The sequence below is a fragment of the Gordonia ajococcus genome (assembly GCF_012974285.1).
In the GTDB taxonomy this organism is placed as follows: domain Bacteria; phylum Actinomycetota; class Actinomycetes; order Mycobacteriales; family Mycobacteriaceae; genus Gordonia; species Gordonia amicalis.
In genome coordinates, this window is record NZ_CP052884.1 from 3,049,045 (window position 1) to 3,106,715 (window position 57,671).

General features: G+C 69.0%; 52 protein-coding genes and 1 pseudogene (1 of these 53 running past the window's edge). 13 read left to right on the forward strand and 40 right to left on the reverse strand.

Annotated elements, in window-relative coordinates; genetic code table 11:
* The 4 genes in view from GAA2_RS13775 to GAA2_RS13790 are tightly spaced (at most 57 nt apart) and all read right to left on the reverse strand, a layout consistent with a single transcriptional unit that may run on beyond the window.
* Positions 1-71, reverse strand: the start of a protein-coding gene (locus tag GAA2_RS13775) for a maleylpyruvate isomerase N-terminal domain-containing protein (RefSeq protein ID WP_191834423.1). The gene continues 490 nt to the left of window position 1, outside the view; only the first 71 of its 561 coding nucleotides appear in the window; the start codon lies at positions 69-71; its stop codon lies off the left edge, out of view.
* Positions 72-102: 31 nt separating this feature from the next.
* On the reverse strand, positions 103-642 hold the full coding sequence (locus tag GAA2_RS13780) for a hypothetical protein (RefSeq protein ID WP_006436426.1): 540 nt from the start codon (positions 640-642) through the stop codon (positions 103-105).
* Positions 643-647: 5 nt separating this feature from the next.
* Positions 648-1,397: a 4-hydroxy-tetrahydrodipicolinate reductase gene (gene dapB / locus GAA2_RS13785; RefSeq protein WP_191834424.1), complete on the reverse strand. Its 750-nt coding sequence runs from the start codon at positions 1,395-1,397 to the stop codon at positions 648-650.
* Positions 1,398-1,454: 57 nt separating this feature from the next.
* Positions 1,455-1,937, reverse strand: a complete 483-nt coding sequence (locus tag GAA2_RS13790; RefSeq protein ID WP_006436424.1) for an Lrp/AsnC family transcriptional regulator — start codon at positions 1,935-1,937, stop codon at positions 1,455-1,457.
* Positions 1,938-2,074: 137 nt separating this feature from the next.
* Between GAA2_RS13790 and ald the strand changes: the two genes are divergently transcribed.
* The gene (ald, locus tag GAA2_RS13795) at positions 2,075-3,190 is read left to right on the forward strand and encodes an alanine dehydrogenase (protein ID WP_006436423.1); all 1,116 of its coding nucleotides are present in this window, start codon (positions 2,075-2,077) and stop codon (positions 3,188-3,190) included.
* Between the two features lie 19 nt (positions 3,191-3,209).
* Here ald and GAA2_RS13800 read toward each other — a convergent pair whose 3' ends face one another.
* The 6 genes from GAA2_RS13800 to GAA2_RS13825 all read right to left on the reverse strand — a co-directional run bounded on the left by GAA2_RS13800 (position 3,210) and on the right by GAA2_RS13825 (position 10,356).
* Complete coding sequence (locus GAA2_RS13800; protein WP_006436422.1) at positions 3,210-3,983, reverse strand: NRDE family protein; 774 nt, start codon at positions 3,981-3,983, stop codon at positions 3,210-3,212.
* A 6-nt stretch (positions 3,984-3,989) separates the two neighbouring features.
* Positions 3,990-5,513, reverse strand: a complete 1,524-nt coding sequence (locus GAA2_RS13805; RefSeq protein WP_006436421.1) for a putative nucleotidyltransferase substrate binding domain-containing protein — start codon at positions 5,511-5,513, stop codon at positions 3,990-3,992.
* A 100-nt stretch (positions 5,514-5,613) separates the two neighbouring features.
* Positions 5,614-7,902: a polyribonucleotide nucleotidyltransferase gene (locus GAA2_RS13810; RefSeq protein WP_006436420.1), complete on the reverse strand. Its 2,289-nt coding sequence runs from the start codon at positions 7,900-7,902 to the stop codon at positions 5,614-5,616.
* Positions 7,903-8,368: 466 nt separating this feature from the next.
* Positions 8,369-8,638 (reverse strand): 30S ribosomal protein S15, encoded by a 270-nt coding sequence (rpsO, locus tag GAA2_RS13815; RefSeq protein WP_006436419.1) that lies wholly within the window; start codon positions 8,636-8,638, stop codon positions 8,369-8,371.
* Positions 8,639-8,716: 78 nt separating this feature from the next.
* Positions 8,717-9,388 (reverse strand): hypothetical protein, encoded by a 672-nt coding sequence (locus GAA2_RS13820; RefSeq protein ID WP_006436418.1) that lies wholly within the window; start codon positions 9,386-9,388, stop codon positions 8,717-8,719.
* The gene (locus tag GAA2_RS13825) at positions 9,385-10,356 is read right to left on the reverse strand and encodes a bifunctional riboflavin kinase/FAD synthetase (protein WP_006436417.1); all 972 of its coding nucleotides are present in this window, start codon (positions 10,354-10,356) and stop codon (positions 9,385-9,387) included. Before GAA2_RS13825 ends, GAA2_RS13820 begins: the two co-directional genes overlap by 4 nt.
* A gap of 117 nt (positions 10,357-10,473) precedes the next feature.
* On the opposite strand from GAA2_RS13825, the gene GAA2_RS13830 reads away from it, so the two are divergent.
* A complete protein-coding gene (locus tag GAA2_RS13830; RefSeq protein WP_006436416.1) occupies positions 10,474-11,163 on the forward strand; it encodes a metal-dependent transcriptional regulator in 690 nt (229 codons plus the stop codon).
* Here the strand turns inward: GAA2_RS13830 and truB are convergent.
* The 3 genes from truB to GAA2_RS13845 are packed head-to-tail and all read right to left on the reverse strand — an operon-like array spanning position 11,160 to position 13,723.
* On the reverse strand, positions 11,160-12,080 hold the full coding sequence (gene truB / locus GAA2_RS13835; protein ID WP_006436415.1) for a tRNA pseudouridine(55) synthase TruB: 921 nt from the start codon (positions 12,078-12,080) through the stop codon (positions 11,160-11,162). The two genes, GAA2_RS13830 and truB, sit on opposite strands and share 4 nt — an antisense overlap.
* Positions 12,081-12,737: a 4'-phosphopantetheinyl transferase gene (locus GAA2_RS13840; RefSeq protein WP_006436414.1), complete on the reverse strand. Its 657-nt coding sequence runs from the start codon at positions 12,735-12,737 to the stop codon at positions 12,081-12,083.
* Entirely contained in the window at positions 12,734-13,723 is a 990-nt protein-coding gene (locus GAA2_RS13845) for a metallophosphoesterase family protein (protein ID WP_006436413.1), read from the reverse strand. The genes GAA2_RS13840 and GAA2_RS13845 overlap by 4 nt, the downstream gene beginning before the upstream one ends.
* Positions 13,724-13,831: 108 nt before the next feature.
* Here GAA2_RS13845 and GAA2_RS13850 point away from each other — a divergent pair, with 108 nt between their 5' ends.
* Positions 13,832-14,611, forward strand: coding sequence for a hypothetical protein (locus GAA2_RS13850; RefSeq protein ID WP_238063675.1), 780 nt, complete (start codon positions 13,832-13,834; stop codon positions 14,609-14,611).
* Positions 14,612-14,628: 17 nt separating this feature from the next.
* Here the strand turns inward: GAA2_RS13850 and GAA2_RS13855 are convergent, their stop codons facing one another.
* The 7 genes from GAA2_RS13855 to rimP form a co-directional block, all read right to left on the reverse strand.
* Positions 14,629-15,945, reverse strand: coding sequence for an MATE family efflux transporter (locus GAA2_RS13855; RefSeq protein WP_410471360.1), 1,317 nt, complete (start codon positions 15,943-15,945; stop codon positions 14,629-14,631).
* 23 nt (positions 15,946-15,968) lie between these two features.
* Complete coding sequence (locus tag GAA2_RS13860; RefSeq protein WP_096273851.1) at positions 15,969-16,925, reverse strand: DHH family phosphoesterase; 957 nt, start codon at positions 16,923-16,925, stop codon at positions 15,969-15,971.
* Positions 16,922-17,371, reverse strand: coding sequence for a 30S ribosome-binding factor RbfA (rbfA, locus tag GAA2_RS13865; protein ID WP_006436409.1), 450 nt, complete (start codon positions 17,369-17,371; stop codon positions 16,922-16,924). The genes GAA2_RS13860 and rbfA overlap by 4 nt, the downstream gene beginning before the upstream one ends.
* Before the next feature lie 107 nt (positions 17,372-17,478).
* Positions 17,479-20,364 (reverse strand): translation initiation factor IF-2, encoded by a 2,886-nt coding sequence (gene infB / locus GAA2_RS13870; protein WP_024498442.1) that lies wholly within the window; start codon positions 20,362-20,364, stop codon positions 17,479-17,481.
* Between the two features lie 132 nt (positions 20,365-20,496).
* The gene (locus GAA2_RS13875; RefSeq protein ID WP_024498441.1) at positions 20,497-20,751 is read right to left on the reverse strand and encodes a YlxR family protein; all 255 of its coding nucleotides are present in this window, start codon (positions 20,749-20,751) and stop codon (positions 20,497-20,499) included.
* Positions 20,752-20,854: 103 nt separating this feature from the next.
* Positions 20,855-21,865 (reverse strand): transcription termination factor NusA, encoded by a 1,011-nt coding sequence (gene nusA / locus GAA2_RS13880; RefSeq protein WP_006436405.1) that lies wholly within the window; start codon positions 21,863-21,865, stop codon positions 20,855-20,857.
* A 69-nt stretch (positions 21,866-21,934) separates the two neighbouring features.
* Entirely contained in the window at positions 21,935-22,504 is a 570-nt protein-coding gene (gene rimP, locus GAA2_RS13885; RefSeq protein ID WP_096273849.1) for a ribosome maturation factor RimP, read from the reverse strand.
* A gap of 115 nt (positions 22,505-22,619) precedes the next feature.
* On the opposite strand from rimP, the gene GAA2_RS13890 reads away from it, so the two are divergent.
* Both GAA2_RS13890 and GAA2_RS13895 read left to right on the forward strand, forming a co-directional pair.
* A complete protein-coding gene (locus GAA2_RS13890; RefSeq protein ID WP_051349600.1) occupies positions 22,620-23,123 on the forward strand; it encodes a hypothetical protein in 504 nt (167 codons plus the stop codon).
* Entirely contained in the window at positions 23,120-23,590 is a 471-nt protein-coding gene (locus GAA2_RS13895) for a ferritin-like domain-containing protein (protein ID WP_096273847.1), read from the forward strand. Before GAA2_RS13890 ends, GAA2_RS13895 begins: the two co-directional genes overlap by 4 nt.
* Before the next feature lie 20 nt (positions 23,591-23,610).
* Here the strand turns inward: GAA2_RS13895 and GAA2_RS13900 are convergent, their stop codons facing one another.
* A complete protein-coding gene (locus GAA2_RS13900; RefSeq protein ID WP_024498437.1) occupies positions 23,611-25,341 on the reverse strand; it encodes a proline--tRNA ligase in 1,731 nt (576 codons plus the stop codon).
* Between GAA2_RS13900 and yaaA the strand changes: the two genes are divergently transcribed.
* Positions 25,340-26,122, forward strand: a complete 783-nt coding sequence (gene yaaA / locus GAA2_RS13905; RefSeq protein WP_191834425.1) for a peroxide stress protein YaaA — start codon at positions 25,340-25,342, stop codon at positions 26,120-26,122. The genes GAA2_RS13900 and yaaA overlap by 2 nt on opposite strands.
* Before the next feature lie 7 nt (positions 26,123-26,129).
* Here yaaA and GAA2_RS13910 read toward each other — a convergent pair whose 3' ends face one another.
* From GAA2_RS13910 to GAA2_RS13925, 4 genes and pseudogenes are all read right to left on the reverse strand, one after another.
* A complete protein-coding gene (locus GAA2_RS13910) occupies positions 26,130-27,632 on the reverse strand; it encodes a DHA2 family efflux MFS transporter permease subunit (protein WP_096273843.1) in 1,503 nt (500 codons plus the stop codon).
* 80 nt (positions 27,633-27,712) lie between these two features.
* Positions 27,713-28,912: a uroporphyrinogen-III C-methyltransferase gene (gene cobA / locus GAA2_RS13915; RefSeq protein ID WP_191834426.1), complete on the reverse strand. Its 1,200-nt coding sequence runs from the start codon at positions 28,910-28,912 to the stop codon at positions 27,713-27,715.
* 54 nt (positions 28,913-28,966) lie between these two features.
* Positions 28,967-29,256: pseudogene (locus GAA2_RS13920) on the reverse strand (hypothetical protein).
* Entirely contained in the window at positions 29,253-30,248 is a 996-nt protein-coding gene (locus GAA2_RS13925) for an acyl-ACP desaturase (protein ID WP_191834427.1), read from the reverse strand. The pseudogene GAA2_RS13920 and the gene GAA2_RS13925 overlap by 4 nt, the downstream one beginning before the upstream one ends.
* 255 nt (positions 30,249-30,503) lie before the next feature.
* Here GAA2_RS13925 and GAA2_RS13930 point away from each other — a divergent pair, with 255 nt between their 5' ends.
* The gene (locus GAA2_RS13930) at positions 30,504-31,169 is read left to right on the forward strand and encodes a response regulator (protein ID WP_191834428.1); all 666 of its coding nucleotides are present in this window, start codon (positions 30,504-30,506) and stop codon (positions 31,167-31,169) included.
* A 19-nt stretch (positions 31,170-31,188) separates the two neighbouring features.
* On the opposite strand, the gene GAA2_RS13935 is transcribed toward GAA2_RS13930, so the two are convergent.
* The 6 genes from GAA2_RS13935 to mqo are packed head-to-tail and all read right to left on the reverse strand — an operon-like array spanning position 31,189 to position 38,855.
* Positions 31,189-32,820, reverse strand: coding sequence for a GAF domain-containing sensor histidine kinase (locus GAA2_RS13935; protein WP_024498430.1), 1,632 nt, complete (start codon positions 32,818-32,820; stop codon positions 31,189-31,191).
* Between the two features lie 14 nt (positions 32,821-32,834).
* Positions 32,835-34,280: a cobyrinate a,c-diamide synthase gene (locus tag GAA2_RS13940; RefSeq protein WP_191834429.1), complete on the reverse strand. Its 1,446-nt coding sequence runs from the start codon at positions 34,278-34,280 to the stop codon at positions 32,835-32,837.
* Positions 34,274-34,891: a cob(I)yrinic acid a,c-diamide adenosyltransferase gene (cobO, locus tag GAA2_RS13945; protein ID WP_191834430.1), complete on the reverse strand. Its 618-nt coding sequence runs from the start codon at positions 34,889-34,891 to the stop codon at positions 34,274-34,276. The genes GAA2_RS13940 and cobO overlap by 7 nt, the downstream gene beginning before the upstream one ends.
* A gap of 24 nt (positions 34,892-34,915) precedes the next feature.
* The gene (locus GAA2_RS13950; RefSeq protein WP_024498427.1) at positions 34,916-36,808 is read right to left on the reverse strand and encodes a VWA domain-containing protein; all 1,893 of its coding nucleotides are present in this window, start codon (positions 36,806-36,808) and stop codon (positions 34,916-34,918) included.
* On the reverse strand, positions 36,805-37,296 hold the full coding sequence (locus GAA2_RS13955; protein ID WP_024498426.1) for a GNAT family N-acetyltransferase: 492 nt from the start codon (positions 37,294-37,296) through the stop codon (positions 36,805-36,807). Before GAA2_RS13955 ends, GAA2_RS13950 begins: the two co-directional genes overlap by 4 nt.
* 32 nt (positions 37,297-37,328) lie before the next feature.
* A complete protein-coding gene (mqo, locus tag GAA2_RS13960; protein WP_024498425.1) occupies positions 37,329-38,855 on the reverse strand; it encodes a malate dehydrogenase (quinone) in 1,527 nt (508 codons plus the stop codon).
* Between the two features lie 150 nt (positions 38,856-39,005).
* Between mqo and GAA2_RS13965 the strand changes: the two genes are divergently transcribed.
* Positions 39,006-40,082 carry an alpha/beta hydrolase gene (locus tag GAA2_RS13965; RefSeq protein ID WP_024498424.1) on the forward strand — a complete coding sequence of 359 codons (1,077 nt, stop codon included), beginning with the start codon at positions 39,006-39,008 and terminating at the stop codon, positions 40,080-40,082.
* Entirely contained in the window at positions 40,079-41,476 is a 1,398-nt protein-coding gene (mtr, locus tag GAA2_RS13970) for a mycothione reductase (protein WP_024498423.1), read from the forward strand. The genes GAA2_RS13965 and mtr overlap by 4 nt, the downstream gene beginning before the upstream one ends.
* On the opposite strand, the gene GAA2_RS13975 is transcribed toward mtr, so the two are convergent.
* Both GAA2_RS13975 and GAA2_RS13980 read right to left on the reverse strand, forming a co-directional pair.
* A complete protein-coding gene (locus GAA2_RS13975; protein WP_006436386.1) occupies positions 41,473-42,276 on the reverse strand; it encodes an alpha/beta fold hydrolase in 804 nt (267 codons plus the stop codon). The genes mtr and GAA2_RS13975 overlap by 4 nt on opposite strands.
* Positions 42,277-42,289: 13 nt before the next feature.
* A complete protein-coding gene (locus GAA2_RS13980) occupies positions 42,290-43,867 on the reverse strand; it encodes a cobyric acid synthase (protein ID WP_024498422.1) in 1,578 nt (525 codons plus the stop codon).
* A 143-nt stretch (positions 43,868-44,010) separates the two neighbouring features.
* On the opposite strand from GAA2_RS13980, the gene GAA2_RS13985 reads away from it, so the two are divergent.
* The gene (locus tag GAA2_RS13985) at positions 44,011-46,209 is read left to right on the forward strand and encodes a protein kinase domain-containing protein (RefSeq protein ID WP_024498421.1); all 2,199 of its coding nucleotides are present in this window, start codon (positions 44,011-44,013) and stop codon (positions 46,207-46,209) included.
* A 17-nt stretch (positions 46,210-46,226) separates the two neighbouring features.
* Here GAA2_RS13985 and map read toward each other — a convergent pair whose 3' ends face one another.
* The gene (gene map / locus GAA2_RS13990) at positions 46,227-47,090 is read right to left on the reverse strand and encodes a type I methionyl aminopeptidase (RefSeq protein ID WP_006436382.1); all 864 of its coding nucleotides are present in this window, start codon (positions 47,088-47,090) and stop codon (positions 46,227-46,229) included.
* A 144-nt stretch (positions 47,091-47,234) separates the two neighbouring features.
* On the opposite strand from map, the gene GAA2_RS13995 reads away from it, so the two are divergent.
* The 3 genes from GAA2_RS13995 to GAA2_RS14005 are packed head-to-tail and all read left to right on the forward strand — an operon-like array spanning position 47,235 to position 50,124.
* Positions 47,235-48,242, forward strand: a complete 1,008-nt coding sequence (locus GAA2_RS13995; RefSeq protein WP_024498420.1) for a hemin ABC transporter substrate-binding protein — start codon at positions 47,235-47,237, stop codon at positions 48,240-48,242.
* The gene (locus GAA2_RS14000) at positions 48,239-49,339 is read left to right on the forward strand and encodes a FecCD family ABC transporter permease (RefSeq protein ID WP_024498419.1); all 1,101 of its coding nucleotides are present in this window, start codon (positions 48,239-48,241) and stop codon (positions 49,337-49,339) included. The genes GAA2_RS13995 and GAA2_RS14000 overlap by 4 nt, the downstream gene beginning before the upstream one ends.
* Positions 49,336-50,124 carry a heme ABC transporter ATP-binding protein gene (locus GAA2_RS14005; protein WP_024498418.1) on the forward strand — a complete coding sequence of 263 codons (789 nt, stop codon included), beginning with the start codon at positions 49,336-49,338 and terminating at the stop codon, positions 50,122-50,124. The genes GAA2_RS14000 and GAA2_RS14005 overlap by 4 nt, the downstream gene beginning before the upstream one ends.
* Here the strand turns inward: GAA2_RS14005 and GAA2_RS14010 are convergent.
* The 6 genes from GAA2_RS14010 to puuE all read right to left on the reverse strand — a co-directional run bounded on the left by GAA2_RS14010 (position 50,121) and on the right by puuE (position 57,635).
* A complete protein-coding gene (locus GAA2_RS14010) occupies positions 50,121-51,959 on the reverse strand; it encodes a penicillin-binding transpeptidase domain-containing protein (RefSeq protein WP_035760350.1) in 1,839 nt (612 codons plus the stop codon). The two genes, GAA2_RS14005 and GAA2_RS14010, sit on opposite strands and share 4 nt — an antisense overlap.
* An 81-nt stretch (positions 51,960-52,040) precedes the next feature.
* The gene (locus GAA2_RS14015) at positions 52,041-52,877 is read right to left on the reverse strand and encodes a GNAT family N-acetyltransferase (RefSeq protein ID WP_024498416.1); all 837 of its coding nucleotides are present in this window, start codon (positions 52,875-52,877) and stop codon (positions 52,041-52,043) included.
* Between the two features lie 63 nt (positions 52,878-52,940).
* Positions 52,941-54,128, reverse strand: coding sequence for a flavodoxin-dependent (E)-4-hydroxy-3-methylbut-2-enyl-diphosphate synthase (ispG, locus tag GAA2_RS14020; protein WP_006436376.1), 1,188 nt, complete (start codon positions 54,126-54,128; stop codon positions 52,941-52,943).
* Positions 54,129-54,192: 64 nt separating this feature from the next.
* Positions 54,193-55,419 carry a M50 family metallopeptidase gene (locus tag GAA2_RS14025; RefSeq protein ID WP_024498415.1) on the reverse strand — a complete coding sequence of 409 codons (1,227 nt, stop codon included), beginning with the start codon at positions 55,417-55,419 and terminating at the stop codon, positions 54,193-54,195.
* 17 nt (positions 55,420-55,436) lie between these two features.
* On the reverse strand, positions 55,437-56,609 hold the full coding sequence (dxr, locus tag GAA2_RS14030) for a 1-deoxy-D-xylulose-5-phosphate reductoisomerase (protein WP_035760349.1): 1,173 nt from the start codon (positions 56,607-56,609) through the stop codon (positions 55,437-55,439).
* A 12-nt stretch (positions 56,610-56,621) separates the two neighbouring features.
* A complete protein-coding gene (gene puuE / locus GAA2_RS14035) occupies positions 56,622-57,635 on the reverse strand; it encodes an allantoinase PuuE (RefSeq protein WP_024498414.1) in 1,014 nt (337 codons plus the stop codon).
* Positions 57,636-57,671 lie beyond the last annotated feature (36 nt).

Consider the following 57,671-nt stretch of genomic DNA (forward strand, 5'->3'; position numbering starts at 1 on the left):
GGTCCGGCGTTCGCCAGATGATCGGCCCACAGCCGGGCGGCCTCGTCGAGCCAGGGTCCCGGGTCGTTCATCTGGCCTCCCACACTGTCGGATAAGACTCCGCTACTGCTCACGCCCGTGGAACTGTGCGACCGCGCGTTTCATCATCGCGCGGGCGCGGGGGCGATCGCCGGCGTAGTCGTAGGCGCGGGCGATGCGGTAGGTGTTGCGCCAGTCGTTCGGGTCGGCCTCCCACTCGGCCTTGACCTGCGCGAACAATTCGTCGGCGGCGTCGCGTTCCATGCGGCCCGACGCGCGGTGCGGCCGGTTCGAGATGTCGAGTTCGCGGCCTTCCTCGGCCATGATCGCCGCGAGCTTCTGGTGTTCCAGACCCGCCCGCAGCGTCGCGTAGATCAGCCAGGCGCCGATGAGCGGCAGTGCGATGACACCGAGCCCCAGCCCGATTCCCGCGGCGGTCCCCGTGGCGATCAGCTGGAACCCGCGCCAGCCGAGAAGCACGAAGTAGACGACCAGCGCCACGACGAGGAAGCCGATCATCCAGACGATCGGCCGGGCGTCCTTCTTCTTCGGACCCAGCTGCGGCGCGCCACCCTCGGTGTCGCCGGTGTGGGTGCCCTCGTCGTGCGTGCCGTCATCGACCATGGGGATCAGAGGTCCATCAGTTCTTCGAGCCCGATGGTCAGACCCGGACGGTCGGCGATGCTGCGCACCCCGAGGAGCACACCGGGCGCGAACGACGACCGGTCAAGGGAGTCGTGGCGGATGGTGAGGGTCTCGCCCTCCGTGCCCAGCAGCACTTCCTGGTGGGCGACGAGGCCGGCCAGGCGCACCGAGTGGACGTGCACACCGTCGACCACCGCCCCACGCGCGCCGTCGAGTTCTTCGGTGGTGGCGTCGGGACTCGGTCCCACGCCGGCCTCGGCGCGTGCGCGGCCGATCAGTGCGGCGGTGCGGTAGGCGGTGCCCGACGGTGCGTCGGCCTTGTGCGGATGGTGGAGTTCGACGACCTCCACCGAGTCGTAGTACTTGGCGGCCTGCGCGGCGAACCGCATCGACAGCACCGCGCCGATGGCGAAGTTCGGGGCGATCAGCACGCCGACCTTCGGGTTCTCGGCGAGCCAGCCGCGGATGGTCTCGAGACGTTCCTCGGTGAAGCCGGTGGTGCCGACGACAGCATGAATCCCGTTGGCGATGAGGAACTTCAGGTTGTCCATGACGACGTCGGGGTGGGTGAAGTCGACGACCACCTCGGTGTCGGTGTCGGAGAAGAACTCCAGCGAGTCGCCCTTGTCGACGCCCACGGTGTAGGTGAGGTCGTCGGCCTTCTCGACCGCCGTGACGATCGCCTGCCCGACCTTGCCCTGGCTACCCAGGACGCCCACCTTGATACCGCTCATGTCCACCCTCTTCGATCTCGACGTGCCAACGGGCCCAGTCTAGTGGCGACCACCTGCTCAGTAGATCGGCGCATCGCCGCGACGATGCTCGAAGACCAGCGACGTGGTGGTACCCGCGACCTCGCGTCGACCGTTGAGCCGCTCGACGAACTGGCGCAGCGCCTCGGTGTCGGCGGTGGCCACGTGGAGCATGTAGTCGTCGGCACCGGCGAGGAAGAACACGTCGATCACCTCGTCGTAGGCGGCGATCTCACCGACGAATCGTCGGATCTGACCACGCGCATCGGATTGGAGACTGACCGCGACCATCGCGCGCAACGGGCGGCCGACGGCGGCCGGGTCGACGTCGGCGAAGAATCCACGGATGACACCGAGGTCGACGAGCCTGCGCATGCGGCCGTGACACGTCGACGCAGCGATCCCGACGCGTTGGGCCAGCTCACTGTTGGGCATGCGGGCGTCGGACTGCAGGAGCTTCAGCAGTTCGCGGTCGGTTGCGTCGAGGTCGCCGGGCTGAACATCCTTCGGAGTGGCGGGCATCTCAGCCTCCTGATCTGAACCATCTTCACGATTTTCGGTCCGCCGAGAATCTTCCTCGCGCACATTGTGACACGTCCGAAGTTCCTTCACCCTGAAAGCAGGTTATCAGTACAAACTTCGAGACGAGAGTGAGCATCATGCGCGTCGGCGTCCCCACCGAGATCAAGAACCACGAGTACCGCGTCGCCATCACCCCGGCCGGCGTCGCCGAACTGCACCATCGCGGGCACGACGTGATCATCCAGGCGGGCGCCGGAGAGGGTTCGGCGATCACCGACAACGATTACAAGGCCGCCGGCGCGCAGATCCTCGGTACTGCCGCCGAGGTCTGGGAGCAGGCCGACCTGCTGCTCAAGGTCAAGGAACCGATCGCCTCGGAGTTCGGCCTGCTGCGGGCGGGCCAGACGATCTTCACCTACCTCCATCTGGCAGCGGGCGAGGAGTGCACCTCGGCCCTGCTCGCCTCCGGCACCACGTCCATCGCCTACGAGATGGTCCGCACCGCCGACGGCGCACTTCCCCTTCTCGCCCCGATGAGTGAGGTCGCCGGATGTCTCGCACCACAGGTCGGTGCCTATCACCTGATGAAGTCCGAGGGCGGTCGCGGCGCCCTCATGGGCGGTGTCCCCGGCACCGAGCCCGCCGAGGTCGTCATCCTCGGCGGTGGGGTCAGCGGTGTCAATGCCGCGACCATCGCGGTGGGCATGGGCGCGCAGGTCAGCGTCTTCGACCTCGACATCGCCAAACTCCGCGCGATCGACGCCCGCTTCGGCGGCCGCGTCCACACGCGCTACAGCACCCGGCTCGCGCTCGACGAGGCGGTGAAGAACGCCGACCTCGTCATCGGCGCCGTCCTCGTCCCCGGCGCGAAGGCACCGGTCCTGGTGTCCAACAGCCTTGTCGCAGAGATGAAGCCCGGCACGGTCCTCGTCGACATCGCCATCGACCAGGGCGGCTGCTTCGAGGACTCGCACCCGACGACGCACGCCGAACCGACCTTCGCCGTGCACGACACCACCTTCTACTGCGTGGCCAACATGCCGGGCACGGTCGCGCGCACGTCGACACAGGCGCTGACCGGCGCGACCCTCCCCTACGTCTTGCGTCTGGCAGATCAGGGTTGGGAGACGGCCTGCGCGGTTGATCCAGCTCTCGCGTCCGGGTTGAGCACCCATGACGGCGAGCTGTTCACCGCCGAGGTCGGCGAGGCCCTCGGCCTACCGGTCGCGGCTATGCCGTTCGCACACAACTAGTTCAGAACCGGAGCGCAGTTCAAAACCGGAGCGTGGTGGTCCCTCGCCGCTTCCCGCGCCACCCGTAGCGGCGTTCGGTGATCTCGCCGTGGCCGTCGTAGCCGATGCGCAGCACGGTCGACGCCCTGGTGCCGTACCCCGGGATGTTGATGAACTTCGACGACAGGGCCGCCTCGAACTCGGGTCCGACACCGGTGTCGGGCAGACGCACCGGATCGGGCCGGTCCTGGTCGGCCAGCATCGCGAAGTAGTCCTCGTCGGAGGCACCGCCGGCGATCAGGTCGCGCAGCGCAGCAGTGCCGTCGACGACCTTCGGCCAGTCGTTGTCGAGCGCACCGTTGGACACGCCGTGCACACCGTCGGCGACCCGTTCGGCGTGCGGGTGCGGTCGGTTCGTCACCCACCAGAGGTCATCGGCGTCCCCGTTGGTCCCGGTGTCACCGACGAGCAGGTTCACCGGGTCGTAGTCGGCGGACTGTTCGACGACGCGGTCGGCGAACACCTTCGGGTCGTCGCCACCGCCGAGAAAGTCCACCGGCAGCTGCCCACGTGAACGGACGCCCGCGCGTTCCGGTGGACCGACCCGCACGTTCGTCACCATCGCCACACGGCCGGGCACCTCCGCGGAGACACCCAACCAGGTGCCGCCGGCCAGCGCGCGTCCGGCCATGATCGGCAGGTCATCCCATCGGGACAGCGCATACGTGCGTCGCCGGTGATACTCGTCGCGGTTGGCCGCGACGATCAGACGATGCTCGGGATGCGCATTCCACGCGAAGAGGATCAGGCACATGGCATCTCAGTTCACCTGGTAGTGGCTCATACCGGCCATTCTGCGCTGGACGCCGGCGATCTCCCGCACCGCCTGGGCCACCAGGCTCCGGTCGAGCGGAGACAGCCTCTTCATCTCAAGGACGTCGGTCGGCGTCTCACCCTGATCGAACTGCGCCACCTGGTACCGCAACCGCACCCGCTGCAGGACGTCGAACACCTCCATCAGGGTCGCCGCATCGCCGGTCGGCAACAATGCACTGCCCGCGGCGGCCTGCAGCCGTGCCCGCGTGTTCACCTCGGTGGATTCGACGCTCAGTGCCGCCCACCGGGCGATGTTGATCAGCGGAGTCAGCGCATGGGTCTTGAGGTCGAGGGTCCCGCCGCGCCGCGTCAGGACATCGCGCATCGACCGCAGCCGCGCCTTGGTCGACAACGACTCCGCCAGCAGTAGACGCATGGTGCGCGGATCGGCACGCAGTGCGCCGATCATCTCGACTCCCGGTGTCGGCGTGGGCGATTCCCGACGTGAACCGGACAGTTCCCGACGCGACGCAGACAGGGGCCGGCCGTCGAGGATCAGCGAGGTGAAGATCATCCCCTTGTTCGCCAGCGGCTCCTCGATCCAGCCGCGCGCCGCCGCCTGCCACTGGCCGCGGGTCCGCGAGAACAGCGGCTTCGATGCGACGGCCCCATTGGTGTCGACGGTCAGCCCGGCACCGCGGAGCAGGTCGTCCAGCTTCTCGAACGCCGTGCGATGGGCGTCGAGGTCGGAACTGCCGAGAGCGTCGTCGAACACCACCGCCGAGTCGACATCGGAACTCAGCACCGGTTCCCGGCGCGCGTTGCTGCCGAGCGACAACCACGTGTAGGCAGTGGGATCGACGCCGGGATGCGGATCGACGACCAATGCCAGGCCCCGCACCACGATGGCGTCGACGATGAGCGATGCGACCCGGGTGACCTCGTGTGCCGGCCGGTCCCGTCGCACGAGATCGGCGACCAGCTGCGGTAGCCGACGGGCGTGCTCCTGAAGTTCCCCGACCGTCTGCGACCGCGAGATCTGTTCGCGCAGCGGCATACTCGCGCCTGCAGGGTCGGCGACGAAGTCCCCGGCGCCGACGACACCGAGCACCGCCCCGGCGGCATCGCAGACCGGGATGACCGTGAGGTCGCGGTCGACGAGTTCGGTGAGGGCGTCGACCGGCGCCGTCCGGGAGTCGACGACGAACGCCGGACCGTCGATGACCTCACCCACCGGGGTGTCGATGCTTCGTCCGGCCCCGACGACCCGCGCCCGGATGTCGGCGTCGGTGAGCAGCCCGTGGCTCCCCGGCCCGTGTCCGCCCGGTCCTTGTCCGGCGTCGGACAACGGGATCACCACGTAATCCTGACCGCGTTCGGTCATCAGCACCGCGGCCTGCCGCACGGTCATGTCGGCCCGCCCGATCACCGGTGCGGTCCGCAGCAGATCCGCGACGGTTCGCGCGGAAGGTGTGCGCTGCGCGTCGCGGCGGTGTGCGACGGTCAACTGGTCGGACGGACCGTTCATCCCTGAAGATGATAGGCGGGTGCGGCCGAGAGTCGAAGACGACACCGGGCCCGCCGTCCGTGATGGACGACGGGCCCGGTGTGGGTTCGATCAGAACAGCTCAGGCGTCGGCGGTGGCCGCTTCGGCAGCCGCGGCCTCGGCCTTGTCGGCGTCGTCGTCGACCGGGACGAGGCTGATCTTGCCGCGCTCGTCGATGTCGGCGATCTCCACGCGGAGCTTGGAGCCCACGTTCACGACGTCCTCGACCTTGTTGACGCGCTTGCCCTTACCGAGCTTCGAGATGTGCACCAGGCCGTCGCGACCCGGCAGCAGCGACACGAACGCACCGAACGCGGTGGTCTTGACGACAGTGCCGAGGAAACGCTCGCCGACCTTGGGCAGCTGCGGGTTGGCGATCGCGTTGATGCGGTCGATCGCCGCCTGCGCCTTGACGCCATCCGAGGCGCCGACGAACACGGTGCCGTCGTCCTCGATGGAGATGTTGGCGCCGGTCTCCTCGGTGATGCCGTTGATCGTCTTGCCCTTGGGGCCGATCAGTTCGCCGATCTTGTCCATCGGGATCTTGATGGTGGTGATCCGCGGCGCGAACGGGCTCATCTCGTCGGGCTCGTCGATGGCCTCGGCCATGACGTCGAGGATGGTCAGCCGGGCGTCCTTGGCCTGGCTGAGCGCACCCGCGAGCACCGGCGAGGGGATGCCGTCGAGCTTGGTGTCGAGCTGCAGGGCGGTCACGAAGTCCTTGGTGCCCGCGACCTTGAAGTCCATGTCGCCGAAGGCGTCTTCGGCGCCGAGGATGTCGGTCAGTGCGACGTAACGGGTTTCGCCGTCGACGGTGTCGGACACGAGGCCCATCGCGATGCCGGCGACCGGGGCGCGCAGCGGCACACCGGCATTCAGCAGCGACATGGTCGAGGCGCAGACCGAACCCATCGAGGTGGAACCGTTGGAGCCCAACGCCTCCGAGACCTGACGGATCGCGTACGGGAAGTCCTCGACGCTCGGGAGCACCGGCATCAGGGCACGCTCGGCGAGCGCTCCGTGGCCGATCTCGCGACGCTTGGGCGAACCGACGCGGCCGGTCTCACCGGTCGAGTACGGCGGGAAGTTGTAGTGGTGCATGTACCGCTTGGACGTCTCGGGTCCGAGCGAGTCGACCTGCTGCGCCATCTTGACCATGTCGAGGGTGGTGACGCCCATGATCTGGGTCTCGCCACGCTCGAACAGCGCACTGCCGTGGGCGCGCGGGATCACGCCGACCTCGGCGGAGAGTGCACGGATGTCGGTGATGCCGCGACCGTCGATGCGGAAGTGGTCGGTCAGGATGCGCTGGCGCACCAGCTTCTTGGTCAGCGAACGGTAGGCGCCGCCGATCTCCTTCTCACGACCCTCGAACTGCTCGCCGAGCTGGGCGAGGATGTCGGCCTTGAGCTCGTCGGTCTTGTCGTCGCGCTCCTGCTTGCCCGCGATCGTCAGGATCTCCGCGAGGCGCTCGGTGCCGGCGGCGGCGACGGCCTCGTAGACGTCGTCCTGGTACGGCGGGTACAGCGGGAACTCGCCGGTGTCCTTGGCAGCGGCCGCGGCCAGCGACTTCTGCGCCTCGCACAGACGGGCGATGAACGGCTTGGCGGCCTCGAGGCCCTCGGCGACGATGGCCTCGGTCGGGGCCTGCGCGCCACCGGCGATCAGGTCGATGACGTTGTCGGTCGCCTCGGCCTCGACCATCATGATCGCGACGTCGGCGGTGTCGCCTTCACCGCTCACGATGCGGCCCGCGACGACCATGTCGAACACGGCGCCTTCGAGCTGCTCGACGGTCGGGAACGCGACCCACTGACCGGCCTTGTTCTCCTCGGTCGGGATGAGCGCAACGCGCACGCCACCCACCGGGCCGGAGAACGGCAGACCCGCGAGCTGGGTCGACGCCGACGCGGCGTTGATGGCCACGACGTCGTAGAGGTCGTCCGGGTTGAGCGACAGCACGGTCACGACGACCTGGATCTCGTTGCGGAGACCGTCGACGAAGGACGGGCGCAGCGGGCGGTCGATCAGGCGGCAGGTCAGGATCGCGTCGGTCGACGGACGACCCTCGCGACGGAAGAACGACCCGGGGATGCGGCCGGCGGCGTACATCCGCTCCTCGACGTCCACGGTCAGCGGGAAGAAGTCGAAGTGCTCCTTCGGGTGCTTCGACGCCGTGGTGGTCGAGAGCAGCATGTTCTCGTCGTCGAGGTAGGCGGTCACCGAACCGGCGGCCTGCAGGGCAAGACGTCCGGTCTCGAACCGGATCGTGCGGGTGCCGAAGCTCCCGTTGTCGATGATCGCGGTGGCCTCGGTGATCGCGTCGTCGTACTCGTCGGTGAAGTCTTCGGTGGTGGTCACATCTGTCATGTGGGGTGGAATCCCTTCGTAGCGGCTGCCGTAAGCGGCCGTCATGATGCGCGGCCACGCAGACATGGCCGCTTGTGCGGTTGAGGGTGGTCATCGCGAGGTGCGCAGCGTGCACCGATGCCGGTGCAGTCGTGCTGTCGAACTCATCGCACGCGCGGATCGGACCGACCCAGAACGCGCCGAGAAAACACGGCAGCGGGTGAATGGCGCGACGTGTTCGCGCCCGGTTGAGTGCTCAGACGGCCTTCGATCGAAGCGGCCGGAACCTTTGCTCCGGCGGCCACTACCGAGGACCGATCTGGCTCGTCGTCACGCACTGCCATCAGTTCACGGCAACGATCCGTCTGTCAGCCTATCACCGCGTGCTGTCAATACCTCAATATGACGAGCCCGCAGACAGACGAAACCGGCCACCTCCCCGATGGGAGGTGGCCGGTCGGCAAGTCTGTTCCGCGCGGGTCCGCGATCAGCGACGCAGGCCGAGACGCTCGATGAGCGAGCGGTAGCGGTTGATGTCGACCTTGGCGACGTACTTCAGCAGGCGACGACGACGGCCGACGAGCAGCAGCAGACCGCGGCGGCTGTGGTGGTCGTGCTTGTGCTGCTTGAGGTGCTCGGTCAGGTCGACGATACGCTTGGTCAGCAGCGCGACCTGGGCCTCGGGCGAACCGGTGTCGGTCTCGTGCAGACCGTATTCGGTGAGGATTTCCTTCTTCTGCTCGGCAGTCAATGCCATGGAGATACTCCTGTTTCTCAGTGCCGCGTCTGGAAGAACTACTGGTGTGCCACCGCGGACTGCAGCAACACCGACTGATCAGGCTACCTGTAGCCCCGGTGCGGACCCAAATCCGTGGATGCTCAGGGCCGCATCGCGGCCGAGCCACCACCACACCAGCGCGACCGCGATGACGCCGATGAGGGCGCCGACGACGATCGTGATCGCGAGGAGGCGACGGGCCACTCCGGCGGATTCGCGACCGGTGAGCGACACACCGACCAGGCCGAGGACGACCGAGGTCAGAGCGGCGGCGAGCATCAGGAACAACCCGGCGGTCGGTTCACCGACGTCGGCGGCCGCCGACGTCGCCCCGATCTGGCCCAGCGGCAGCGTCAGACCGAGAGGCCGCACGGGTACCGCACCGGCCAGGACGACGACGCCCACACCGGCCCCGGCGACCAGGGCGAAACCCGGATGAGGCGCCCCCACCCGACGCACGACGGCGAACAGGGCCAGGAGACCACCGACGATGATGAGAAGGCCGAGTGCGGTGGTGAACCACCCCAGCGTCAGCTGCGTTCCGAGTGCCTGCGCGTAGTGCCCGTTGTGAATCCCGAAACCGTTCGGGTTGAGCGGTGCGAGCCCCACCGAACCGAGGTCGACCCACTCCATGAAGGTGGCGGCCACGACCACCAGGCCCAGCACGACCGACGCGAGGGCCGCGGCGACCGCCGAGGTCTGCGCGCCACCTGTGCGCGGTGCACTCACGGCGTCTCGGCCGCCGCCAGGATCTCCCTGGTCTTCGTCACGTCGTCGCCCATGGCGGTGACGAGGTCGTCGATCCCGTCGAACTGGACCATGCCGCGGATGCGGTGCACGAAGTCCACGGCCACGTGCTGGCCGTAGAGGTCGGCGTTCTTGTCCAGGACGAAGGCCTCGACGGTGCGGGTGCGCCCGGAGAAGGTCGGGTTGGTGCCCACCGACACCGCCGCCTGGTACCGCTCCCCCGGCAGCACCTCACCGACGGCCGGTCCCACGCCCAGGATCGTGAACCACGCGGCATACACGCCGTCGGCGGGGATCGCGGCGTACATCGGCGGCGCGACATTCGCGGTCGGGTACCCGAGATCACGTCCCCGGCCGTCCCCACGCACCACGACACCCTCCACCCGGTGCGGGCGGCCGAGCGCCTCGGCGGCGCGGTCCATGTCACCGGCCGCGACGCAGGAACGGATGTAGGTCGACGAGTAGGTCACCGCTTGTTCGCCGAACAGTGAGATGGCCTGCACCTCGAAGCCGAACTTGGCACCCAGCTCGGTCAGTTTCGCGACGTCGCCGGCGGCCTTGCGCCCGAAGGTGAAGTTGTCCCCCACCACGACGTCGGCGGCATGCAGTGTCTCCACGAGGATGTCGTGGGCGAAGTCCTTGGGCGAGCGCGCGGCGAGTTCCGGCGTGAACGGCATGACGCAGAAGACGTCGATCCCCAGTTCCTCGGCCAGCTCCGCCCGTCGCGTCAGCGTGGTCAGTTGCGGCGGATGGGATCCCGGCCGCACGACCTCCGACGGATGCGGGTCGAAGGTCATCAGCACGGACGGCACCCCGTGCTCTTCGGCCGCCTTGGTGGCGGCATGGATCAGTTCGGCATGCCCACGGTGCACACCGTCGAAGACACCGATGGTGACCACGCACCGTCCCCAGTCCGCGGGGATGTCATCAAGACCTCGCCATCGCAACACGCGACCAGCCTACGGGGAGCACCAGTTCCAAACCACCACCGCCACACGCCTACGAACGGACGGGGTGTCGACGACGAGATGTCGGCGAGCAGACAAGGTGACGCTAAGCTCATACCCATGCCCAGGGGATCAGACCGTCCGGTGACCGAACTGTCACAGGTCACCCAGGACTATCTGAAGGTCATCTGGACCAGCCAGGAGTGGGAAGACGTCAAGGTCACGACCAAGCTGCTGGCCCAGTCCCTCGGAGTGTCCCCGTCGACGGCCTCGGAGGCCATCCGCAAACTCGCCGATCAGGGCCTGGTCTCCCATGAGCCCTACGGCGCGGTGACGCTGACCGACGAGGGCCGCGAGGCGGCGATCCTGATGGTGCGGCGCCACCGTCTCCTCGAGACCTTCCTCGTCCGCGAACTCGGATACCGCTGGGACGAGGTGCACGACGAGGCCGAGATCCTCGAGCACGCCGTCTCGGATCGGCTGATGGCCCGGCTCGACGCGAAACTCGGCTTCCCCGACCGGGATCCGCACGGCGACCCGATCCCCGCACTCGACGGTTCGATCCCCACGCCCGCCGCGGCACTGCTCGCCGACCTCGAGGTCGGGGCGTCGGGATGCATCGCCCGCATCTCCGACACCGACCCGGAGATGCTCCGCTACTTCGACGAGGTCGGCGTGGCCCTCGACCGTGTCGTCACCGTCGCCGAGAAGCGGCCCTTCGCCGGCACCATCTCGGTGTCCCTCGACGACGCGACGCCGATCGACCTCGGCGACATCGCCGCGCGCGCGATCTTCGTCGTCCCGCGCTAGCGCAGGGTGGCCGGACGCACCACCATCACCGAACTCGCCCGGCGGCCCTTCTCCTGGATGAGCGCGATGGCCTGCTCGTGCGGGTCGACGACGACGTAGACGCCCTTCATGCCGATCGGCTCGAGCCATCGTCCCTGGCTGATGGATTCGGCCTCGTCGTCGCTGATGTCGCGGCGGGGAAAGGACAGCTTCACCGCCTCGTCGATGTCGAGGCTGACGCGGCCGTCCTCGCGGACCTCGTCGAGCGTGCGGGCGTGTTCGAGGGTGAAGGGCCCCACGGCGGTACGGCGCAACGCGGTCAGGTGCCCACCGACGCCGAGGGCGGCACCGAGATCGCGTGCGAGCGACCGGATGTAGGTGCCCGACGAACAGTCCACCGCGACATCGAGATCCACGACGCCCGCGGTGTCGTTGTCGGTGTCCCCCGCACGCCGCGTGGCCAGGACGTCGAATCGTGACACGGTGACCGGCCGGGCCTGCAGGTCGAACTCGGCGCCGGTGCGGACGAGCGCATGCGCGCGCCGGCCGTCGACCTTGATCGCCGAGACCTTCGCCGGAACCTGCTGGATGTCGCCGGTGAGATCGGCGACGGCCGAGGCGATCTCGTCGTCGCTGACACCGGAGGCGTCCGCGGTGGTGAGGATCTCGCCCTCGCGGTCGTCCGTGGTGGTCGAGGCACCGAGGCGGATGGTCGCGGTGTAGGACTTGGTGGTCAGCGACAGCAGACCGAGAAGCTTTGTCGCCCTCTCGATCCCGACGACGAGGACGCCGGTGGCCATCGGGTCGAGGGTGCCGGCGTGGCCGACCCGGCGGGTGTCGAAGATCTTGCGGCACCGCGAGACGACGTCGTGGCTGGTGATCCCGGCCTGCTTGTCCACGATGAGCAGACCGGCCTTCTCGATGGTTGCGTCGGCCATTCAGACCATCGCGATCGTCGTGGTGATGATGCCCCGCTCGACGAGCCAACGGCCGTGGAACTCGAGCACCGGCGCGCCGCCGTCGGCCGCGGCCGGGTCGATGAGGATGCGGGAGATGAACGTCCCGGACGTCTCCGCGGTCTGCTCGAAGGTGATCAGGGCGTCCTCGAAACCCAACCACCGCTTGGTGATCGGGAACCACGCCTTGTAGGTGGCCTCCTTGGCGCAGAACAGCAGCCGGTCCCAGTGCAGGCCGGACGGACGGGTCGCCAGGACCTCACGTTCGGCGGGCAGGCTGGTGTGCTCGAGCACGCCGTCGGGCAACGCGTCGTGCGGTTCGGCGTCCATGCCGAGGGATCGCACCCCCATCGAGTGGGCGACGATCGCCGCGCGGTAGCCGTCGCAGTGCGTGAGACTGCCCACGATCCCGGCCGGCCAGATCGGAGCGCCTTTGTCCCCCTTGAGGATCGGCACCGGCTCGTAACCCAGCTCCGCCAGCGCCTGCCGCGCACAGTGACGGACGGTGGTGAACTCGCGGCGACGCTTCTCGACGGCCTTGCCGATGAGCGCCTGCTCGGCGGGCATCGGGGTCAGCCCGGGCGGATCGTCGAACGCCTCCGCCGAGGCGACCCCGGATGGAAGGAGTTGTTCGATCACCGGTCGTCCTTTCGTGCTTGCCGTTCCACCTGCCGGGTCCGGCGCTCTGCCTGCCGCTGCTCCACACGCGCCCGGAATTCCGCGGCCCGCTCGGCATAGTCGGGCGGCAGGTCGAAGCGCACCCCGTGCTCGGGCAGATCGGTCTCGCCGAGACCGTCACCGGGCACGATGTTGCGCATCAACGGATTCGGCAGGCCGCGTCGCTTCCACTCACGCGGATAGCCGACGGACACCTCCTCGAACCGGATGCCGTCATACCAGGTGGTCCGCGGGATGTGCAGGTGCCCGTACACGCAGCACGCGGCGTTGAACTCGGTGTGCCATTCGGCGGTCAGCTCGCTGCCGCACCACAGCGCGAACTCCGGGTAGATGAGCGCATCACACGGTTCGCGGCGCAACGGCCAGTGGTTGATCAGGACCGTCTTCTCCGACGGGTCGAGCGCCTGCAACCGGCGGCGGGTGATCTCGATGCGTGCCCGGCCCCATGCGTCGCGGGTCGGGAACGGCTCGGGCGAGAGCAGGAACTCGTCGGTCGCCACCACGTTGCGTTCGCGCGCCAGCGCCAGCGCGGTGAGCTTGTTGGCCGTGCCCTCCGGCCGGAACGTGTAGTCGTACAGCAGGAACATCGGGACGACGCGGACCGGGTCGCCGCCGTCACCGGGATCGAACAGCGGATAGATGTCCTCGGGGGTCACCACGCCGATGTCGCGGCACGCCTGCACCAGATAGTCGTACCGGGCGACACCGAACACCTGCAGCGGGTCCTTGGCCGTGGTGTACAGCTCGTGATTGCCCGGGACCCAGATGACGGTGTGGAAACGGGTCCGCAGGCGGCGGAGGGTGTCGACGATGTCGTCGGTGCGTTCGGCGACGTCACCGGCCACGATGAGCCAGTCCTCCGGCGATGTCGGCCGGATGTCGTCGATGATGTGCTCGTTGCCCCGATGGGCGACGTGCAGATCGCTGATCGCCCACAAAGTTGCCACGAGGATCCATCGTGCCAGAGGTCGTGATCACCCCGTGCCGGGGGCGGTCTCACGTGGGACGATCGAACGGTGATAGGCAATCGAGGACCCTGGTGGGTGCAGGCGCTGGTGAGTACCGCGATCCTCGTCGCGTTCACCGTCGCCCTCGTGATGTCGCTCTACGCCCTGGATTCGGCGGGCACCGACTCCTGGGCTCGATTCGGCGCGTCGGCAGTCGTGCCGCTCGTGTTCCTGCTGATCACCGCGGCGTGGACGCGCAGCGGTCTGCGCCTTGCGCTCGTGCTGTCCGTGGGACTGCTCCTCCTGGCCCTGGAACGAGTCGCGATCCTCCCCTTCTATCTCGACTCGTCCGTGATCGCCGACTGGAATACACGGGTACTCGACGCGGCGGCGATGGCGAACATCGCCCTGTTCGACAGCGGCGTCGTCATCGTCTGGTCCATCGCCCGGCGACAGTCGGCAGCCACCTGGCTGGGCGTGATCCCGGCGGCCGGGGTGCTCTCCCTGGGGACGTGGGCGATCTACTTCCATCAGCCCGACTTCGGCGCGGACCTCACGAGCGGGGGCACTCTACCCCTCGGTTACCACGTGGGCGTGGTGACGTTCGAGATCGCGTTCGTGCTCGCGGCGATCCTGATCCTGTGGGCATGCGACGGCATCGGCCTCGCCACGCGGAGACCCCGGGCGGCAGGCGCACCCGCGGCCGCGGCGAGCGTCGAGGACCACCGCGCCACCCAGCTGTACCGGACCCAGGCCCATCAGATCGACCAGCGGGAGACCGAACGGTATCCCGTGTCACCGCCACCGCTCGCTCAGCCCCCACGGCGTCCCGACGACCCGTCGTTCCGCACCACCCAGATCGGGCGTCCCGGCGACGATCAGCGCTGACCGGGGACGAGGCCAGGTCAGGCGGGTACGACCCCCGCCTGCCGCCACCGGCCGGAACGGATACGCCACACGACGGTCGCGAGCCGGATGACCGTGAAGACCACCAGGCCGGACCACACGCCGGCCAGGCCCCAGTCGAAGATCAGCGACAGCCAGATCAACGGCAGGAACCCGACGAGCGCACCGGTCAGTGTCGCGGTGCGCAGGAAGGCGGCGTCGCCACTGCCGAGGAGCACGCCGTCGAGCGCGAAGACCACCCCGGCGATCGGCAGCATGCCGACGAAGAACCACCAGGGCACCCCGATGGCGTCGAGCACGGCGTCGTCGGTGGTGAAGATGCGCGGGATGAGCGACGCACCGGCGGCGAAAACGGCGGCCATCGCGGTCGCGGCGACCACCGACACCCCGGTCACGCGGCGGGCCACGGCGTCGGCGATCGTCAGGCGACCACCGCCGAGCGCGGCACCGACGAGTGCCTGGGCGGCGATCGCGACCGAGTCGAGGAACAGCGCCATGAACTCCCAGAGCTGCAGCACGAGCTGATGGGCCGCGACCTGTGCGACGCCGAACCGGGCGGCCACCGCGGCGGCCGAGACGAAACAGATCTGGAACGAGAGACTGCGCACGATCAGATCGCGTGCCATCGCGAACTGGGCGACGATGATCGGACGGTCCGGTCGGAATCCCTGCGACTCCCCGGACGCCTCGGGGATCACCCGCACCGCGAACAGCATGCCCGTGACCCCTTGCCCGATCACGTTCGCGACGGCGCTACCGGGAAGGCCGAGACGCGGAAACGGTCCGATGCCGTGCACGAGGCCGGCGACCAGTACCGCCGCGAGCGACAGCCCGATGACCACGTAGAAGACCGGCCGGCGCGTGTCCTGCACGCCGCGCATCCAGCCGTTGCCGGCCATCGACAGCAGGATCAGCGGCACCCCGAACATCGCGATCCGCAACCAGTGGGCGGCGTCGGCGGCCACCGCGGCCGAATCCGGCGACGACGCACCGACGAGCAACCTCATGACCACGGGCGCGAGCGGATAGGCGACCGCGACGATCACCACACCGACGGCGACCGCGATCCAGCTGGCCTGGACGCCCTCGTGCACCGCACCGGCCCGATCACCCGCGCCGAACCTGCGCGCCGCACGGGCCGTGGTGCCGTACGACAGGAAGGTGAGCTGGGTGCTGACGATCGAGAGGACCAGCGTTCCGACGCCGAGTGCGGCGAGCTGCTCGCCGCCGAGACGACCGACGACCGCGAGGTCGAGAAGCAGGTAGAGCGGTGGTGCGATCAGGACCGCGAGCGCCGAGACGGTCAGCGTCGCGATCCGCGCGACACCCGCATCATCGCTCAGAGCGACTCCAACAATCTCGCGACCACCTCGTCGGCGGTGCCGGTGTCGCTGTAACCGGACGCCTGCCGGTGTCCGCCGCCGCCATGGGCGCGGGCGATCGGAACGAGGTCGACGACGTCCTTGGACCGCAGCGACACCGTCCAGACGCCGGGCGCACTCTCTTTGAACACCGCGGCCACCTCGGCGTCGCGGGCGGTCCGGATGGTGTCCACGACGCTCTCGGACTCTTCCCAGCTCATTCCGGCGAGGGCCCGCTGGTCGGCGATCGCGTAGACGAGTCCCTCGCCGTTGCACGCCGACGGGACCAGCTTCGCCGACGCCAGCACGTCCGACATCATGGCGAACCACTCGAACGGATGCGAATCGAAGAGGATGCGGCTCCACTTGCGTGCGTCGACGCCGGTCTCCAGCAGGCGCGCCGCGATCCGGAAGGACTGCGGTCGGGCCCAGCGGAAGGACCCGGTGTCGGTGGTCAGCCCGGCGTAGATACAGGTGGCGATGTCGGCGTCGAGATCGACCCCGAGTTCGTCGAGGACGTCGAGCACGAGGACCGACGTGCAGTCGGCGGCCGGGTCGATGAGATCGAGGTCGCCGAAACCGGGATTCGACGCGTGATGGTCGATGGTGATCGAGGTGTCGGCCGCACTGAAGACGGCGCCCAGCGAGTCGAGGCGCTCGAGGTTCGCGGCATCGACCGACACCACCACCGGGTGCCCGATCACCTGGTTCGGTGAACACAGGAGCTTGCTGCCGGGCAGACCGCCGAGCGATGCCGGTAGCTGTTCGGCACCGGGATAGGACACCTCGACGTCGACGCCACGCCGGTCGAGGGCCAGTCCCAGTGCGAGACCGCTGCCGATCGTGTCCGCATCCGGGCGGACGTGACAGCAGATGGTCACCGCCGATGCGGTCGCCAGCTCTGCGGCGATCGCGGCACTCGCCGAAGCGTTCACTCGTCGTCGCCGGCGTCGTCTGCCGAACGGTAGGGATCGGCGTCACCGGCCGGTGACGCCTCTGCCCGACGCCGTGCGACGAGTTCGTCGTTGGCGCGGGCGCGTGCGACGAGCTCCTCCATCTGACGAGCCGCGTCGGGCACCGTGTCGAGGACGAAACGCAGGGTCGGGGTGAAGCGGACGCCGGTTCCGGCACCGACCTTGGACCGCAGCACGCCGGTCGCCTTGGCCAGTCCGGCCGCGGCGGCGTCGTAGTCGGGTTCGGCGTCGATGGATTCACCCATCACCGTGTAGTAGACGGTCGCGTCGTGCAGATCATTGGTCACGCGGGTGTCGGTGACCGTCACGTAGGCCAGGCGCGGGTCCTTGATCTCGGAGGCGATCGCCGAGGCGACGATCGTCGAGATCCGCTTGGCCAGTCGCTGTGCCCGTGCTGGATCAGCCATCGGGAGTCCTTCCGTAAGCGGTGCCGTGCGCGCCGTCCCCTGGTCGGGAACGACGCGCACGGCAGCGGGTCGAGAGTTTTCTTACGAGAGCTCGGAGCCCACGCGCATCAGTCGCGCGGCTTCTCCTGCAGCTCGTAGGTCTCGATCACGTCGTCCACCTTGATGTCCGAGTAGGTCAGCGTGAGACCACATTCGTAGCCTTCGCGAACCTCGGTGGCATCGTCCTTCTCGCGCTTGAGCGAGGACACGGTGAGGTTCTCGGCGACCACGACGTTGTCACGCAGCAGGCGCGCCTTCGCGTTGCGGCGCATGATGCCCGACTGGACGAGGCAACCGGCGATGTTGCCGACCTTCGACGACTTGAAGATGGCGCGGATCTCGGCGCGGCCGAGCTCCACCTCTTCGTAGATCGGCTTGAGCATGCCCTTGAGCGCGCTCTCGATCTCGTCGATGGCCTGGTAGATCACCGAGTAGTACCGGATGTCGACACCCTCGCGGTTGGCCAGCTCGGTGGCCTTGCCCTCCGCGCGGACATTGAAGCCGATGATGATCGCATCCGATGCCGCCGCCAGGTTGACGTTGGTCTCGGTGACACCACCGACACCGCGGTCGATGATGCGCAGCGACACCTCGTCGCCCATCTCGATACCCAGCAGGGCCTCTTCGAGGGCCTCGACCGTACCCGAGTTGTCACCCTTGAGGATGAGGTTGAGCTGGCTGGTCTCCTTGAGAGCCGAATCCAGGTCTTCCAGGCTGATCCGCTTGCGGCTGCGCGCGGCCAGCGCGTTGCGCTTGCGCGCGTTGCGACGGTCGGCGATCTGCCGGGCGATGCGGTCCTCCTCGACCACGAGCAGGTTGTCACCTGCACCGGGGACCGAGGTGAAACCGATGACCTGGACCGGACGCGACGGCAGTGCCTCGGGGACGTCCTCGCCGTGCTCGTCGACCATGCGACGGACACGACCGTAGGCGTCACCGGCGACGATCGAGTCGCCGACGCGGAGGGTGCCGCGCTGGACCAGCACGGTCGCCACCGGGCCACGGCCGCGGTCGAGGTGCGCCTCGATGGCGACACCCTGGGCATCCATGTCCGGGTTGGCACGCAGGTCGAGCGATGCGTCCGCGGTGAGCAGCACGGCCTCGAGCAGTGCGTCGATGTTCTCGCCCTGCTTGGCCGAGATGTCGACGAACATCGCGTCGCCGCCGTACTCCTCGGGCACCAGACCGTACTCGGTCAGCTGTCCGCGGATCTTCTGCGGATCCGCACCTTCCTTGTCGATCTTGTTCACCGCGACCACGATCGGGACGTCGGCCGCCTGGGCGTGGTTGACCGCTTCCACCGTCTGCGGCATGACGCCGTCGTCGGCCGCGACCACGAGGATCGCGATGTCGGTCGCCTTCGCGCCACGGGCACGCATGGCGGTGAACGCCTCGTGACCCGGGGTATCGATGAACGTGATCAGGCGATCCTCACCGTTGAGGTGGGTGTTCACCTGGTAGGCACCGATGTGCTGCGTGATACCGCCGGCCTCGCCCTCGCGGACGTTCGCCTTACGGATCGTGTCGAGCAGTCGGGTCTTACCGTGATCGACGTGGCCCATGACGGTGACCACCGGCGGGCGCTGTTCGAGATCTTCCTCGCCGCCCTCGTCCTCGCCATAGGTGAGGTCGAAGCTGCCGAGCAGCTCGCGGTCCTCGTCCTCCGGGCTGACGACCTGGACGCGGTAGTTCATCTCCGAGCCCAGCAGCTCGAGCGTCTCGTCGTTGACCGACTCGGTCGCCGTCACCATCTCGCCGAGGTTGAACAGCGCCTGGACCAGCGATGCCGGGTTGGCGTCGATCTTGTCGGCGAAGTCGGAGAGCGAGGCACCACGTGCGAGACGGATGATCTCGCCGTTGCCGCGCGGCAGCCGGACGCCACCGACGGCCGGTGCTTGCATGCTCTCGTACTCGGCGCGTTTTGCGCGCTTCGACTTGCGACCCTTGCGGGGGGCGCCGCCGGGACGACCGAACGCACCGGCTGCACCGCCGCGGCCACGACCGCCGCCGCCACCGGGACGACCGCGGAAGCCACCACCTGCGGGTGCACCGGGTGCGCCGCCGCCACCGGGTCCGCCGCGGTAACCGCCGCCGCCGGCGCCTCCGCCACGGCCGCCGCCGGCACCGCCGCGACCACCCGGACGGGCGTCAGGACGCGCCGCGCGCGAGGGCATCGCGCCGGGGCTGGGGCGAGGGGGCATGTTGCCCGGGTTGGGACGCGGACCACCCTGGCCGGGTGCGGGACGACCGCCACCGGGACGGGGTCCGCCCTGGCCGGCGGGACCGGGACGACCGCCACCGGGACGCGGACCGCCCTGGCCGGGGCCGGGACGAGCCGCCGGGCGCGGCGCGGGAGCCGGGGCCGACGAATACGGGTTGTTGCCGACGCGCGGAGCACGCGGGCCGGGCTTGGGGCCGGGACGGGGACCCGGGGCCTTGGTCGGCGGCGTGGGAGCTGCCGACGCGGCCGGGGCCGCAGGTGCCGGTGCCGGCTTGGGACCGCCTGGGGCGGGGGCCGGACTGGGACGCTCGGCCGCAGCCGGTGCGGGGGTCTCGACCGGGGCTGGACCCGGCTTCGGGCCGCCCGGCTTGGGTGCGCCGGTCTGGGGTGCGCCGGTCTGGGGTGCGCCGGTCTGGGGCGCGGTGGACTGGGGTCCCGGGGTGGGACGACCCGCCGCCGGCGCTGCCGGGGCGGCTCCGGGCTTCGGCGCACCGGACGGCTTGGGTCCGGGCTTGGCCGACTGGCGAGGACCGGGTGCCGACGACGAACCGCCGTCCTTGCTCACCCCGTCCTTGCCTGGGAATGATTCACGCAGTCGACGGGCCACTGGGGCCTCTACCGTCGACGACGCCGATTTGACGAACTCGCCCTGTTCTTTGAGGCGCTCGAGCACCTGCTTGCTCGTCACGCCGAGCTCTTTGGCCAGTTCGTGCACGCGGGCTTTGCCTGCCACTGCTCTCCTTTGTTGGAGGCCAAGCGGCTAACCCGCTACGGCCTCGATTTATGTCCGGTACATGCTCATCGTGGGGACTTCACGGTGTGCTCATGTCTTCTGCAACCTGTTCCGGCTCCGAGGAGCCATCTTTTAGTGGGTGATCACGCCGAGCTGTTCGGCGAGATCTTCCGGGTCCGCGGTCAGACCGGGGGTCCGGAGTGCCGCGGCGAAGGCCCTGCGTCGCGTCGCGACAGAGATGCACTCCGCCCTCGCATGCAACCAAGCGCCACGTCCCGGCATGGTCTTCGCGGGATCGACCACGAGGCCGGTGGTGTCGTCACACTTCTGCGCGACGACGCGTACCAACTCGGTGATCTCTGCCCGTTGCCGACAACCGACACACATCCGGACGGGCCTGTGGTTGGTTGACGTGCGGGGGGCGGAACGCTGAACCATCGATCAGTCTAGCGCGATCGTGCCGGTCGCGAACAATCGGCTGTCACACGCGTCACTCGGCGGCTCCTTCGACCGCAGGCGCGGCGTCGGAGCGGATGTCGATCCGCCAACCGGTCAGCCGGGCGGCCAACCGGGCATTCTGCCCTTCCTTGCCGATGGCGAGGGAGAGCTGATAGTCGGGGACGACGACGCGGGCCGCCTTCGCGGCCGCGTCGACCACGGTGACCGATACAACCTTCGCAGGCGACAGCGCATTCCCCACGAACACCCCGGGATCGGTGTCGTAGTCGATGATGTCGATCTTCTCGCCGGCGAGTTCGCTCATCACGTTGCGCACGCGCTGTCCCATCGGGCCGATACAGGCACCCTTGGCGTTGAGCCCGGCCACACCGGTGTGCACGGCGATCTTGGAGCGGTGGCCGGCCTCGCGGGCGACCGCGACGATCTCGACCGAGCCGTCCTCGATCTCGGGCACCTCGAGTGAGAACAGCTTGCGGACCAGGTTCGGATGGGTTCGCGAGAGCGTGATCTGGGGTCCGCGGGGGCCGCGGCTCACGCCGACGACGTAGCACTTGATGCGGTCACCGTGGGTGTAGACCTCGCCGGGTACCTGCTCGGCGGGCGGGATGACGCCCTCGGTGCTGTTGGCGTCGCTGCCGATCTGGACCACGACCATGCCGCGGGCGTTGGCGCGGGAGTCCTGCTGGACGACGCCGCCGACGATTTCGCCCTCGTGGGCGACGAGGTCACCGAAGTTCTTCTCGTTCTCCGCGTCGCGCAGCCGCTGCAGAATGACCTGGCGCGCGGTGGTGGCCGCGATCCGGCCGAAGCCCTCGGGGGTGTCGTCCCACTCGTGGACGACGTCGCCGTTCTGGTCGACCTCCTGCGCCATCACCCGGACGGCACCCGACTTGCGGTTGATGTCGACCCGCGCGTGCGGCGCGAAGCCGTCGGTGTGACGGTAGGCGGTCAGCAGGGCGGTCTCGATGGCGGTGATGACCGTCTCGATCGAGATGCCCTTGTCGGCCTCGATCATGCGCAGTGCGCCGATGTCGATGTTCATGCGATCTGGCTCCTATTCACTTGTCCCCCGCTTTTCACTTGTCGCTGCTGTTCTCTCGTCAGTGGTTGTTCAGTTGTTCAGTTGCGTCCGGTCTCGCGCCCGCCGGCGTTCGATCTCGTCGGCGTCGAGGCCGCAGAGTTCGAGTTCGGTCACGCTCGGCTGCGAGAAGTCGACCTGCACGACCGCTGTCGTCACCGCGTCGAGCGGGATGGACTCGACCGCGATCCGCCCGCGGTGGTTGATCACGATCTCGACGGTCTCGCCGGTGAGCTTGCCGATGCGGCCCGTCACGGAGCGGGCCTCACTCCCCTCCCGCGCGGCCACGTCGACGGCGACGCGGCGACCGGCGTTGCGGCGCCAGTGGCGCGGAAGAGTCAGCGGGCGGTCGACCCCGGGCGAGGTCACCTCGAGGACGTAGGGGTCGCCTTCGGCGAGTTCGGGAACCGCGTCGAGGACCTCGGAGATCCGGTTGGACAGGTCGGCGAGGACGTCGAGGTCGCTGCCGCCGTCGCGGTCGACGACGATCGTCAGTTCGTCCTGGCCGTCGCGCCGGTTGACGGTGACGTCCTCGAGGTCGAAACCTTGCTCTGCGACAAGCTTTTCGACGAGTTCACTCACCTGCGGCGGGCTGATCGGCATGCCACTCCCCTCGTCTTCAGTTGTCGGGCCGTGCCTGGTTTCGCACGTCGTTGCCTGACACATCCTAGTGGATCGACGGGCATGCCCCGACCACCTCGGTTTCGCGGCTGGCATCATGTGTCGCGTGACCACATTGGATCGGCGCACCGTGCTGCGCGGCGGACTCGTTTTCGGGGTCGCGGTGGCCGGCCTGGGAGTCGTCGGCGTTGCAGGCTGCAGCACCGGACCGTCGGAGGAGACCGTCACCGCCGAGCGACTGGTACCCCTCGTGCGCAGCGCTCTTGCCGACGAGAAGAGCGCTCGCTCGCTCGCGACCGCCGAACCCGGGTATACGGCGGCGCTCACCGTCGTGGCCGATCAGCGCGCCGAGCATGCGCGGGCGCTGCGGGAGGAGATCATCCGTCTCGACCAGGAGGTCGCGGCGACCGTCGACGAGCCGCAACCCTCGACGTCACCCGCACCCGCCGCACCGCCGACCCTCGTGAGCCTGCGGGCCGAACTCGAGCGGTCGTCGGGCGAGGCCCGCAATGTGGCGATCTCCCTGTCCGGGTACCCGGCCGGACTGGTCGGATCGGTCGCGGCCGCCGTGACCTCGATGCGAGAGGTGCAACTGGCATGACCACACCCGTCCCGTCCCCGTCGCCCGTGGCCGACAGCGGCGATCCGCTCGCCGTCGCGGCCGATGCCGAGAACGCCGCGATCTTCGCCTACGGGGTGATCACCGCGTACGTCGCGGCCGCGCGTCGTCGCATGGTCGGCGACTACGCCGCCGAGCACCGTGCCCGTCGTGACGAGATCGAGCGGACGATCTCCGCCGCCGGTGGCACCCCGCCGCTCGCCGCGGCGGGCTACACGCTCCCCGTGCAGGTCACCGATCCCGAATCCGCCGCACAGGCCGCACTCGCGGCCGAGGTGGACTGCACGACGGCATACCGGGCCCTGCTCGAGCAGGCCGATGACGAGTCCGGCCGCCGGATCGGCGTCGACGGCCTGTCGGACTGCGCGGTCCGCGCCGCCACCTGGCGGGCGCTGCTGCAGGAAACCCCGGTCACGGTCGCGTTCCCGGGGTCGCCTGTCTCGGGTTGATCACAAGCAGGGGCTGATTCTCAGGCGCGGGCGGCCGCGGCGATCGCGTCCACCGCCCCGTCGACGGCCACCTCCGTGGTCTCACCGGTGAAGCGGTCGCGGATCTCGATGGTGCCGTTGGCGTAACCGCGTCCGACGACCACCACCGTCGGCATGCCGAGGAGCTCGGCGTCCTTGAACTTCACGCCGGGCGACGCCTTGCGGTCGTCGAGGAGAACCTCGAGTCCGGCGGCATCGAGATCGGCGGCGAGTTGCTCGGCACCGGAGATCGCGGCCTCGTCTTTGTTCGCGATGACGAGGTGAACGGCGAACGGCGCCACGGTCTTCGGCCAGCGCAGTCCCTTGTCGTCGTGCGACTGCTCCGCGATGACCGCCACCAGACGTGACACGCCGACGCCGTAGGACCCCTGGGTCAGCCGGACCGGCTTGCCGTTCTCGCCCAGCACGTCGACCTCGAAGGCATCGGTGTACTTCTGGCCGAGCTGGAAGATGTGCCCGATCTCGATGCCCTTGGCGCTCACCAGCACTCCGGCGCCGTCCGGCGACGGATCGCCGTAGCGGACCTCCGCGGCCTCGACGGTGCCGTCGGGCGTGAAGTCACGGCCGGCGACGAGGCCGACGTAGTGGCGTCCGGGCTCGTCGGCACCGGTGATCCACGACGTGCCGTCGACCACACGGGGGTCGACGAGATAACGGATACCGTTGGCGGCCAGGGCCTTCGGTCCGATGTACCCCTTGACGAGGAACGGGTTGGCGGCGAAATCGGCGTCGGTGAGCAACTCGACCTCGGCCGGCTCGACGGATGCCTCGAGACGCTTCATGTCGACCTCGCGGTCACCGGGGACGCCGACGCCGACGATCTCCCAGTCCTTGCCCGGCGCACGCAGTTTCACCATCACGTTCTTGAGGGTGTCGGCCGCGGCGAACTCACCGTCGAGGGTCTCGTTCGCCCACGTCACCAAGGTCTCGATCGTCGAGGTGTCCGGGGTGTCGTGTGCCACGGCCTCGGGCAGGCCGTCGATCGGCTTCGGTTCGGGCGCACGCGTCACGACCGCCTCGACGTTCGCCGCGTAACCCGACTCCAGGCACCGCACGAAGGTGTCCTCGCCGACCTCGGATTCGGCCAGGAACTCCTCGGAGGCGCTGCCGCCCATCGCGCCGGACGTGGCAGAGACGATGACGTACTTGATCTGCAGGCGTTCGAAGATCTTCTGGTACGCCTCTCGATGCAGGTTGTAGGCCTTCTTGAGGCCGTCGTCGTCGAGGTCGAAGGAGTAGGCGTCCTTCATCACGAACTCGCGACCGCGGAGGATGCCCGCGCGGGGCCGTTCCTCGTCGCGGTACTTGGTCTGGATCTGGTACAGGATGACCGGCATGTCCTTGTAGGACGAGTACTCGCCCTTGACCAGCGTCGCGAAGAGTTCCTCGTGCGTGGGCCCGAGGAGCATGTCGGCACCCTTGCGGTCCTTGAGGCGGAACAGCGCGTCGCCGTATTCGGTCCAGCGGTTGGTCGCCTCGTACGGTTCACGCGGCAGCAGCGCCGGCAGCAGGATCTCCTGGCCGCCGATCGCGTTCATCTCCTCGCGCACCACGTTCTCGATGGCCTTGAGCACGCGCAGACCCAGCGGCAGCCAGGAGTAGACACCGGGCGCGACGCGGCGGACGTAGCCCGCTCTCACCAGCAGCTTGTGGCTGGGCACCTCGGCATCGGCCGGGTCGTCGCGCAGGGTCCGCAGGAACAGGGTCGACATGCGTGTGATCACGACAAACCAGCTTAGTTATGGTGTTCCGGTGCTCGTCATCCTGCCTCCCTCCGAGACCAAATCCGACGGTGGGCACGGGGCTCCCCTCGACCTGGACACCCTGTCCTTTCCCGAGCTGAACCCCGTCCGCAAACGGATCGGCGAGGCGATCGTCGACCTCGCCGGCGACCTCGACGCGAGCCGCTCGGCGCTCGGCCTGGGCGCCACCCAGCTCGCCGAGGTGGACCGCAACGCCGACCTGTGGCTCTCCCCCACCCGTCCCGCCATCGAGCGCTACACCGGCGTCCTCTACGACGCCCTCGACCACGCCTCGCTGACGAAGGCGGGCAAGACCAAGGCCACCGAACGGCTGGCCATCGGATCGGCACTGTTCGGTGTGGTGCGGGCCGCCGACGCGATCCCCGCCTACCGGCTCTCGGGCGGATCGAAGCTCCCCGGTATGGCGACGCTCGCGTCGATCTGGAAGCCGGAGCTCTCGCCCGCGCTGGACGCGGTCGACGACTTCGTCATCGATCTTCGTTCGGGCGTCTACCAGCAGCTGGGCCCCGTCCGCAGCGCGGTCACCGCAACGGTGATGACCGAACAGCCCGACGGCTCACGCAAGGTCGTGAGTCACTTCAACAAGCACTACAAGGGCCTGATGGCCCGCGAGCTGGTCCGGACGCGGCGGAACGTGCGGGACGTCAACGGACTGGCCGCCGTGCTGTCCGACGCGGGTCAGCGCGTCGAGATCGCCGCACCCGATCAGATCGTGGTGCTCACCGACTGATCGTCGGTCACTTGTCGACGCCTGCGTCGGCGGCCTCCTGGGCCGCCTGCCCCTCGGCGACCTGCTCAGGGGTGAACCGCATGAACAGGACCACGATCGCGGCGATGACCGCGATCCCGGCGCAGGCCGCGAAGGCGAGACCGTAACCCTCCGCCTGGGCCGCCAGCTGGGCGGGATTCATGGTCTCGACCGGTTCGGTGGTGCCGCCTTTGGACAGCGCCCGCGACGTCACCAGCGCACCGACCACGACCAGGCCGACAGCGCCGCCGAGGTTCTGGGCGACCTGTGCGAGGGCGGTCAGCGGACCGATCTCGTGGGGGCCGACGCCGGCGACCACGGACAGGGTCAGCGGGATCACCGCGAGCCCCACACCGAAGCCGATCACGACGACCGGGATGAAGATGCCCGGGAAGTAATCGGGCGCATCGGTGGCGATCGACGACGCATAGAAGCAGCCGGCGAGGATGACCGCACCGCCGACCAGGACCAGCCAGCGGGGCTGGACCATCAGGGCGAGTTTCGACGCGATCGCCGCGGCGATTCCGAGACCGAAGGCGAACGGGACGACCGCCAGACCACTCTGGATCGGCGAGTACTTCAAGATGCCCTGCAGGTAGAGCGAGATGAAGACCGCCATGCACATCATGATCATGCTGGCGAACAGGATCGCCAGCAGTGCCGCGACGCGTGAGCTGTTGTCGAACAGGGAGAACGGCAGGATCGGATTGGAAGCGCGGCGCTCGACGATCACGAAGGCGATGAGGGCCAGTGCGCCGAGCACGAACGAGACGATCACGACCGGCGAGTCCCACCCGTTGGGCCCCTCGTTGACACCGAGCACCAGCAGGGTGCAGCCGAGGGTGCCGAGCACCGCGCCGGGGACGTCGAGGGGCAGCCGTTCCCCCTGCGACTCACGCAGCGCGAGCATCGCACCGATGACGACGACCAGTCCGATGGGCACGTTGATGAGGAACACGAGGCGCCACGACACCTCGGTCAGCACACCGCCGAGGATCAGTCCGGCCACCGAGCCGACACCCGTCATCGCCGCGTAGATCGCGAAGGCCTGGCTACGGGGTTTACCCGGCGCGAAGGTGGTCGCGACCAGCGCCATCGCGGTGGGCGCGGCCACCGCCGCCGACGCGCCCTGCAGCGCGCGGCCGACGATCAGGCTCGCCTCGTTCCACGCCAGTCCGCAGAGCAGCGAGGTGAGGGTGAACGCCACGACGCCCACCATGAACATCCGCTTGCGACCGAAGGTGTCACCGAGACGGCCGCCCAGCAGCATCAGTCCGCCGAAGGCCAGCACGTAGCTGCTGATGACCCAGTTGGCGCTCGATTCGGAGAGGCTCAGCGCGTCACGGATGCGTGGCAGGGCCAGTGCTGCAACAGTGCCGTCGAGCACCATGAGCAGCTGCATTCCGGACAGCACCAGGATCGGCAGTCCGAAGACCGGACGGAACTGAGAGTTGTCCACAGTTCCAGCGTGCACGGATCCGGGAGTCGACATAAGGCACGACGGTACCGGCCGAGCGCGCCGATGTGCCAATCCCTGTTGGTTCGGTGCCCCCGCTCACCCGATGTGCGGGCTCAGGAGCCCTCGGTGAATCCGGCGACCTGACCGATGACGACGATGGCCGGCGGGCGCAGTCCCTCCGCGGCCGCGACCTCGGCGGCATGCGCGAGGTCGGTGCGCAGCAGGCGCTGCGTCGGCAGGGATCCGTTCTCGATCAGGGCGACCGGGGTGTCGGCGGGCCGGCCGGCCTCGAGCAGGGCGTCGGCGAAGAGGTCGACACGCTCGACGGCCATCATCAGCACGAGTGTGCCGCGCAACCTGCCCATCGCCGACCAGTCGATCAGCGAGTCGGGATGTCCGGGCGGGACGTGGCCGGAGGCGATGACCACCTCGTGGGTGACGCCGCGGTGAGTCACCGGGATGCCGGCCGATGCGGGTGCGGCGATCGAGCTGCTGATGCCGGGCACGACGGTCACCGGCACGCCGGCGGCGACACAGGCCTGCAGCTCCTCGAAGCCGCGGCCGTAGACGTACGGGTCGCCGCCCTTGAGCCGCACGACGAACTTGCCCTCCTTCGCCTTGGTGACGAGGACGTCGTTGATGGCCTCCTGCTTCATCGCGCGTCCGTAGGGCACCTTCGCGGCGTCGATGACCTCGACCTGCGGGCCCAGCTCGGCGAGCAACTCGGGCGGCGCCAGCCGGTCGGCGACCACGACGTCGGCCTCGGCGAGGAGCCGCTGGCCGCGCACCGTGATGAGATCGGGGTCGCCGGGACCGCCACCGACCAGGGCGACACCCGCGGCGTGCGGCGCGGCGTCGGCGACCGACAGCGAACCGTCGGACAGCGCTCGGCTGATCGCGGCGCGCAGTGCCGCCGACAGTTTGTGGTCGCCGCCGGCGAGGACGCCGAACTGTACGTCGCGGTGGCGGCCGGAGGCGGGGGTGACCGCGGTTCCGTACCGGGCGTCGTCGGCGCGCACGCAGAAGGTGTGGCGGCGTTCGGCCTCGGCGACGACGGCCGCGTTGACGTCGGGATCGTCGGTGCACGCCATCACGTACCACGCTCCGGCGAGATCACCGTCGGCGTACGCACGGCGGGTCACAGTGATGCCCTGGAACGATTCGACGGCCGGTGTGGGGTCGATGGCGATGACGTGTACGTCGGCTCCGGCCGCGATGAGGTTCGGCAGTCGTCGCTGTGCGACGGACCCGCCGCCGACGACGACGACCCTGCGGCCCGCGAGATCGAGGCCGACGAGGTAGTGACCAGACATGGGAGGTGACACTACCGGGCCGAGACCTGGCCCTCGGTGTTCAGCCGGTGTGATCTAGAGCGGCAGCTCGCCGGTGCGGCGGATGTGGCCCCAGATGTCGGCGGCCGGGACGCCGAGCCGGTGGGCGGCCGCTGGATCAGCGCACCGAGCAGCTTGGAGCTGCAGTAGGCCGCGTCGAGCGCGTCGTCGGCGCTGGTCCGGATCTCGTTCCACCAGGCCGGGTTCCGGTCCGCGGCCGCCTCGGCCATCGAGATCGCCGTGACGAACCCGGAGTCACAACCGCACGCATCCGCGCCCACGGAACTCCCGAACCCATCCATCCCGACCGGCTCCGCGAGAGTCATGCCCGGCTCCGTGCCCGCTCGCGCTGCAGGGCGCGTTCGCGCGACGCCTCGAACTTCTCGACCTTGACGTTCATCTGCTCGAGGAAGTCGGCGAGCAGTTCGCGGTAGTGCTCACCGAGCGGACCGAAGTCGTCGCGCTCGAAGATGCGCCACTTGCGCAGCACCGGCATGACCACCTCGGACATGTGCTGGGGCAGGTCGTAGATACCGCCCTTGGCGATCAGTACCGCGTTGCGCCGGAAGTTCGGCATCGTGGCGCCGGGCATCTGGAAGTTCGACACGATCGCGTAGACGGCGGCCATCGTCTGGTCGGGAACCAGGTCGAGGGCACCGGCCACGATGTTGCGATAGAAGAGCATGTGCAGGTTCTCGTCGGCGGCCACGCGCTGCAGCATGCGGTCGGCGATCGGGTCGCCGCAGGCCTTGCCGGTGTTGCGGTGCGAGACGCGGGTCGCGAGTTCCTGGAAGCTGACATACGCCACGGCGTACAGCATGTCGAAGCTGTGGTCCCGCTGTCCGTCGTCCTCGGGCAGCGGATTGAAACCCGCCGTCATGTGGGCCATCCGGATCTCTTCGAGTTCCACCGGGTCGACGCCGCGGGTGACGACCAGGTAGTCGCGCATGACCACGGAGTGGCGGTTCTCCTCGGCGGTCCAGCGGCCGACCCACCAGCCCCACGCGTCGTCGAGGCTGAAGTTCTGGGCGATGACGCGGTGGTAGGACGGCAGGTTGTCCTCGGTGAGCAGGTTGGTGATCATCGCGGCCTTGGCGGTCTCCGACAGCTGCGACTGTTCGGGGTCCCAGTCGATGCCGCCGAGCATCGCGAAGTTCCGGCCCTCGTCCCACGGCACGTAATGGTGCGGATGCCAGTCCTTGGTCATCCGCATGTGACGCTCCACCTCGGTCTCGCACACGGGTAGCAGTTCGCGCAGCAGGTCCGATCCGGTCATCCCGTTGTCGATCGTTTCGGGGGGTCCGATGAGGGTGGTCACGTGCTCTCCTGGTCCGAAGTTCGGGGTGGACAGGCGGATCGAGAATCCGTCGACAACCACTCTGCTCCCGGAGACGGGTGTTGCTCGTGGGGAGAAAGTCCCGCATCGTTGGGGCCCGACGTCGCGAATCCGGTCGGGACGCTGTCGCCCGCGACACAATGTCACTGTTGCCGGCGACACAATGTCACTGTCGCCGTCGACACAGCACCCGCGTCGTGAGTTCTCGCAGCTGAGACGGTCCGGTACGTTCAGACCATGGCTGACGATTCGACCCCCGCCCCGGTCCGCGTCTACCTCGTCGACGACCACGAGCTCGTCCGACGTGGACTCCGCGACCTCCTCGGCACCGCTGACGACATCGAGGTCGTCGGTGAGGCCGCGTCCGTCGGTGAGGCCCTGGTCGGCATCCTCGCGACCAAGCCCGACGTGGCGGTCCTCGACGTCCGTCTGCCCGACGGCAACGGCGTCGAACTCTGTCGCGACGTCCGCGCCGCCGACCCGAACGTGAAGTGCCTGATGCTCACGAGCTACGCCGACGACGACGCCCTCCTCGCCGCGGTCCTCGCCGGCGCGTCGGGCTTCGTGCTCAAACAGATCCTCGGCCACAACCTGGTGGCCGCGGTCCGCACCGTGGGACAGGGCGGTTCGCTGCTCGACGACCGGTCGACCGCTGCCCTGCTGGCCAAGTTGCGCGACGGCAAGCAGGCCGAGAAGGACCCTCTCGAGGAGCTCACCCATCAGGAGCGTGAGGTGTTCAACCTCATCGGGGAGGGTCTGACCAACCGGCAGATCGCCGAACGGATGTTCTTGGCGGAGAAGACGATCAAGAACTACGTGTCCCGCATCCTCGGCAAGCTGGACATGCAGCGCCGAACCCAGGTCGCGGTGATGGCGACCAAACTCCGCGACCCCAAGGGCTGATCCGCGGAGCCGACCGGCGTCAACCGATCAACGGCACCGACCAGGTGAGTGTTGTCCCGCCCTCGTCGCGGTTGCCGCGCGGACGGGTGACCACGCTGAACGTCCCGTCACACTCCTCGGCGCGCCGGGTCAGGTTCTCCAGACCGCGGTAGGTGACGTCGGTGCCGATGCCGACGCCGTCGTCGGTGATCTCGACGGTCAGCACGTCGTCGGCTCGGACCGCCACCGCGATGTGGTCGGCCTGCGCATGGCGCAAGGCGTTGCTGAGCCCTTCGCGCAGCACCGCGTCGATGTGCGGTCCCAGCGTGTCCGGCACCACGGTGTCGACAGGACCGTCGAACTCGACGCTCGGCGAGATCGACGCATGCCCGGACAATTCGGAGACGATGTCGAGGACGCGCCGACGCAGGGTCGAACCGTCGGCGTTGGCCGTCGCCGTCTGAAGATCGAAGATCGAGGTCCGGATCTGCGCGATCGTGCGATCGAGGTCGGTCATGATCTGTTCGAGACGCGCGGTGGCGGCAGCGGGATCGGTCGATCCGGCCAGCAGGGTCTGCACCGACATGCCGACCGCGAAGAGCCGCTGGATGACGTGGTCGTGGAGATCCCGCGCGATGCGGTGGCGGTCCTCGAGCACCTCGAGATCGCGGGCGATCTGCTGCTGTTCGGCGTAGACCACCGCCAGCGAGGCGATCTCGGCGACACCGGCCAGTCCGGCGATCTCCTCCTCGTCCCAGTACGGCCGGTCACGATGGGTGATGAGCATCCAGCCGAACGCTCCCGACGCGCGCTGCAGCGGTTGCACCGACGTCCAACGGGCCCCGCGGCGAACCAGCGACGGCGCGATCGAGCCCGCGCGCAGAACGGCCAGGGCGTTCGCCGGCGGTGCGGTGAAGCTGTCGATCTCGAGACGGTCACCGGTGTGACCACGCAACTCCACCTCGCCGTCGAGTTCGGTGACGAGGAAGACGTCGACCGCGCCCACCAGGTCGGCGACGTCGACACACATCCGGGACATGGTGTCGGACAACGCGATACCGGCCAGTGGTTCCGAACCGCGACGGGCCAGCACCTGCATCCAGCGATGCCGGGTCCGCGCGCGTTCGAAGAGTCCGGCGTTGTCGATGGCGATTCCCGCGGCCACCGCGAGTACGGCGACGACCGTCTCGTCGACCTCGGAGAAGTCGTCGGCCGAACGCTTCTCGGTGAGGTAGATGCTGCCGAACACCTCGCCGCGCACCAGGATCGGCGCACCGAGAAAGGTGTGCATGGGCGGGTGATTCGGCGGGAACCCGACCGAGGTCGGATGTGCGCCGAGGTCGTGGATGCGGTGCAGTCGTGGGTCGTCGATCAACAGTCCCAGTACGCCCCGGCCCACCGGCAGATGCCCCATCGTCGCCCGCTGCGCATCGGTGATCCCGATGTGGACGAACTCGCTGAGACCACCGTCGGGACCGCGCACACCCAGCGCTCCGTACTGCGCATCCACCAGACCGGCGGCCACCTCGACGATGCGCTGCAACGCGCGGTCGAGTTCGACGCCCTGCCCGACGACGAGCACGGCCTCGAGGAGCTGACGCAGCAGATCGGGGTCGTCGGCACCGTGGGTGGCCAACGCGTCAAGGGTCTCGCGCAGTCGGCGTGCCGTCATCGGGGAACCTGCGTCTAACAGTTGGTCGGCATCGTGCACGATCTGGAGCCTACTCGGGCCATGAAGCGGTGCAGCGCCTCCGGGATGGCCGCCGGATGCAGATGCAGATACGACGCGTGGACCGCGGCGGTGATGACGCCGTCCGTGGCGCTTCGACCTTCGGCATCGCGCCACGCCCATGCGGGCGTCGCTGCTCCCTCCCCGGTCGTCACGGTGCTGCGGTGGAACTCGTGCCCGGTGACGCGCTCCCCGGCACGGAACAGCACCGAGTCGGACACGGCCACCGCGTCGCGGTAACCCAGCGTCAGCCTCGGCCCGAAGCTGCCGGCGATGTCGAGGACACCGCTCATGGGACGTCCGTCGAGGTGTTCGGCCAGATAGACCAGACCCGCGCATTCGGCATGGATGGGCCGGCCGGCAGCCGCGTGCGCACGCAGGTCGGCACGCAGTTCGACGTTGGCGCCGAGTTCCTCGGCGTGCTCCTCGGGGAAGCCACCACCGATGACGACTCCGGCGGTATCCGGCGGAAGTCGGTCACAGAGTGGGTCGAAGGCGACCACCTCGGCGCCCGCGGCACGCAGCATCTCGGCGTGTTCGGCATAACCGAAGGTGAACGCCGCTCCCCCGGCGACGGCGACGACGGGCCGCGCAGCCGGGGCCGGGGCGCCGTCCACATAGGGAGCGAGTGCCTCGGCCGCCGACCACGGTGCGGCGTCGGGACTCCGGCGCTGCCGCGCTGCCGCCACTATCGCCGGGAGGTCGAGGGAGCCCCGCAGGTGATGGGTCATCGACGCCACCGCGGCGACCGCGTCGGCGCTGCGTTCGGCCGCGGGGATGAGTCCGAGGTGACGGGACGGCACGGTCAGGGACGGATCGCGTCGGACCACTCCGAACACCGGAACACCGACGCGAGCGCACGCCTGGCGCAGCACCATCTCGTGCCGCGGCGAGCCGACCCGGTTGAGGATGACCCCGGCGATGTGCACCGAGGAGTCGTAGGACAGGAACCCGTGCAGCACTGCGGCGAGGGACTGGCTGTGTCCGCCGGCGTCGACGACCAGCACGACGGGCGCACCGATGATCGACGCCACGTGCGCGGTCGAGCCGATGCCCAGCGCGTCGGTGCCGGCTGCGCCGACCTCATCGCCGGTGATCCGGCCGTCGAACAGGCCCATCACCCCTTCGACGACGGCGATGTCGGCTCCGATCGAGCCATGGGCGAACAGGGGCGCGATCAGGTCCTCGCCCACCAGGTTCGGGTCCAGGTTGCGGCCCGGACGCCCGGCGGCGACGGCGTGATAGCCGGGGTCGATGTAGTCGGGACCGACCTTGAACGGTGCCACCCGGTGACCGGCCGCGCGCAACGCGCCGATGAGGCCGGTCGTCACCGTCGTCTTGCCGCTGCCCGACGACGGCGCGGCGATCACGACGGTGGGCACTCCGCCCGCGGCCGCTACCACTCGATGCCCTTCTGACCCTTACGGCCGGCATCCATCGGGTGGGCGATTTTGCGCATCTCCGTCACGAGGTCCGCGGTATCGATCAGCTTCTGCGGCGCGCGTCGGCCGGTGATGACGACGTGCTGACGCCCGGGGCGGCGGGCGAGGGTCTCGATGACCTCATCGGTGTCGACCCAACCCCAGTCGAGCGGGTAGGTGAACTCGTCCAGGACGTAGAAGTCGTGTTCGCCGGCGTCGAGCCGCCGGGCGATCTCGGCCCAGCCGGCTCGCGCCGCGGCGGCGTGGTCGTCGGCGTGCTCGGTATTGGCCCGCAACCACGACCAGCCCTGGCCCATCTTGTGCCACTCGACCGGACCGCCCGCGCCGGTGTCGGTGTGACACTGTCCGAGGGTCAGCAACGCCGACTCCTCCCCGACCTTCCACTTGGCGCTCTTGACGAACTGGAAGACGGCGACCCGCATCCCGGCGTTCCAGGCGCGCATCGCCATCCCGAACGCGGCGGTGGATTTCCCCTTCCCGTCTCCGGTGTGGACGGCGAGAACCGGCTGGTTACGACGCTGGCGCGTGGTCAGACCGTCGTCGGGAACCGACGCGGGAACCCCCTGGGGCACTGGTTGTCTCCTTCTTCGGCGGACTCAGGCCGCGCCGCGCGTCAGCGCGGTCGCGGACAGCTCGTCCATGGTCAGCAACTCGGCGCCGAGGTGTCCGGCGAGGTCGGCGGCGAGACCGAGTCGCACCATCCCCTGCTCGCAGTCGACGACCACCGACTCGATCCCGCGGCGCCGGATCACCGACGCCGCAAGCCGCGCGCGTGCGGGTGCGTCCCGGCCCGACGTGGCCCGACCGTCGGTGAGGACCACCAGGAGCGGTCGCCGGTTCGGCTCGGTACGCCGGCAGCGTTCGACGACGTCACCGGCCAGCGTCAGCCCCTCGGCCAGCGGCGTACGGCCACCGGTACGGATCTCGGCGAGGCGGCGCACCGCGATGTCCACCGACTTGGTGGGCGGCACGGCCAGCGTCGCCGAACCGCCGCGGGCGACGACGACGGCGACCCGGTCGCGACGCGTGTAGGAATCCCGCAGCATCTCCACGCACAGTTCCGCGACCGCGGTGAGCCGACGCCGGGCGGTCATCGAACCGCTCAGGTCCACCACGAAGACAACGAGATTCGCCTCCTGGCCGATACGCTCGGCGGAGCGCAGGTCGGGTGCGGCGATCCGGACCGACGACTGCGGTGCCCGACCTGCCGCGGCGAGGACGGTGGCGAACAGGTGCACCGGCCGGCCGTCCTCGAAGTCGACCGCGTGGATGGTGTGGCCGCGCCGGCTGCGCGCCTTCGACCGGCGTCCCGGGTCTCCGTCCCCCACCCCGGAGACGCGGAGTGCGCGTACGCGACGCCCCGTCGGCCTCGGCGCGGCACCGAAGGCGGGCCCCGGCGCCGGTTGCGACTGCGTTTCTGAATCCGATTGCGCCTCAGAGGTTTCCGAAGGATCACCTGGGGCGGGCGCGCCACCGTCCGGGCCGCCCCCGGGTGAGGTCGGGTCGTCGTCGGGAGGTTCGGGGGATTCGGGACCGGCGGCATCCTGACCGGCCGACATCGCGTCGTCGAGCTGGTCGGTGGACAGGCCGGATTCGTCGAACGGGTTGCGGCGCCTGCGGTGCGGCAGGGCGAGTTCGACGGCGGCCCGCACGTCCTCCTCGGACACCGTGGTCGCCCCGCGCCAGGCCGCGTGTGCGGCGGCGGTACGCGCCACGACGATGTCGCCGCGGAGCCCGTCGACGTCGAGGTGCGCGCAGATGCCTGCGATCCGGCGCAGCTCACGCGTCGGGACCTCGACCCCGCCCACCGCTCGGCGGGCCTCGTCGATCCGCTGTGCGAGTTCGTGTTCGATGGCGAGGTGTTCCGCCGCGAACCCGGCCGGGTCGGCGTCGAACGCCATCCGCCGCCGGACGACCTCGACTCGTTCGTCGAGGTCCTTGCCGGCCGCGACGTCGACCGCGAGACCGAAGCGGTCGAGCAGCTGCGGGCGCAGCTCTCCCTCTTCCGGGTTCATCGTGCCGACGAGTACGAAATCTGCTGCCTGCGTGTGGGAAACACCGTCCCGCTCGATGGTCACGCGTCCGCTGGCCGCGGCGTCGAGCAGGACGTCGACGAGATGATCGGCGAGGAGGTTGACCTCGTCGATGTAGAGGACGCCCCGATGCGCTCGGGCGAGAAGTCCCGGGGTGAACTCCGCGCGGCCGTCGCGCAGCACGGAGGTCAGGTCGAGTGAACCGATCACGCGGTCCTCGGTGGCCCCGATCGGCAGTTCGACGACGCGCCCCGACCGGTCGTCGCCACCGATCAGCGGTCCGAGCCCGCGCACGATCGTCGACTTGGCGGTCCCCTTCTCGCCGCGGATGAGGACGCCGCCGATGCCCGGTGAGATCGCGGACAGGATGAGGGCGAGCTTGAGCCGGTCCTGCCCGACGACCGCACTGAACGGGTAGCGGACCGGTACCGGGGTCTGCTCGGAGATCTCGGTCATCGCGAACCGGGGCGGAGCATCGACACGTGTGGGATCCCGTCTTCGAGGTATTCGTCGCTGTCGGCGACGAATCCGAACTTTCCGTACATCTCGGTCAGATAGGCCTGTGCCTCGATCCGGCAGGGGTGCTCGCCGACCTCGTCCAGCGCGGCAGTCAGGAGCCGGGAGACCAGACCGCGGCCACGATGCGCGCGTTCCGTACAGGCACGGCCGATCCGGTACACGGGCCCACCGTCGGCACCCGGCGGCTCGTCGAGGAGGCGCAGGGTCGCCAGCACGACGTCACCGTCAGCGCTGTCGGTGATCCAGAACTGGCGGGTCGTCGGCTCCAGGTCACGCCCGTCGAGTTCCGGGTACGGACAGGCCTGCTCCACGACGAAGACGTCGACCCGAAGCCTCAGGATGCGATACAGCGTCGCCGCGTCGATGTCGGCAGCCGTACTGCGATGTACCTGTGGTCGCTGATGTTCCTGCGGTTGCGGGCTCATGTGTCGTGGTTAGCACAGATGGCCGCCGCGGATCACCCCGCGGTGGCGGGGGCGAGCGCGTCGGTCTCGACGGTGCTCGCGTCACGACCGGTCAGCCGCAGCGACTTGTTGGTCCAGTCCCACACCTGTCGGTACAGGTCACGGTTGCCATTGAGCTTCTGGCCGAACGACGGGATGAGCTCGGTCAGCTTCGACGACCAGCCGGCGTACTCGGCCGGGAAGCACTTCTCGAGCACCGACAGCATCGCCGGGACCGCGGTCGAGGCGCCGGGGGACGCACCGAGTAGGCCGGACATGGTGCCGTCCTCGGAGGTCACGACGGCCGTACCGAACTCGAGCTTGCCGCCGACACCCGTCTTGCGGATCACCTGGACACGCTGGCCGGCGGTGATGAGCTCCCAGTCCGCGCCGAGCGCACGCGGCACGAACTCCGACAGCGTGTTGACGCGATCGGCCTTGTTCGCGGCGAGCTCGCCGATGAGGTACTTGAGCAGACCGAACTCCTGCGGCGCGATCGACACCATCGGCAGCAGGTTGCCCGGTTTGATCGAGGCAGGGAGGTCGGTGATCTTGCCGGACTTGAGGAACTTGGGCGACCAACCGGCGTACGGGCCGAACAGCAGACCCGGTTTGTGGTTGATGACGCGCGTGTCGAGGTGGGGCACCGACATCGGCGGCGCACCGACGGCGGCCTGACCGTAGACCTTGGCGTGGTGCTCGCCGATCAGTTCGGAGTTGGTGCAGCGGAAGAACTCACCCGACACCGGGAAGCCGCCGAAGCCCTTGGCCTCCTTGATGCCCGACTTCTGCAGCAGGTGGAGCGCACCGCCGCCGGCACCGACGAAGACGAACTTCGCGTGGACCTTCAGGGTGTCTCCGGTACGACCGTTGCGGACCTTGACGATCCAGCTGCCGTCGGACTGCTTCGAGAGGTTGGTCACCGAGTGACCGAAGTAGATGTCGGCACCCTGCGCGACGTAGTTGAGCAGCTGCTGGGTGAGCGCACCGAAGTCGACGTCGGTGCCCTGGTCGAACCAGTTCAGCGCGACCGGGTCGGAGAAGTCGCGACCGGCCGACATGAGCGGGAGACGCTTGGTGAACTCGGCGGGGTCGTCGATGAACTCCATGCCCTCGAACAGGGTCTGGCCGGCGAGGTTGTCGTAGCGCTTGCGCAGGTACTTCACGCCGGCGTCGCCGTGGGTGAAGGCGACGTGCGGGATCGGATTGATGAACTCCGAGGGATCACCCAGGATGCCGTTGTCGACAGCATGTGCCCAGAACTGGCGCGACACCTGGAACTGCTCGTTGATGTTGAGCGCCTTGGTGATGTCGACGTCGCCGTCGGCGGTCTTGGGGGTGTAGTTGAGCTCGCAGAGCGCCGAGTGCCCGGTACCGGCGTTGTTCCACGGGTCGCTGCTCTCGGCGGCGGCCGCGTCGAGCCGTTCGAACAGGCTGATCGACCAATCGGGCTGCAGCTGCCGGAGCAGCGCTCCCAGGGTGGCACTCATGATGCCCGCACCCACCAACGCCACATCGGTCTTGATCACCGTTTTCGACACCTGGACTCCACTTCAAGCTGATCAACGATCTTTTCATCGGCCATTGTCCAGCATGGCACGTTCTGTCACAGAATCGAGCTGCTCAACTGTGGTATCCGCGACACCCCGACGGCCCCATGGACCCGCGGGCAGGTCACTAAGCTGGCTGCTGTGAGCGTATCCACAGGCACCGGCTGGCAACCCGACCGCTTCCTGGACCACTACCAACTCCGCACGATCCCGCTGAGCGACGATCCGGACGGGGAATCCCCCGTCACCGCGACCCTGATCCGCCGTGCCGAGACGGGTGCGCGGATCGCGGGTCACCGCCCCGTGGCCGGCGCGGTGCTCTATGTCCACGGCTTCACCGACTACTTCTTCCACGAGCCGCTGGCCGATTTCTTCACCGACCGCGGCTATGCGTTCTATGCGATCGACCTGCGCAAATGCGGACGGTCGCGGGAGGCGCACCACACCGCCCACTTCACCACGGATCTCGCCCGCTACGACGAGGAGCTCGGCCTCGCACTGGCGCTGATCGCCGACGAGGTGGGTGCGGACACCCGCATGATCATCGCCGGACATTCGACGGGTGGCCTGATCACCGCGCTGTGGCTGGACCGGTTGCGTGAGCAGAACCCGGACCGCCACGCCCTCGTCGACGGCCTGCTGCTCAACTCACCGTGGTTCGATCTCCAGGGTGATGCCGTGCTGCGGACGCTGCCGGTGACGATGCTCATCAAGGCGATCGCCGCGGTGTCCCCGACCCGGGTGATCCCGCAGGAGCTGTCCTCGGCATATGGCGAGAGTCTCCACGAGAGTGCGTACGGCGAGTGGACCTACGACCTCGCCCTCAAACCGATGGGCGGCTTCCCCGTCACCTTCGGTTTTCTCAACGCGGTCCGCAGCGGGCAGCGTCACCTGCATCACGGTATCGACGTCGGCACACCGACGCTCGTATTACGTTCGGACAAGACACATTTCGCGAAGACCTATTCGGCGTCGACCGATCGCGCCGACGCCGTGCTCGACGTCCGGCAGATCGCCCGCTGGAGCGGATGCCTCGGGGGACGCGTGTCGACCGTCCCCATCCCCGACGCCCGCCACGACGTTTTCCTCTCTGTGACGCACGCACGTGAACAGGCCTATCGCGAGGTCGACACCTGGCTGACGCACACCATCCGTCCGGCCACCGACTCATCCGGCACCGACGCATCGGAACCCACCAGAAAAGAGAGCTTCCTATGACCGCCACGCAGGTCGTCGACCTGGCCATCATCGGCTCCGGCAGCGGCAACTCCATCCCCGACGAGCGCTACGCCGACACGACGATCGCCATCTTCGAGGAGGGGGTGTACGGCGGCACCTGTCTCAACGTCGGATGCATCCCGACCAAGATGTTCGTCTACGCGGCCGAGGTCGCCGAGGTCGCCACGCACGGCGCGCGGCTCGGCGTGCACGCCAAGGTCGACTCGGTGGACTGGCCCGGCATCGTCGAGCGCGTCTTCGGGCGGATCGACCCGATCTCCGAGGGCGGCAAGGAGTATCGCGTCGACCGGTGCGAGAACATCACCGTCTACAGCTCGCACGTGGAGTTCGACGGCCGTGACGAGGACGGCCGCTACCGTCTCGTCACCGCGGACGGCGCGACAGTTCTCGCTCGCGAGGTCGTCCTGGCCGCCGGTTCACGGCCGGTCATCCCGCCGGTCATCGCCGACTCCGGCGTGAAGTACTACACCAACAACGACGTCATGCGGCTCCCGGAGCTGCCCGAGCGGCTGATCATCGTCGGAAGCGGGTACATCGCAGCCGAATTCGCGCACGTCTTCGGCGCGCTCGGAGCCAAGGTGTCGATCATCGCCCGCGGACCCGCCCTGCTGCGCAAGCAGGATGCCGACATCTCCAACCGCTTCACGCAGGTGGCCAAGGACAAGTGGGACGTCCACCTCCACGCCGGGATCTCGGGTGCGGAGAACCTGCCCGACGGCGGCGTACGCCTACATCTCGCTGACGGGGCCCAGCTGGAGGCCGACGTCCTGCTCGTCGCGACCGGCCGAAAGCCCAACGGCGACCGCCTCAATCTGTCCTCGATCGGCGTCGAACTCGACGAGGAGGGTCGCGTGCGCTGCGACGCCCACGGCCGCACCGCCGCGCGCGGGGTCTGGACGCTCGGCGACGTCAGCTCGCCGTATCAGCTCAAGCACGTCGCCAACCACGAGGAGCGGGTGGTGCAGGCCAACCTGCTGAAGGGGTGGGACGCCGACGATCTCATCGAGTTCGACCATCGATTCGTCCCCGCAGCCGTCTTCACGCACCCGCAGATCGCTTCGGTCGGGCTGACCGAGGACGAGGCACGCGACGCCGGGTACGACATCACGGTGAAGGTCCAGGCCTACGGCGACGTCGCCTACGGCTGGGCGATGGAGGACACCACCGGGTTCTGCAAGGTGATCGCCGAACGCGGCACCGGCAAGATCCTCGGCGCGCACATCCTCGGCCCGCAGGCGCCGACCGTGATCCAGCCCGTCATCCAGGCGATGTCCTTCGGCCAGACCGCGCTCGAGGTCGCCAAAGGCCAGTACTGGATTCACCCGGCGATGCCCGAGGTCCTCGAGAACGCGCTCCTCGGCCTGGAGATCTAGAACACCGTCGACCGCAGGGCGATCTCGCTGGCGAGGGCCGCGGGGGCGTTCTGCGGGATCCAGTGGTCGACGCCGGCGAGTTCGCAGAACCGGAAATCGGAGTAGGCGTATCGGCCGCTGCCCTGCGCCTGCTCCCGGCCGAGCGCGGGGTCGGCGTCGCTCCAGAGCAGGGTCGTCGGGATCTCCACCGGCGGGCACGCCATGGTCCCCTTGATGTCGCCGACGAAGTTGGCCCGGTACCAGTTCAGCGCAGCTGTCAGCGCGCCCGGTTCACGCAACGGGGCGAGTTCGTCGGCGGTCACACCGGCGGCCCGCAGCTTCGCACCGTCGTCGGCGAGCAGCTTCTCCTCGGCGCCATCGGCGACGAAATCGAGGATGTACGAGGATCGTTCGCGCTGATCGCTCGCCGCGAGTGCGTCCCGCATCGCCGACGGATGGCCGGTGCTCGCGACCACGAGCCCGGTGAATCGGTCGGGGTACTTGCCGGCGAGGTGCCACGCGACGATGCCGCCCCAGTCGTGTCCCACGAGGATCGCGTAGCCCACCTTCAGTTCGTCGAGCACCCCGATGACGTCGGACACCAGGTGGCTGAGGTGATAGTCCTCGACGGCCGGCGGTCGCGCGCCCGGGCTGTAACCGCGCTGGTTCAGGACCAGCGTGCGCAGACCCGATTCGTGGAGTCGGGGAAGCACCGCGTCGTAGCAGGTTCCGTTGACCGGGAATCCGTGAAGCAGCAGGACCCAGGGGCCCTGATCCGGACCCCCGATCCGGACGTCGAAGGTGAGGCCGTTGACGGTCACCTGACGCTGATCTTCAGTCATTGGGCCACGATAGCGTCTGGGACCGGCCGGTGCGGTCGTCGAGTTGGTGGCGGATGACCGGCGCCGAGACCGGAGGTCCGTTCGCTATGAGATGCATCACCGCGTCGAGGTCGAGGTGCTCGCTCACCAGGTCCGCCATCGTGTCGACCTGACGTCGTCGGATCGCCTCCACCTCGGTGTCCCCGGCGACCCGGAAGTCTGCGACCCCGGCTTCGGCGGCCACCTCGGTGAGCAGCCGGCGGCGGAATGCGTCATTGGCCAGCAGTCCGTGCCAGTGTGTCCCGCGGACCGCACCTCGCACGGCCCCCTCCCGCCCGGCGGCGTCGTCGACGATCCAGGTGTTCTCCCGCGACCCGACGACGCGTCCGTGATGTATCTCGTAGCCGCCGATGGCCTCTCCCCCGCCGCCGGTGCCGGTGACCTGCCGCAACGTCTTGTCGGCCGCGAAGGCGATGTCGAGGTCGAACACGCCGAGTCCGTCGACGCGGCCACGGCCGGATTCGATCGCGTCGTCGATGGTGCGGGCCAGCATCTGGAAGCCGCCGCAGACGGCGATGATCGGGGCACCTCGTGCCGCGCGGTCGGTGACCGCGTCGGCGATTCCGCGATCGCGCATCCAGGTCAGGTCGGCGACCGTGGCACGGGTACCGGGGATCACCACCAGGTCCGCCGCGGCGACGCTACCCGGGTCGTCGACCCAGGTGACGTCGACGCCGGGTTCGCAGGCGAGCGCCTCGACATCGGTGGAGTTGGAGATCCGCGGCAACCGGATCGCGGCAACGCGGAGCCGCGCGCGTGAACGAGCCGGCTCGAGCGGGGGGCCCACCCGCCGCCCGACGGGTGCGGACAGGGAGTCCTCGGCATCGAGCCAGAGATCGTCGGCGAACGGCACGACGCCGAGTGTGGGACGACCGGTGATCGCCCGGACCTGCTGTAGTCCGGGTTCGAGAATCGTCGGGTCGCCGCGGAACTTGTTGATGACATAACCCGCGATCAGCGCCTGATCGGCGGGTTCGAGGATCGCGGTGGTACCGAACAGCGAGGCCAGGGAACCGCCGCGATCGATGTCGGTGACCAGCAGCACCGGGAGTCGTGCGGCTCGGGCGAGGCCCATGTTGGCGATGTCGCTGTCGCGGAGGTTGATCTCGGCGACCGATCCCGCGCCCTCGCAGAGAACGACGTCGAAGTCGCGGCGGAGCGCGGCGAGCTCCTCGGCGACTACTTCACGCAGCCGAGACCGCCAGGTCAGGTAGTCGCGCGCGCCGACGTCACCGGCGGGACGCCCGCGCAGCACCACGTGCGAACGACGGTCGCTGCCGGGTTTCAGCAGGACGGGATTGAAGCGCGTCGAGGGTTCGAGGCCACAGGCGAAGGCCTGCAGCGCCTGGGCGCGTCCGATCTCACCACCGTCGGGGGTGACCACGGAATTGTTCGACATGTTCTGCGCCTTGAACGGCGCGACCCGGACACCGTCGCGCGCCAGGGCACGGCACAGGCCTGCGACGACGAGACTCTTGCCGGCGTCACTGCTGGTCCCGCCAATCAGCAACGCCCCACCGAGATCGGCCACCACGACAGCGTAGTGGTGGCGTCGTTCACACGAACCACCACTCGCCTCGCAACCCGCCCACGCTGGTTACAGTGACGTCAACGCCTGCGAGGGCGTGGTCGGGAGAGCCCGTCAGGGCAGGTCGGGAACGGGGGTCGTCGGGCGTGCAGATCGTGGAACCCGGAGCGACGTTCGCCGGGTATCGCGTCATCTCTCTGCTGGGACGCGGCGGCATGGGTCAGGTCTGGCTCGTCGAACATCCGACACTGGGCCGCCGTGAGGCCCTGAAGATCATCTCGCCCAACCCCTCGGACCCGAGCTTCCACGAGCGATTCCGCAACGAGGCCCGTACCGCGGCGGCCCTCGATCATCCGGGCATCGTCACCGTCTACACCCACGGTGTGGAGAACGGCAGCCCGTGGTTCTCGATGACCTACCTCGATGGCAAGGACCTGACCGGCGCCGGTCCGATGCCCGTCGACGACGTCGTCACCATCGCCGGCCGCGTGGCCGACGCCCTCGATCACGCACACGGTCAGCGGGTCATCCACCGAGACATCAAGCCGGCGAACATCGTCGTCGCCCGCGGACCGGATGGCCGCATCAGCCGCGTGACCGTCCTCGACTTCGGCATCGCCCGCCTCGTCGACGGGAACAAGATGACGGCGACCAACCTGTTCGTGGGCACGCTGGCCTACGCCGCTCCCGAACTGCTCACCGGAGAGGCCGCGATCCCCGCCTCGGACCAGTACGCCCTGGCCTGCACCACCTTCCAGCTCCTCACCGGCAGTCAGCCGTTCCCGGGCACGACGCCGATGGCACTCATCTCCGGCCACGTGAACTCGCCCGCACCCCGGCCCTCGGACCACGATCCGGCACTGGCACACCTCGACGCGGTCTTCGCCCGGGCGCTGGCCAAACGGCCCGGCGACCGGTATGCGTCGTGCGCAGAGTTCGCGACCGCACTCGAGCAGGCAGCCGCGACCGGCCCGCGCCGAGCCGCGCCCACCACCCCGGCGCCGGCGTTTCCACCACGGGCCCAGCCACCCGCGCAGCGCTACCCCCAGACCCGGCAACCCCCTCGGACGCATCCGCTCGGCTACAACCCGCACACGCCCGCCCCGGCCTTCGCCGGCGGCTTCACCCCGCCGCCGGGGGGCCCACCCCGGCCGCAGAAGCGAACGGGATTGTTCGTGGGTGTCGGGGTGGGTGCGTTCGTCCTCGTCGTGGCGCTCGTCGTCACCGCGATCGCACTTCTCGGTTCCGACGACGCCCCCGCAAGCACGGCCTCGGGGGCGTCGACGGCCGCGAGTTCCTCGACCGGCGGATCATCCAGCACCACACCGGGTTCGGGCGGTGACTTCGAGTCCATCGCCTCCAGCGGCGACAGCACCTGCGCGGTGCGTGGCGGCGAGCTGTTCTGCTGGGGCGGGAACCAGTACGGCACGCTCGGCGACGGCTCCACGACGGACCGCTCGCGACCGGCGAAGGTGTCCGGCGTCGACGACGTGTCGGCGGTCAGCATGGGTGGCCTCGGCAAGACCTGCGCGATCGCCGCGGGTGACCTGTACTGCTGGGGCCACGGCGCGGGGCAGTCCGGCCGGCCGGTCACGCTGCCGACCAAGGTGTCCGGTCTCGGCGACGTGAGCGCGGTGTCGGTCGGCCTCACCACCTGCGCGATCAGTTCGGGTGACCTGTACTGCTGGGGGAACAACCTCAACGGGCAGACCGGCGCGGGCACCGGCGCGTCGGTCCCGGTGCCGACGCGGGTCGCTGGCCTGTCCGACGTGACGGCGGTCTCGTCCGCGCACACGACGACCTGTGCCATCGCGGCGGGATCCGCCTACTGCTGGGGCAACAACGCCGACGGGCAGGTCGGCGACGGCACCACCACCAACCGGGCGGTTCCGACGAAGCTCGACCTCGATTCCCCCACCTCGATCAGCACGAGTCTCTACTCGACCTGTGCGGTCGCCGACGGCTCGGGCGGCGCCTCGGGCACCGTCTTCTGCTGGGGGGAGAACGAGTCCGGGCAGCTCGGCGACGGCACCGAGGTCAACCGGCTGCAGCCGACGCCGATCGACGTGCGCGGCGCGACGCAGGTCTCGACCGCGGGTTACGGCGCGTGCGCCGCGGCGGGCGGTTCCGCCTACTGCTGGGGTTCGCGGAGCGCGCTTCCCGACCACGCGCCGGACCGGGTCAACGGATTGTCCGGCGTCACCGCGATCACCACCGGCTCGGCCAACGTGTGCGCCGTCGCCGGTTCCGGGATGTACTGCTGGGGACTCAACGGCAAGGGCCAGCTCGGCAACGGCACCACCACGACGAGCAACGAGCCGCAGGCCGTGCGCTTCCCCGCCTGATCAGGCGTGACCCCGGATCAGGCGTCCGGCAGGGTCAGGATCTCCGCGCCGTCCTCGGTGACCACGAGGGTGTGCTCGAACTGCGCGGTCCACTTCCGGTCCGCGGTGACGACCGTCCAGCCGTCGTCCCACATCTCCCAGGCCAGCCCGCCGAGGTTGATCATCGGCTCGATGGTGAACACCATGCCCGGTTCGAGGACGGTGTCGACGTTGGGTTCGTCGTAATGCAGCACGACGAGCCCGTTGTGGAAGGTCTCCCCGATGCCGTGACCGGTGAAGTCACGGACGACGGTGTAGCCGAAGCGGTTCGCGTACGACTCGATGACTCGTCCGACGACGTTGAGTTCGCGACCCGGCTTGACCGCCTTGATCGCCCGCTCGGTGGCGATGCGGGTGCGCTCGACGAGATCGACGACCTCCTGCTCGACGTCCCCGGCGAGGAAGGTCGCATTGGTGTCGCCGTGGACGCCGTCGATGTAGGCGGTGACGTCGATGTTGACGATGTCGCCGTCGGCGATGACGGTCGAATCCGGGATGCCGTGACAGATCACCTCGTTGAGCGACGTGCAGCACGACTTCGGGAAGTCCTTGTAGCCCAGCGTCGACGGGTAGGCGCCGTGATCGACCATGTACTCGTGGGCGATCCGGTCGAGTTCATCGGTCGTCACGCCGGGTGCGACGGCCTTGCCCGCCTCGGCGAGCGCATTGGCGGCGATCTTGCCGGCGAGGCGCATCTTCTCGATGGTCTCGGGGGTCTGCACCCATGGTTCGTGGCCCTCGGCGACCGTCGGCTTCCACACGTACTCCGGCCGCTCGATGGAGTCGGGCACGGTCCGGATCGGCGTAGGGGTACCGGGAGTCAGGGCGCTGCGAACTGGCATGCGACCACTTTATCCACCTCCACCGAAGCGGACCGGCGCGCGGACGACCCGGACGCGACAACTAAGCTCGCCCTAAGACATCCGCGCCGTTGAGCGTCGGAACCCGAATCGAAGGTGGTGGCGGTGGGCGCGTCGATCAGATCGGTGCGGGCCTGGCTGGTGGTGGTCCTCACCGCGTTGACCGTCTCGGCGTGCTTCGTCACCCCGATCGAACAGGACCGGCACTCCCCCGGAGCCCACCTGCGCAACGGCCCACAGACGGCTGTCCTCGACGACACCGACGTGACACCCGTCGAGGACGACCCGACCTCGACGCTGCCGGTCACCGTCGACTCGGTGCGCTACGGACCGGTCACCGTCACCGACACCAGCCGGATCATCGCCGCCGACATCAGCGGAACCCTCGGCAGCATCGTCTTCGCGCTCGGTCTGGGCTCCCACGTCGTCGGCCGCGACACCTCGACGGCGTTCCCGTCCGCGGTCGGTCTCCCCGTGGTGACCAACCGCGGCCACAGCCTCAACGCCGAATCCGTTCTGGCGCTTGCGCCGACGCTCCTGCTGGTCAGCGAATCGACGGTCCCGGCGACCGCGGTGGATCAGATCCGCGACTCCGGTGTCACCGTGGTGGTCTTCCCCGCCATCCGCGACCTCGCGTCCAACGACACGTTGATGCGGTCGGTCGCCAAGGCGCTCGGTGTCGCCGCGGCCGGTGAGAAGCTCGTCGAACGCACCGATACACAGATCGAGGCGGCCCGCGATCTCGTCCCCGACCCCTCCGGCGACCCGACGATGGCGTTTCTCTACATCCGCGGCCGCAATCTCCTGCTCCTCGCGGGACCCGGTTCGGGCGCCGATGATCTGATCGCCGAACTACGTGGCCGGGATGCCGGCGAGGCCGCGCAGCTCACCGGCGCCTTCACCGCCATCACCGCGGAGGCGATGATCACCGCCGACCCGGACGTCCTGATCGTCATGACACAGGGCGCGGACACGGTCGGCGGTCCGGACGGAGTGCTCACCCTTCCCGGAGTCGCCGACACCGAGGCCGGTCGCAACCGCCGCGTCGTGCAGATCGACGAGAGCAAGATCCTCGCCTTCGGCCCCGACGTCGGCCTGGTGCTCGCGGCCCTGGCGAAGGCGATCTACACGTGAGCGTCCAGACCGCCGACCCCACGACCGCGCCGCCCATCGGCCGCTCGCACCGGGTCCGCAACCTCACCGTGGTGGTCGTGATGCTGATCGCCACCGCGACGCTGGCGATCGTCTCCGCCGGAATCGGTCAGGTGGAGATCCCGCCGCTGGAGGTCCTCGGCAGCATCGCCCACCACTTCCATCTCGAGATCGGGCCGCTGCCCTCGCACCCCAACGGTGAGGGAGCACTGTGGAACGTGCGGTTCCCGCGGATCGTGCTCGGACTCTTCGTCGGTGCCGCCCTCGGCGCTGCGGGTTGTCTGTTGCAGGGCGTACTGGCCAATCCCCTCGCCGAACCCAGCATCATCGGGGTGTCCTCCGGGTCGGCCGTCGGCGCCTGCCTGGTCATCGTCCTGGCCGGCGGCACGGCGGGAGTCGGTGGGGCCGGGGGGAATTGGGCGCTGGCCGGGGCCGCCTTCCTCTTCGGTCTCGTCACGGCCGCCGCGGTCTACCTCCTCTCGCTGCGCGACGGATCGTCGTCGGCGATCATGCTGGTGCTCACCGGCATCGCGGTGAACGCCTTCGCCGCGGGCGTCATCGCCTTCCTGACCTTCGTCGCCTCCACCGCCGCCCGCGAGCAGATCATCTTCTGGCAGCTGGGATCGCTGGCCGGCCGCACCTGGAGCGAGATCTGGGTGGTGGCACCGCTGGTCATCGGAGGTGTTGCCGCCTGCGCACTGCTCGTCCACAAACTCGACCTCCTCGCCCTCGGCGAGATCCAGGCGGCGTCCCTGGGCGTCAACGTGGAATCCGTTCGACGCCAGGCCATCGTGCTGACCGCGGTCCTCACCGCCGCGGCCGTCGCCTTCGCCGGCATCATCGCCTTCGTCGGCCTGGTCGTCCCACACGTGATGCGGCTGATCGTCGGACCCAAACACTCCATCCTGCTGCCCACCAGCGTGATCGGCGGCGCACTCGTCATCACCGGCGCCGATCTCGCGGCCCGCACGATGCTCGGCGACGCCGATCTCCCCCTCGGCATGTTCACCTCGCTGATCGGCGGGCCCGTCTTCTTCATCCTGCTGCGCCGCAGTCGTCACGCGGGAGCCGGCTGGTGACCGCCGCACGTGCCGTCGGTACGCCGGGGATCGCGGCCGAGGACATCCGCGTCGAGCTCGGCGGGCGAGAGGTCGTGCGCGGCGTCTCCCTCGAGGTCCATCCCGGCGAGCTCGTCGCGCTGGTCGGGCCCAACGGGTGCGGCAAGTCGACGCTGCTGTCGGTGTTGTCAGGTACGCGCCGCCCGCACAGTGGCCGCGTGACGATCGACGGCCGGAACGTCGCCACCACCTCGTTGCGAGAGCTCGCGCGTCATCGCACTGTGGTCACCCAACAGAACCGGGTGGACACCCCGTTCACCGTCGCCGAGGTCGTCGCCATGGGGCGCTACCCCTGGCTGCGGACCCCGAAGGCCGCCGACTCCCCCGCGGTCATCGCCGACGCCGTCGACCTGTGCGAACTCGCCGACATCGTCGACCGGCCCTTCGCCCAGCTGTCCGGCGGGCAACAGGCGCGGGTGTCGCTGGCGCGGGCACTGGCCCAGGACACGCCGGTCATGATGCTCGACGAGCCGACCGCCGCACTCGACATCCACCATCAGGAACAGGTCCTCGAGATCCTGCGCGTTCATCGCGACGCCGGAAACGCCGTGCTGCTCGTGGTGCACGACCTGACCCTCGCCGCCGCCTACGCCGACCGGGTGGCAGTCATGAAGCACGGGGAGCTGCTGGCTGTCGGCCCCACCGACGAGGTGATGACCGCCGAGCTGTTGAGCCGTACCTACGACCATCCGGTCGAGGTCATCGACCACGGCGGCCGCCGGGTGATCCTGCCCGAACGCCGTTAGGGCGTGCGCACCGCGTAGCCCGGCCCCAGCCCGTCGAAGAAGTCACGGGTGACGGCGACGGCGTTGTTCGAGTCGCCACCACGGACCACGAGGGTCGCGAAGGCGATGTCGCCGCGGTACCCCGCGAACCAGGCGTGCGATCCGCCGTCGAACTCGGCTTCACCGGTTTTCCCGAAGACCGCTCCGCGACCGTCGATCACCGACGCGGTACCGCTGGTGATCACCGCCCGCATCATCGGCCGCAGTTGCTGATAGACCTCGGGCGGCATCGTCGGGGTCGGGCCCTCGATCTCGGTCGGTTTGTCCAGGATCAGTTGCGGCACCGGGGTCTTGACCCCGTTGGCGACGGTCGCCGCGACGAGCGCCAACCCCAGCGGCGACACCAGGTCCTTGCCCTGACCGAAGCCGGCCTCGCTGCGGGCGACGAGTTCGTTCTCGATGGGCACCGACCCGGACACGGCGTCGAGTCCGGCGATCGTGTATTTCTGACCGATTCCCATCGCGGCGGCGGCGTGCGCCAGGTCCGACGGGCCCATCCGACTCGCCAGCTTGGCGAACGTGGTGTTGCACGACGCGGCGAACGCCTGCAGCATCGACACCGAACCGAGCGCGAAGCCGTTGTAGTTCGGGATCAGGCGCGGGCCGATCTGGATCTCCCCCGGGCAGCCCACGACGGTGTCGGGAGTCGCCAGCTTGTGGTTGATCGCCGCGGCGGCGGTGACCATTTTGAACGTCGATCCGGGCGGGTACAGGCCGGTCGTCGCGATCGGGCCCTGGGTGTCCGCGGCGGGGTTCTGCGCGACGGCGAGGATGCGGCCCGTGGACGGCTGCACGACGACCATCGCGACCTGGAATCTGTTGGAGGCGTTGACCGCTCGCTGCGCCGCGTTCTGCACGGTCCGCGACAGGCTGAGCGACACCGCGGGCGACGGGTCGGGGTCGTGGTCGGCGAGCACGGCGGCGTCGAGTCCGTTGGGGTTCACCGAGACCACGCGCCAGCCGGCACGGCCGGAGACCTCGCCGTCGACGACCTTCTTGACCTCGGTCAGCAGCGCCGGCGCGAACTTGGGGTCCTTGGGAACCAGCTCGGCCTGTTCGTTGGTGACGACACCGGGGATCGCGAGCTGGTCGCGGAGCCGGTCGAACTGGGCGTGCGACAGGCGGGCCAGCGGATACTGCCGGCGACTCGAGGTGACCTGTTCGGTGATCAGCTGTTCGTCGAGATCCGGGTTGAACCGGCGCAGCACGCCCACCGCGCTCGTGACCGAGGTCGCCACCGAAGCACCCTGCTCGGTGGCCTTCCCGGCATCGAAGTTCACGCCGACGACGGTGCCGTTGACCATGACCTCCGAACCGTCGGCCTCGTTGACCGTCGCCCGCGGCGCCTCGATGATCTGCAGCGAGAGGCGTTGATCGGCGCCGAGTTTCGGGTGGATCGCGGTCGACGCCCAACGCACCGCCCAGCCGGCGTCGGATCGGCCCATGCGCAGGGTCGCGTCGTAGGACCAGTCCCGTCCGCGCGGGAGCGTCCACGTGTAGCCGACCTGCACCTCGGCCGTGTCACCGGTGACGCGTACCCGACCGGCCTTCGCCTCGAGTTCTTCGGCGGCCAGTCCCGACCACGCCGACTCCATCGCCGACCGCGAGGTCTGTGGCACGTCGGTGAGGGCGGCGGCCGAGTCGAGTTCCTGTTGCGAGTACGCCTCGAGGAATCGTTCAGCGGCCCGGCGCGGACCGTCGTCCTCCGACGAGGAACAGGCGGCGGTGGCGGCGATCACGACAGCACAGACCGCGACGATCACCGCCGGGGTCCATCGAGTTCTCGTGCGCCACATCGCGGTCGAGTCTATGGCTGCGACGCACCGATCCCCGGTAGCCACGCGGGAGGTCTCGCTGTGACCTGAGACGGGATCGGATCAGTCGACGAGGACGGTGGCGAACGTGCCGACCTCGGTGAACCCGATGCGGTCGTACACCGCTCGAGCCGTCTCGTTGAAGCTGTTGACGTACAGGCTGGGGAGTCGCCCGTGGGCGGCAACCGCCTCGGCGACCGCGGCGGTGCCGCCCAGGCCGAGACCCTCGCCGCGTCGTTCCGGCGACACCCACACGCCCTGGATCTGGCCGACCCGCCGGGACAGCGACCCGATCTCCGCCTTGAACACGACGTCGGGGCCGTCGAAACGCGCGAAGACCCGTTGTGCCGAGATGAGCGAGGACAGTCGTCTGCGGTACGAGCGCCCGCCGTCGCCGGCGGTGGGATCGACGCCGACCTCGCCGATGAACATGTCGATCGCGGCCGGCATGTAGGCGTCGAGGTCATCGAGGGTTACCAGCCGGACGGCCGGATCCGACGGGACCGCCGGGCATCCGGACAGAACCAGCAGCGGCTGGACCGGCCGCACCTCGCGCGCCGGCCCCCACACGGGTTCGATCTGCTGCCACATCGGCAGCACGAGGTCGGCCCGGCCGACGATCGACGAGCAGGCACGAGGTGCGGCGACCGCGCGGTCGGAGAAGTGGTCGAGGTCGTCCGGGGACCCGATCAGCGGGATCAGGTTGGCGCCGGAGAAGCACAGCGATGTCGACGGGTCCTGTGCGGTCCAGAGCTCCCCGCCGAGCAGCCGCGGGTTGATGCCGTGCGTCTCGAACCTCGCGGCGACCATGCACATCGCGACCGGATCGGACATGAGCACGCGTTCGACGGCAGCCGCATCACGCGCGCCGAGCGGTTTGTCGCCCAGTAGCTTCAGCACCACCGCTCCTCACTTCCCTGACAGGGGACTCGCGCAGCGCCTGTTCGGTCCGAGAAGTAGGGCCTAGGAGACGGTGACCACAGGTGGGCCGACGTGCGTGCCGTCTCCAGTTTCCCCTGTTTCCTCGGCGATCCGCAGCGCTTCTTCGATCAAGGTCTCCACGATCTGCGCCTCCGGGACGGTCTTGATGACCTCGCCCTTGACGAAGATCTGTCCCTTGCCGTTTCCGGAGGCGACGCCCAGGTCTGCCTCGCGGGCCTCACCCGGCCCGTTCACCACGCAGCCCATGACCGCGACGCGCAGCGGGACCTCCATGCCCTCGAGACCGGCGGTCACCTCATCGGCCAGCTTGTAGACGTCGACCTGGGCGCGGCCGCACGACGGACAGGACACGATCTCGAGCTTGCGGGGACGCAGGTTGAGCGACTGCAGGATCTGATCGCCGACCTTGATCTCCTCGGCCGGCGGCGCCGACAGCGACACCCGGATGGTGTCGCCGATGCCCTCACTCAGCAACGCGCCGAAGGCAACTGCGGACTTGATGGTGCCCTGGAACGCCGGACCGGCCTCGGTGACGCCGAGGTGCAGCGGGTAGTCGCACTGGGCGGCCAGCTGGCGGTAGGCCTCGACCATGATCACCGGGTCGTTGTGCTTGACCGAGATCTTGATGTCGCCGAAGCCGTGCTCCTCGAACAGGCTCGCCTCCCACAGCGCCGACTCGACGAGCGCCTCGGGCGTCGCCTTGCCGTATTTCTGCAGGATGCGCTTGTCGAGGGAACCCGCGTTGACGCCGATGCGGATCGGGATGCCGGCCTCGCCCGCGGCCTTCGCGACCTCTTTCACGCGGCCGTCGAATTCCTTGATGTTGCCCGGGTTCACGCGCACCGCCGCGCAGCCGGCGTCGATCGCGGCGAAGATGTACTTCGGCTGGAAGTGGATGTCGGCGATGACCGGGATCTTGGACTTCTTGGCGATGATCGGCAGCGCCTCGGCGTCCTCGGGTCGCGGGCACGCCACGCGCACGATGTCGCAGCCGGACGCGGTCAGCTCGGCGATCTGCTGCAGGGTCGCGTTGATGTCGTGCGTCTTCGTGGTCGTCATCGACTGCACCGAGATCGGGTGGTCGCTGCCGACGCCGACGGAGCCGACGAACAGTTGCCGGGTCTTGCGGCGCGGAGCCAGCACCGGCGGGGGTCCGGCCGGCATGCCGAGTCCGATCGGCACGGCGTTGGCAGGAGTCGGGGCGTTCATCTGATTCACCTCTGTGATTCGGGTGTGGGCTGTCGGGTCTCTGCTGGGGATTCGTTGTGGGAGGTCACCACGGATTGATCGGGTTGATGATGTCGGCGGTGAGCGTGAGCACCATGAAACCGGCCATCACCACCACCGCGGCGTAGGTGATCGGGAGCAGTTTGTAGTAGTCGACGGCGGCGCCGGGGGCCCGTCCGAACCAGCGACGAACGGTGTCGCGGCCCTTCTCGTAGCCGACGATCGCCATGTGTCCGCCGTCGAGCGGGAGCAGCGGGACCAGATTGAACAGGCCGAGGAAGAAGTTGATGCTGATCAGCAGCATCCAGAACATGTCCCACAGGCCCCGTTCGACCGCCTGGCCGCCGAGCACCGAGGCGCCGTAGACGCTGACCGGGGTGTCGAGGGCGCGTTCGCCACCGGTCACCGCGGTCCAGAGTGCGCCGATCTTGGTGGGCAGCGACAGGAGCGCGTTCCAGGTCTCCTTGATCAGGTCGCCGGTGAAGACGAAGGCGCCCGGGATGACGTCGAAGCCGCTGAAGTCCTTGATCGCCGGTGGGGCGTCGTAGGCGATGCCGACCATGTTGTAGTTGACGGTCTCGGTCGTGCCATCGGACCGGGTCGCGGTCACCGTGACCGGTTCGGGGGTCATGGTCAGCTCGAGTCGTTCGCCGCCGCGGTCGACGGTCAGCACGACCGGGCCCTTCGATTCCCGGATGACCGGGGTCAGGTCGGAGGCCTGGCCGACGGGCTGTCCGTTGACGGCCACGATCTCGTCCCCGGGCCGCAGGCCCGCCGCTGCCGCGGGACCGCCGCCGGTGCACGGCGAGTTGGTCTGCTCACCGCTGGAGATGGTGATCGTCGACGACACGCACTGGGTCTCGGCGACCTTGGCCGGGGTCGGCGGCGGGCTGAGATCGGGCAGTCCGAAACTCAGGCCGACGATGATGATCAGGACGAAACCGAGGATGAAGTTCTGCGCGGGACCGGCGAACAGGACGACGAGGCGTTTCCAGGCCTTCTGCTTGTACATCGCCCGGTCTTGCTCGTCGGCGGCGAGCTCCTCGTGCGGGGTCATGCCCGCGATGTCACAGAAGCCGCCGAGTGGGATCGCCTTGAGTCCGTATTCGGTCTCGCCGCGGCGAGTGGACCAGATCGTGGGTCCGAAGCCGACGAAGTAGCGACGCACCTTCATGCCGGTGGCCTGTGCGGCCCACATGTGACCGCACTCATGCCAGGCCACCGACAGCAACAGCGCCACCGCGAAGAGCGTGACACCGATCGCGAAACTCACGTACTCACTCCATCCAGCTACACAGCGGCCGCGACCAGCTGAGCTGCGCGTTCCCGGGCCCACCGATCGGCGGCGAAGACCTCCTCCACAGTACCTGGCGCGACACGCCACTGGTCTGCCTCGCCGAGCACCTCACCGATGATCCCGACGATGCGCGGGAATCGGATCGCACCTGCGAAGAAGCCCTCGGCGGCGGCCTCGTTGGCCGCGTTGTACACCGCTGTCAGACTCCCCCCGCCCCGTCCGGCCGTCCGGGCGAGCTCGATCGCCGGGAACACCTTGTCGTCGACGGGTTCGAACGTCCACGCGGAGGCGGTGGAGAAATCGCAGGCGGTCGACGCCCCGGGTACGCGATCCGGCCAGCCCAGCGCCAGCGCGATGGGCAGTTTCATCGAGGGCGGGGAGACCTTGGCGACGGTCGCACCGTCGACGAAGGTCACCATCGAGTGCACGATCGACTGCGGATGGACGGTCACGTCGATGTGGTCGTAGTCGACGCCGAAGAGGAGATGCGCTTCGACGACCTCCAGGGCCTTGTTGACCAGCGTCGCCGAGTTGAGAGTGATCATCGGACCCATGGACCAGGTCGGATGGCGGCCGGCCTGCTCGGGGGTGACCTCCTCGAGCTGTTCTGCGCTCCATCCGCGGAACGGTCCGCCCGACGCGGTGAGGACCAGTCGGTCCACCTCGGCGGCGGTTCCGGCGCGCAGGCACTGGGCGATCGCCGAGTGTTCCGAGTCCACCGGCACGATCTGTCCGGGCGCCGCCGCGTCGAGGACCAGCGACCCGCCGGCGACGAGCGACTCCTTGTTCGCGAGCGCGAGGCGCGCGCCCGTCCGGAGCACGGCGAGCGAGGGTGCCAGGCCGATCGATCCGACGACGGCGTTCAACACGACGTCGACGCCGGTCTCCGCGGTGACGGCGTCGACGAGGTCGCACATGGCGTCTGGCCCGCCGAGCACGGGCGCCCCGAGACGCTCCGACAGTTCGGAGGCGCGGGCGGCGTCGGCCACGGCCAACCCCGCGGCGGGGACGCCGAAGGCAGCGGCCTGTTCGGCCAGTCGGTCGAGATTTCCGCCGCCCGCACCGAGGCCGACGACCTCGAAGCGATCGGGATGTTCCGCGATCACCTCGAGCGCCTGGACGCCGATGGAACCGGTGGAGCCGAGGATCAACACACGTGTGGGCACGTATCCATTGTGTCAGCCGGTCGGGTGCACCTTCCGCCAGTGCTCCGCTGGATGGACCTGCCGCCAGTGGTCGGCGATGTCGATGCGTCGGGTGATCCAGACGTCGTCGTGGGACTGGATGTGATCGAGGAACCGTTCCAGTGCGGCCAGTCGTGCCGGCCGGCCGACGAGCCGGCAGTGCAGTCCGACCGACAGCATCTTCGGCGCCCCCTCGACGCCCTCCCGGTAGAGCACGTCGAAGGCATCGCGCAGATGCGCGAAGAACTGCTCACCCGACGGGAATCCGCCGGGTGAGGCGAACCGCATGTCGTTGGTGTCGAGTGTGTAGGGCACGACGAGGTGATCGACGAGTTCGTCGCCGCGCGGGACCTTCACCCAGTAGGGCAGGTCGTCGGCGTAACTGTCGGAGTCGTAGGTGAATCCGCCCTGCTCGACGACGAGCCGCCGGGTGTTCGGCGAATCCCGGCCGGTGTACCAGCCGCGGGGTCGTTCGCCGGTGATCTCGGTCAGCAGTTCGATGCCGGCCCGCATGTGCTCGCGCTCGACCTCGGGGTCGATGAGCTGGTAGTTGAGCCATCGGTATCCGTGACAGGCGATCTCGTCGCCGCGCTCGACGAAGGCGGCCGCCACCTCGGGGTTGCGGGCCATCGCCTGGGACACCGCGAAGATCGTCAGCGGCAGCCCGCGGCGCGAGAACGTCCGCAGGACGCGCCACACCCCGGCCCGCGACCCGTACTCGTACATGCTCTCCATGCTCATGTGCCGGTTCGGGAACGCCTGAGCACCGACCATCTCCGACAGGAACGTCTCACTGCCGCGGTCGTTCTCGAGGACGTTGTTCTCGCCACCCTCCTCGTAGTTGAGCACGAACTGGACGGCGATCTTCGCGCCGTCGGGCCACTGCGGGTCCGGTGGCGTGGAACCGTATCCGACCATGTCGCGGGGATAGTTCTCGGTGCGGAAGTCGGCGAGGGAACGGCCCGCGCTCGGGCCCGCGCGGAAGTCGGACGAAGCCATGAGCCGCATTCTGTCATCGAATCACCGACCGGGCTCGGTCTCCGA

Excerpts from the sequence above, each read along its gene's own strand:
- GAA2_RS13780 (WP_006436426.1), bottom strand. The coding sequence starts at position 642 with ATGGTCGATGACGGCACGCACGACGAGGGCACCCACACCGGCGACACC.
- dapB (WP_191834424.1), bottom strand. The coding sequence starts at position 1,397 with ATGAGCGGTATCAAGGTGGGCGTCCTGGGTAGCCAGGGCAAGGTCGGG.
- GAA2_RS13790 (WP_006436424.1), bottom strand. The coding sequence starts at position 1,937 with ATGCCCGCCACTCCGAAGGATGTTCAGCCCGGCGACCTCGACGCAACC.
- ald (WP_006436423.1), top strand. The coding sequence starts at position 2,075 with ATGCGCGTCGGCGTCCCCACCGAGATCAAGAACCACGAGTACCGCGTC.
- GAA2_RS13800 (WP_006436422.1), bottom strand. The coding sequence starts at position 3,983 with ATGTGCCTGATCCTCTTCGCGTGGAATGCGCATCCCGAGCATCGTCTG.
- GAA2_RS13805 (WP_006436421.1), bottom strand. The coding sequence starts at position 5,513 with ATGAACGGTCCGTCCGACCAGTTGACCGTCGCACACCGCCGCGACGCG.
- GAA2_RS13810 (WP_006436420.1), bottom strand. The coding sequence starts at position 7,902 with ATGACAGATGTGACCACCACCGAAGACTTCACCGACGAGTACGACGAC.
- rpsO (WP_006436419.1), bottom strand. The coding sequence starts at position 8,638 with ATGGCATTGACTGCCGAGCAGAAGAAGGAAATCCTCACCGAATACGGT.
- GAA2_RS13830 (WP_006436416.1), top strand. The coding sequence starts at position 10,474 with ATGCCCAGGGGATCAGACCGTCCGGTGACCGAACTGTCACAGGTCACC.
- truB (WP_006436415.1), bottom strand. The coding sequence starts at position 12,080 with ATGGCCGACGCAACCATCGAGAAGGCCGGTCTGCTCATCGTGGACAAG.
- rbfA (WP_006436409.1), bottom strand. The coding sequence starts at position 17,371 with ATGGCTGATCCAGCACGGGCACAGCGACTGGCCAAGCGGATCTCGACG.
- GAA2_RS13875 (WP_024498441.1), bottom strand. The coding sequence starts at position 20,751 with ATGTGTGTCGGTTGTCGGCAACGGGCAGAGATCACCGAGTTGGTACGC.
- nusA (WP_006436405.1), bottom strand. The coding sequence starts at position 21,865 with ATGAACATCGACATCGGCGCACTGCGCATGATCGAGGCCGACAAGGGC.
- rimP (WP_096273849.1), bottom strand. The coding sequence starts at position 22,504 with ATGCCGATCAGCCCGCCGCAGGTGAGTGAACTCGTCGAAAAGCTTGTC.
- GAA2_RS13890 (WP_051349600.1), top strand. The coding sequence starts at position 22,620 with ATGTGTCGCGTGACCACATTGGATCGGCGCACCGTGCTGCGCGGCGGA.
- GAA2_RS13895 (WP_096273847.1), top strand. The coding sequence starts at position 23,120 with ATGACCACACCCGTCCCGTCCCCGTCGCCCGTGGCCGACAGCGGCGAT.
- yaaA (WP_191834425.1), top strand. The coding sequence starts at position 25,340 with ATGCGTGTGATCACGACAAACCAGCTTAGTTATGGTGTTCCGGTGCTC.
- GAA2_RS13900 (WP_024498437.1), bottom strand. The coding sequence starts at position 25,341 with ATGTCGACCCTGTTCCTGCGGACCCTGCGCGACGACCCGGCCGATGCC.
- GAA2_RS13910 (WP_096273843.1), bottom strand. The coding sequence starts at position 27,632 with ATGTCGACTCCCGGATCCGTGCACGCTGGAACTGTGGACAACTCTCAG.
- cobA (WP_191834426.1), bottom strand. The coding sequence starts at position 28,912 with ATGTCTGGTCACTACCTCGTCGGCCTCGATCTCGCGGGCCGCAGGGTC.
- GAA2_RS13930 (WP_191834428.1), top strand. The coding sequence starts at position 30,504 with ATGGCTGACGATTCGACCCCCGCCCCGGTCCGCGTCTACCTCGTCGAC.
- GAA2_RS13935 (WP_024498430.1), bottom strand. The coding sequence starts at position 32,820 with ATGACGGCACGCCGACTGCGCGAGACCCTTGACGCGTTGGCCACCCAC.
- GAA2_RS13950 (WP_024498427.1), bottom strand. The coding sequence starts at position 36,808 with ATGACCGAGATCTCCGAGCAGACCCCGGTACCGGTCCGCTACCCGTTC.
- GAA2_RS13955 (WP_024498426.1), bottom strand. The coding sequence starts at position 37,296 with ATGAGCCCGCAACCGCAGGAACATCAGCGACCACAGGTACATCGCAGT.
- mtr (WP_024498423.1), top strand. The coding sequence starts at position 40,079 with ATGACCGCCACGCAGGTCGTCGACCTGGCCATCATCGGCTCCGGCAGC.
- map (WP_006436382.1), bottom strand. The coding sequence starts at position 47,090 with ATGCCAGTTCGCAGCGCCCTGACTCCCGGTACCCCTACGCCGATCCGG.
- GAA2_RS14010 (WP_035760350.1), bottom strand. The coding sequence starts at position 51,959 with ATGTGGCGCACGAGAACTCGATGGACCCCGGCGGTGATCGTCGCGGTC.
- ispG (WP_006436376.1), bottom strand. The coding sequence starts at position 54,128 with ATGAACGCCCCGACTCCTGCCAACGCCGTGCCGATCGGACTCGGCATG.
- puuE (WP_024498414.1), bottom strand. The coding sequence starts at position 57,635 with ATGCGGCTCATGGCTTCGTCCGACTTCCGCGCGGGCCCGAGCGCGGGC.